Origin of the sequence: Aeromonas sp. s13 (genome assembly GCF_040907905.1) — a bacterium.
Lineage (GTDB): Bacteria > Pseudomonadota > Gammaproteobacteria > Enterobacterales > Aeromonadaceae > Aeromonas > Aeromonas veronii.
Map to the genome: position 1 here is coordinate 1 of NZ_JBFOCS010000072.1, position 44,213 is coordinate 44,213.

The window sequence follows — 44,213 nt, forward strand, 5'->3', positions numbered from 1 at the left end:
CGGGCGATGGCGGCCCGCTGCTGCTGACCACCTGAGAGGTGGCCGGGATAGTAGTCACGCCGCTCCCAGAGTCCAACCCGGTTGAGCAGTTGCTCTGCCTTGGCCAGTGCTTCGGCGCGAGGCACCTTGAGCACCTGGATTGGCACTTCGATGATGTTCTGCATGATGGTCATGTGTGACCAGAGATTGAAACTTTGAAACACCATGGCCAGTCGGCTGCGGATCCGCTCCACCTGACGCATATCCTCGGGCAACCGCTCGCCGGCGCGGCTGGTTTTCATCCGGATCAACTCGCCATGGAGCGAGACGGTGCCGGATGAGGGGGTTTCGAGCAGATTGATACAGCGAAGAAAGGTCGACTTCCCCGAGCCGGAGGAGCCGATAAGGGAGATCACATCCCCCTTGTGGGCGGTCATGTCGATGCCCTTGAGCACTTCGTGGGTGCCAAAATATTTGTGCAGATCACGTACTTCCAGTGCGGCAACGTCGCTCATCCATTACAACCTTGTCTGTCCCTAGACGCCGCAGGGGGCGTGACTCAACCATCGTCCATTTAACAAAAAGTTAACCGATGGCAACCTTCAGCGAAAATATCACCCGGATAGTGAAAAAACAATACAGAACGAGGGTCTTCAGGGGATTCGCTCTATTTTTATTCGCTCTTTGCGTATTTTTCAGCACTTTGTTTGCATAAACAGCCGTTTCAATGGCTATTCCGATAACGCCTTTTTATACCCCAATCATATCAGTGGCAAGAGAAAAGCGTGATGTGTGCCAAACCGGCACCAAAATGGCTTTATGCACCCCCTTGCCGAGCGAAATATCGGCCCCACGATCGGATCGACTTGATTTCATTGGTGCACTCGGGCTCGCACAGAACCTTATCAAACAGAGAGGTTGTGGCAAAAAAGTAACAATCCGCCCCCAAAAGGGCTGTTTTCGGCCATGAAAGCGAGAGATATGTGACACAGAGCCAATAAGTAATGATAAGGTGGTGTTTTTATCAGTTTTTGTGATCGAGGCCTCGATGCTGCTCAATGTGTTGCTGATCCTGTTGCCACTGGCAATCGGCTATCTGGTTCCCCTCTCCTCTGCCCGACTGATCAAGCTGGTCAACCAGAGCCTGAGCAAGATGGTCTACCTCATTCTGTTTCTGATGGGGCTCGGGCTTGCCTATGTGGAGAACCTGGGCAGCAATCTGGCGGTGATCTTCAAGGTCGCCGGGGTGATGCTGACCGCGATCACGCTCTGCAACCTGCTGGCCCTCTGGTGGCTCGACAAGCGCACGCCGCCGCCCCACGAGACGAGCGATGCCAAGATGCCGAGCAAGCTACACCTGCTGTGGGAATCCCTGCAGCTCTGCTTTGTGGTGCTCGGCGGTGTGCTGCTGGGTCTACTGGTGGATCTGCGCGCCCTGCCCATCGACAAGTGGAGCGAGTGGGCCCTGATGCTGCTGCTGTTTCTCATCGGGGTGCAGATGCGCAACTCCGGCATGCGGCTGCGCCAGATCCTGCTCAACCCCTGGGGGATGAAGATAGCCGCCACCGTTATCCTCAGCAGCTGGCTAGGCAGCCTGCTGGCGGCCCAGTTGCTGGGTATGCCCTTTACCCATGGTCTGGCGATGAGCTCCAGCTTCGGCTGGTATTCGCTCTCTGGCATCCTGGTGGCCGACAAACTGGGGCCGGTGCTCGGTTCTGCTGCCTTTATCAACGATCTTGGGCGCGAGCTTATCGCCATTCTGATCATCCCGGTCCTGATGCGACGCCACCCCTCGGCGGCCATCGGTTACGGCGGCGCCACGGCGCTGGACTTCACCCTGCCGGTTATCCAGAAATCAGGGGGCATTCAGGTGGTGCCGGTGGCCATTGTCTCCGGCTTTATCCTGAGCCTGCTCGGCCCCATCCTGATCCTCGGGTTTCTGGCGATCTAAGCCTGATTCCCATACTGCAGATAAAAAGCCCGACCTGGTTGTCGGGCTTTTGCTGTTTGGAGCAACCACGCACTGGCTGCGATATTGCCCGCAGCCTTATTCGCGCCACTGGCCGCCACTCATCACTCGCTCGATAGCAAACGTCCGGTCGTGCACCAGCAGCAGATCCGCATCCTGCCCGACCCCGATACGCCCCTTGCTGCCAAGCCCCAGCGCCTGCGCCGGATTGCTCGTCACCACGGTCAATGCCGTCTCCAGCGAGACACCGAGCCGGGTCGCGCGCACGCACTGCTGCCACAGGCTGGCGATCTGGCCGCAGCGCATCTCGATTAGCCGCCCTTCGCCATCAAAGCGCGGCAGGCTGGCGTTGGCATCCGAGCTGAAGGTGATGCGATCGGCAGGCACATTGGCGGCCAGCAGCTCGAGAAACGCATCGGCGGCAAGCCGCTCGCCATCCTCCAGCAGATCGGGAAAGCTCGAGGTGGTGAGATCAACCCAGCCTCCCGCCTTGCCCCACTCGATGGCCTCGGCAAAGAGCCAGGGGTTGCGGTTGCAGTGAGTGGGATAGAGCTGGCGCAGCGGAATGTCGGTCTTATCGCGCAGGGCACGCAGGGGGGCCAATGCCCCCTTGCCATCCCCGACATGGAAGAAGCTGACCCCGCTCTTGCCCGCAAGCAGCCCGGCCACTCGCGCCTCGCTGGCAAGCCTGGCCAGCTCATCGTGGGTCGGCGCGCTGGATCTGTGGTCGCTGATGGCCACCTCCCCCACCCCCAATACCTCGGGGATCAGGATGATGTCCGACTCCAACGTGCCGGTCAGGGTCTTGACCGGCAGATGGTAAGAGCCGCTATACATAAACGCGCTCACCCCGGCGGCGCGAAACTCGCGCACCTTGCCGAGCACCTGCGCGGGAGTGCGGGTCAGGCTGTCGGTGCCAAGCGCCGCCACCAGCGTAGTGACACCGGCCCTGAGCGCCTCGCTCGCCGCCAGCTCAGGGGTGCGAAAGGCAAAGCCACCTTCACCGCCGCCGCCGGTGATATGGGCCAGCGGATCTACCAACCCGGGCACCAGATAGTGGCCACGACCATCGACCCTGTGCAGCGGCCAGTTTTCAGGCACAGTCAGCCCCTGGCCCATCCAGGCAATGCGGCCATCGGCCACCAGCAGATCCTGCTGGCCAAGGTGGGAGGGGCTGAAGATCTCGGCCCCCTCGATCAGGGTCAACATGGCGATCCTCCTTGCACGATTGTCGCTTGCCCAATGAAAAGAGAGGGAGCAAGCTCCCTCCCACTGTCAACCACCATATATATCGTACTTGAAGTACTTCCGGTTGATCTGCTGATAGGTGCCATTGGCACGCAGGGCCTTGATCGCCTCGTCCAGCTTGCCCTTGAGCTCCTTATCACTCTTGCGCACGGCGATCCCCATGCCATCACCAAACCACTGGCGATCGGTCAGGGCGGGCCCCACATAGTCGAACTTGTCGCCCCCCTCTTTGCCAAGCAGCCCCTGCTCGATGGCAGAGGCATCGGCCAGCAGGGCCAGCACCCGACCCGCTTTCAGATCGAGATAGGCCTCATCGGCATTGCCGTAGCGGACTATGGTGACATTCGAGCCAAAATTGTCGGTCAGGTACTTGTCGTGGGTAGTGGCACGCTGCACCCCGATGCGCTTGCCCGCCATGCCTTCCGGGGTCAGCGTCAGCTCGGTCCCCTTGGCCGCCACAAAGCGATTGGGAATATGGGCATATTTCTCGGTGAAGTCGACCTTCTGGCGCCGCTCGTCGGTGATCGACATGGCGGCGATGATGGCGTCGTATTTACGCGACAGCAGGGCCGGTATCATGCCGTCCCAATCCTGCGCCACCAGCTCGCACTTGACCGCCATCTGCTTACAAAGGGCGTTGGCGAGATCAATATCAAACCCCTTGATCTCGCCCGACGCATCGGTCCAGGAGAAGGGCGGGTAGGCCCCCTCCACCCCGAAGCGCACGGTTTTCCACTCCTTGGCCATGGCGGGGGTGGCCAGCAGGCTGGCAACAAACAGGGCTGAGAGGGTCAGTCTGATCTTCATCATGAGTACTCCATTACATAAAAAGCGCACAGGCGCGGACAAGGCACCGCAGGCGAATGCATGCGATGACCAAAAGCGGCAAAATCTGGATGAGCGAGATCACGCCCGAGCGGGCGTCAGTGAACTGCTCCAGGGGTTCGATCTATTCGTCGAACCACTCGGAGAGATAGAAAGGCTTGAAGTAGAAGGCCAGAAAAAAGCCTCTGGCTTTGCGCATCATGGTGGTTTGTCGCGTCCTGTGACAAAGATGGCAATCACCTTAGCACGCCCGAATTTTGCCCGGCAAGAGGCAGCCGCCAGGCAGTAGCAAAATCCCGATCATGGTCAAGGCAGGCGGGATCCGTTAGGCTCGAAGCACCTTGCCATCCCATAACAGACACACAGCGACCGATGAATTTTCTGGCCCATCTCCATCTGGCTGCCCACACCCGAAGCTCCCTCACCGGCAATCTGCTCGGCGATTTCGTCAAAGGCACGCTGCCCACGGGGCTTGCCGCCCACTTCGATGAGGGGATCTGGCTGCACCGCAAAATTGATGCCTTCACCGACAGCCACCCCGAGCACAAGGCGGCCGTCGCCTGTTTCGAGGCCCCCTGGCGCCGCTTTGGCGGCATAGTGGTGGATATGATCTACGACCACTGGCTGAGCCAGCACTGGGAGCTGTTCAGTACCGAGCCCCTGCCCCGCTTCCTGCAACGCAGTTATGAGCAGCTATTGGCGGATCACCCACGCCTGCCGGACGGACTGCCACTCCCCCTCAAACGGATGGCCGAGCAGAACTGGATCGCCTCCTACCGCCACAGGGAGGGGCTGGGGCAAGCGCTGAATGGCATCGGCCGCCGACTGCGCCGCCCGGTACAACTGGGAGAGGCGCTGCTGACCCTCGATGGGTCGCAGTGGCAAACATGCGAGGCGGGATTTCTGCGCTTCTATCCCCAGCTGATGGACTTTAGCCAGCAGCAGCTGGCCCAATATCGGGCAGCCCAAGGGGCACCGTGATCCCTCTGGATAAAGCAGCTTCCCCATAAAAAAAGCCCCTTGCGGGGCATTTGTCATCAGTTGGCTTCGTCTTTCTTTTTGCGAATGCTTAAGCCCAGCTCCCGACCACGCAGTCGGGCGTAATAGATGGTGCCGACAAAGGCGAGAGTGGTGAAGACCAGCTCCACCACCGCCAGCCACCGCTCCCCCTCATCCGTGGTGATCAGGGTGAGGGCGTGGAGGAAATAGGGCATCAACACGAAGTTGCCCCAGGCGTGGGTGTAGGGATTGCCCTGCACTATCCCCTTGAGGGGAAAGAGCAGCGGCACTGTCCAGATCACCGGCAGCAGCCAGGGGTTGAGGTCCGGATGGGGCGACAGCCACAGATGCCAGAGGATGACCCAGCCCAGCAGACCAAAGAAGCCGACCAGAGTCAGCCAACGTGCGAAGCGGGTGCTCACTTGAGGATCTCCAGCACCTGCTCCGGCGGGCGACCAATGCGGGCCTGACCATTCTTGATGACAATGGGGCGCTCGATCAGCTTGGGATGCTGGTACATGGCGCGAATAAGGGCATCACCGCTGACATCGGCCAATCCCAGCTCCTTGTAGAGATCCTCCTTGGTGCGCATCAGCTGGCGGGGATCGCTAAAACCGAGCTGAGAGAGCAGGTTGCGGATCTCATCTTCGCTCGGGGCCTGCTCCAGATAGAGCACCACATCAGGGGCGATCCCGTGCTGTTCCAGCAGGGCCAGGGTTTCGCGACTCTTGGAGCAGCGCGGATTGTGGTAGATTTGGGTCTCGCTCATGGTAACTCCCTGATTAATCGCAAGATGGGACTAGAAACGGCGCTATTGTAGGGGAAAGTGATGGTCAGGGTAAGCAGCAGTGGAAAGGAATTGAAACGAATTTGTTGGCTGATTGTGGCTGGCCTGCTGGGCGCCTGCACACCCGCCCCCGAATTTACCGATGCAACAGGGCAGTCGGTCAGCCTGCGCCACTTTGCCGGCAAGCCGCTGCTGGTCAACTACTTCGCCCCCTGGTGCGCCCCCTGCCTGCGGGAGATGCCGCGCCTCAACGGGCTGGCAGCGGAGGGCCAGATCACAGTGGTGGCCATCAACTACGACCCGACCACGCCAGCAGAGCTGGACAAGCTGGCTGCGCAGTATCACATCAAGGTGCCCCTCCTTATTGCCAATGAAGATGCCAGGCTCCCCTTCCCTCGCCCAAGCGGCCTGCCCACCAGCTATCTGCTCGATAGCGAGGGCAAGCTCAAGCAGACGCTGGTCGGCGAGCTCGACCAGCAGCAGATCGAGATGCTCAAGGCGACCGCCAGCGGCATGAGTCACTAGCCCATAGCTGCTATCACCGTCCCCCACATCAACGCCACCGCCATAAACAACAAGGGCGCACCATAGTGCGCCCTTGTTTGATAGGTTTCGTTAGCCCTTGAGGCTGTCGAGATCCTTCTTGGCCCGCTCCAGCTCGGTGATGCGCGCCTCCAGGCGAGCCAGGGTCATCCGATCGCTGGTGGTACCGCGTGCCACGATCAGCTCGTCGATGGCCGCCTGATAATCCCCGCGCAGTGCGAGCATCTCGGCCCGCGCCATATGCAGCTCGGTCATTCTGCCCGCCTTGCGATAGGCATCGGCCAGCAGGTTCCAGGCCAGATTGTTCTCCTCATGCGCGCGGGCATAAGGGTCGAGGATGGCGATGGACTTCTTGTAGTTGCCGCTCTCGAGGTAGGCGTTGCCGAGGTTGACCACCACCACTTCGTTATCCGGCATCCGGCTGCGGAACTTCTCGAGGCGCGCGATGGCCTGGGCACTGCGCCCCTTGGCCAGATCGATGTCGGTCTGGGCATCGACGATAAAGAGATCTTCCGGATGACGGGCCGCCAGCTCCTGCATCAGGGTATCCGCCTCGTCGGTGCGCTTGAGCTGGATCAGCGCCAGCGCCTTGCCATAGATGGCGGCATCCTTGAGCGGGTAATCCCCCTTCTGGATCCGGCTATCGAAGTAGCTCAGCAGCCCCTGCGGGGTATCGGTACCAAAACGCACCTGAATCCGCACCTTGGCCAGCCAAAAGTCGAGGCTGGGTGGCAAGTCGCGGCGGCCATAGCTGCCCGCCCGAGCGCGGGCCTCGCTGATCCGGGTCTCCGGCAGCGGGTGAGTGAGCAGCATTTCCGGCGGCTTGCTGGCGTAACGGTACTCGGCAGCCAGTTTCTGGAAGAAATTGGCCATCCCCATGGGATCGAAACCGGCATCATAGAGCGTCTTCATGCCGATGCGATCCGCTTCATATTCGTTGTCGCGGGTGTAGTTGATGGCCGACTGCATTGAGAGACCCAGCGTGGTCTGCAACGCAGCGATACCGGCAGTCGGGTTGATCACCGCCAGCGCGATGGAGCCCACCAGACCGGCCAGGGTCACCGCCGAGCTGCTCGCCTGCGCCTCCATATAACGGGCGATGTGGCGCTGGGTCACGTGGGTGATTTCGTGGGCCAGTACCGAGGCCAGCTCGCTCTCGCTGTCGGCGTAGAGGAAGAGGCCTGTGTGTACCTTGACTCGCCCGCCGAGGAAGGCGGCCGCGTTGATGCTGGGATCATTGATGAGGAAGAAGGTAAACGGGAAACGTACCCCATCGGCGTTGGTCAGCAGTCGCTGACCCAGATCGTCAATGTACTGGCTCAGCACCGGATCATCGATGATCGGCAAACCCGCACGGGCAAAGCGCATAAAGGCGTTGCCGTAACGCACTTCCTGCTCGATGGGCAGGGCAGCAACCCCGGCCGTGCCGATGTCGGGAAGCTGATTGTTGGCCTCGGCATGAAACGTGGCGCCCATCAGGGAAGCCAGCAGGGGAAGCGATGCCATCAGGGGGGAAAAACGTGCCACGTTATCTCTATCTCCATCAGAAAGGGCCTCGGCAGAATACCCTTGCCCATCAAGGGCTACAAGCGTTGTTTCATGCTCTTATCACGGCCATAATAGCGGCCACCTGCCTGATGGAGCCCCCATGGAAATTCTCGACCTGACCCCCTGGCGCTGTCCCGAGCCGCTGATCCGGCTCAAGCTCTGGTTGCGGGAGGCCAAAACCGGTCAAACCGTGACCATACGGCTGGCCGATGCGGGCTCCCGGCAGGATATTCCGGCCTATCTGCACCGTCAGGGCCACCATGTCGAGATGCAGCAACAACCGGACAATACCCTCTCTTTGCAGTTGGTTGTCGGGGCAAAACAACCATCTTGAGCCCCAGTGATGTAAGGATGCCGTCATGTTAGAAGTATTGAAGCGCTGGTATCAGACCCGTTTTTCCGATCCCGATGCCGTTACCCTTTTCCTGTTGCTGGTGTTCTGCTTCACCATCATCTGGCTGTTTGGCGATCTGCTGGCCCCCCTGCTGGTGGCGCTGGTAATGGCCTATCTGCTGGAGTGGCCGGTCGCCCGGCTGCAAAAAGCGGGGCTGTCGCGCACCCTGGCCACCAGCGTCATTCTGATCCTCTTTATTGCGGTAGCAGTGGCCTCCTTGCTAGGTCTTATCCCGACGCTGGTCAGTCAGGGGATCAATCTGGCCAAAGAGGCGCCGGCCATGCTGACCCACGCTCAGGATTATGTGCGCACCCTGCCGGACAAATACCCCGAGCTCATCGACGTCAGTCTGGTGGAGACCGTCATCGACAATATTCGCCAGCGCATCCTCAGTGGCGGCGAGCATCTGGTAAGCGCCTCCCTCAGTTCGCTGGTCAACGTGGTCGCCATCATGATCTACCTCATTCTGGTACCGCTGATGGTCTTCTTTATGCTCAAAGACAAGCGGGTACTGATGGGCAGCCTGCGCCGCTTCCTGCCGCGCAACCGCACCCTAGTCAACCGGGTGTGGGTCGAGATGAACAACCAGATCATCAACTACATCCGCGGCAAGGTGATCGAGATCCTCATCGTAGGCATCGCCACCTATGTTCCCTTCGCCCTGATGGGACTGCGCTACTCGGTGCTGCTGGCGGTGGCGGTCGGCTTCTCGGTGCTGATCCCCTATATCGGCGCTGCCGTGGTGACGGTTCCGGTCGCCATGGTCGCCCTGTTCCAGTGGGGGCTCACCCCCGAGTTCGCCTGGCTGATGGTGGCCTATCTGGTCATTCAGGCTCTCGATGGCAACCTGCTGGTGCCGGTGCTCTTCTCGGAAGCGGTCAACCTCCATCCAGTGGCCATCATCATCGCCGTGCTGGTGTTTGGCGGCTTGTGGGGATTCTGGGGTGTCTTCTTCGCCATTCCCCTCGCCACCCTGGTCAAGGCGGTGCTCAATGCCTGGCCAAAACGTGAAGAGATGCCCAGTGCCGCAAAATAACCTGCTTCCCCTGCAATCGTGACAACGGAGTGTCCATGACCTTTTTTCGTCAAATCAGAGCAGCAGGGCTGACGGCCCTGCTCCTCGCTGCCGCCCTGCCCGCCCGCGCCGATATCGACCTTGGTTCCATGGATCTGCTCACCAGCGACAGCCCTACCAGCCCGGTGCCACAGGGCTTTGTCGCCGGTGCGGCGCTCATCGGGGGACAGGCCCGTTATGAAGCGCAGGACAACGCCCTCTACGCCATCCCGGGCTTTATCTATTTTGGCGACCAGTTCATGTTTCTGGGGGATCGGGCCCGCTACTACTTCCACAAGGATGAGAACTTGGCCCTCTACGGCTATGGCCGGGTCCGTTTTGGCAATCTGGATCCCGAGGACTCGCCCGCTTTCAGTGGTATGGAGCAGCGAAAATGGCAGCTGGAAGGCGGGATCGGTGGCAACATCATCACCCCCTACGCCCTGCTGACCGTGCGTGCCAACAGCGATGTCACCGGCCGCAGCAAGGGGCAGGAGCTGCTGCTGTGGGCCGACTTCCCCATCCTGCTCGACAACCTGCTCATCATGCCGGGGATGGGGCTGATGCTGCGCAGCGACAAGTTGGCCAACTACTACTTCGGCGGCATCTCCGAGAGCGAGGCGACTGCCCAGCGGCCCGCTTGGGATACCGGTACCACCCTATCCCCAATGGCGGCCCTCATCACTAGCTACCGCTTCAGCCCCAACTGGATTGGCATGTTTGCCATGAACTACGAATGGTATGATCGGGACATCAAAAACAGCCCCATCGTCCAGCACGATGGCGAACTCTATGCGGGTTTTGCACTGGGCTATATCTGGTAACGGTTATGAATCTTGAACCGTGAGACACGACCAAACAAAAGGGAGCCCTCGGCTCCCTTTTTCACGGCCATCATCAGGCTGGTAGTACAGCCTGCTCAAGCTGCCAATTCAGGCTTACAGCGCCGCCAGAAACCCGGTCAGTTGCTGATTGACGAAGGACGGATTTTCCAGCGACGAGATGTGGCCAGCGGCCGGGATCTCCTTGAACGGGCAACCCAGCACCTCGGCCATCAGATAGCCCTCCAGCACCGGACGGGCCTTGTCTTCGCAGCCGGTCATCACCAGTGCGGGAGTGGTGATCTCCTCCAGCCACTCGATACGATCTTCGCGGGTCACAAAGCTGCGGCCCACCGCCACCATGGCGGCAATCTTCTCGTTTGGCCAAGCGGCCAGACGCGCCTTGAAACCACTCATCAGCGCCTCATCAGGCTGATTGGCAAAAAATAGCGGCGCCACCTGTTCGATGATGGGCGCCGGCACGGTGCCGAGCTGCTCGATCATCGCCAGCATGCCGAGGTAGCGCTCGCAGGTGATCTGCGGTTCCAGGCCGACAAAACTATCCATCAGCACCAGACCCTTAAGGCGGTTTGGCACCATGCGCGCCAGCTCCACACCCCACATGCCGCCGATGGAGAGGCCCACCAACACGAACTCCTCAATGCCGAGGGCATCGAGCAGCGCCAGGTGCTCCCGCGCCAGCGTCGCCAGGGTGCAGCCACCTTCGGGGAGCAGGTCGGAATCACCGTGGCCCCACAGCTCGGGGACGATGCAGCGATAGCTGCCCTTGAGCGCCTCGATTTGCGGCGCCCACATGGCGCTGTCCCACAGATAGCTGTGGCCAAACAGCAGTACCGGCCCTTGCCCTTCGTCCAGATAGGCCATCCGACGGCCCGCTATCTCCATAAAATGCTTCATGTTATCTCCTGTTGCCAGCGATGGGCGGGCAGTGTATCACGTCCCCCTTGGCAGGTGACGCCTCCCTGGTGCAAGCTGACAGTGACTCAAAGAAGTCACCCATGAAAGGATGCCAAAAGGAGAAGCCCATGGCGAAGGAGAAGAGCAAGAAGCGGCCGCGTCTGGACAAGAAGTGCTACGAGCACCACCTTGCCCATCTGCAGGAGGAGCTGGTCAAGCTGCAGGAGTGGGTCAAGCAGGAGGGGTTAAAGGTAGTGGTACTGTTCGAAGGACGGGACGCCGCCGGTAAAGGGGGCGTCATCAAGGCGATCACCGAGCCGCTCAACCCCCGGGTCTGCCGGGTCACGGCGCTGCCCGCCCCCTCCGATCGAGAGCGCTCCCAGTGGTACTTTCAGCGTTATGTGGCCCACCTGCCCGCCGCTGGCGAGATGGTGCTGTTTGACCGCTCCTGGTACAACCGGGCCGGAGTCGAGCGGGTGATGGGATTTTGCAGCGATGCCGAGTATCGCGAGTTTCTGCGCGCCTGCCCCGAGTTTGAGCGGATGCTGATCCGCTCCGGCATCACCTTGATCAAATACTGGTTCTCGGTCAGCGATGAGGAGCAGGAGAAGCGCTTTAAGGAGCGGATCAACACCCCCATCAAGCGCTGGAAGTTCAGCCCGATGGATTTGCAGTCCCGCTCGCGCTGGGTGGAGTACTCCCGCGCCAAGGATGACATGTTCACCTACACCGACACCGAGGATTGCCCCTGGTTCGTAGTGGAGGCAGATGACAAACGCCGTGCCCGGCTCAACTGCATCGCCCATCTGCTGAGCAAGGTGCCCTACGAGGCGATCCACTACGAGCCTATCAAGCTCCCCCCCATCAAGACCGAAGGGTATGAGCGCCCACCGCTGGCCAGCCAGACCTTTGTGCCCGATATTACCGCCGAACTCGAGGCCTGAACCGGGTTACCTTGCCTATCTGCATGTTCAAATCGCAGGCAATAAAAAGCCGGTCTGACGACCGGCAAAAAGGCATTGATTATTAAGAAAGGAAAACCAGCACAACAAAAAATCAGGTACGGATATATTTGGCGGTACGGGGGAACGCCTGCTCCTTGGCATCGAACAGGTAGCAGGCTTCGGCCGGGATACCCACGCTGTAGGTCTGACCGGTCGCCACATCAACATCCGAGGTGGCCTTGACGGTAAAGTCGTGACCATCCACATCCATATAAACGAAGGACTCGGCGCCCAGGTGCTCGGCCACCTGCACGATCCCGCTCACCTTGCTGTGCGCATGGGGGTGATCCAGCGGCATCAGGTGCTCGGGGCGAATACCCAGCTCCACCTTGTCACCCACAGCGCCACTGCGGGCATCGACCCGGGCACGCACGGTATCGCCAGAGGTCAACTTGACCAGGCACTCCTGCTCGCCAATCTCCAGCAACTCGCCCGCCAGGAAGTTCATCTTGGGAGAGCCGATAAAGCCCGCCACGAACTTGTTGTCCGGGTTGTGGTAGAGATCCAGCGGTGAACCGAACTGCTCCAGGTTGGTGGCAGCCTCGGCCTTGAGCGGGCTCAGCACCACAATCTTGTCGGCCAGGGTCATCGCTTCCACCTGATCGTGGGTCACGTAGATGATGGTGGAGTTAAGCTCTTTGTGCAGCTTGGCGATCTCGATCCGCATCTTGACCCGCAGCGCGGCATCCAGGTTGGAGAGCGGCTCGTCAAACAGGAACACCTGCGGCTGCTGCACGATGGAGCGACCGATGGCGACACGCTGACGCTGACCACCGGAGAGCGCCTTGGGCTTTCTGTCCAGCAGCGGCTCAAGACCCAGGATCTCGGCGGCGCGCATCACCCGCTTGTGGATGTTCTCTTTGTCCATCTTCTTGAGCTTCAGACCAAAGGCCATGTTCTCGTAGATGTTCATGTGCGGATAAAGGGCGTAGGACTGGAACACCATGCCGACGTTGCGCTCTACCGGCGGCACGTCGTTCATGTAGCGACCGCCGATGGTCAGCTCACCGCTGGTGATGTCTTCCAGACCCGCGATCATCCGCAGCAGGGTGGATTTACCGCAGCCGGACGGGCCGACGAAGACGATGAATTCGCCCTCCTTGATGGAGAGGTTGATGTTGCGCAGGGTGTCCTTGTGAACAGCCGGATCGTAATTTTTGCGAACGTTGTTGAGTACTACTTCAGCCATGACGAGCTCCGCTCTTGAATCTTTGCAAATCGTGATAGCGGGGGGAGTCAGCTCCCCCGGCCATAAACTTAACCTTTCACACCACCAGCAGTCAGACCGCCAACCAACCAGCGCTGTGCCAACAGGAAGACCACTGTGATGGGGAAACCGGAGAGCACTGCGGCCGCCGCGAAATCACCCCACAGATAGTTCTGCGGATAGAGGTACTGCTGGGCCCCGACCGCCAGGGTCAGATTGTTCACATCCTGCAGCAGGATGGAGGCCATGGGCACCTCGGTAATGGAACCGATAAAGGCCAGAATAAACACTACCGCCAGGATGGGCACCGACAGGGGCAACAGGATCAGACGGAATGCCTGCCACGGGGTCGCCCCGTCGATGGCCGCCGCCTCCTCCAGAGAGGAGTCGATGGTCTCGAAGTAGCCCTTGATGGTCCAGACGTGGAGGGCAATCCCTCCCATATACGCCAGGATCAGGCCACCGTGGGTGTTGAGACCCAGCCAGGGGATGTAGTCACCAATCTTGTTAAAGAGCGCGTAGATGGCTACCAGTGCCAGCACTGCCGGGAACATCTGGAAAATCAGCATGCCCTGCAGGATGGTGGACTTGCCACGAAAACGCAGGCGGGCAAAGGCGTAAGCACAGGTGGTGGAGAGCGTCACGATCATCAGGGCAGTGATGCCGGCGATCTTGATGGAGTTCCACAACCAGGTCAGCACCGGGAACGGCGGCGGCGTGATGCTGCCATCGGCGTTGGTGATGGACATGCCCAGCGCCAGCTTCCAGTGATCCAGCGTCGGATTGGAGGGGATGATCTCCCCTACCGCGAAGTTACCGTTACGGAACGAGATGGCGATAACCATGATCAACGGGAAGATGATCAGCGCCAGGAAGCCCCACATGACCAGGTGGGTTGCCCACACCCGGTATTTGACTGATTTGGGTTGTACGATTGCCATGTTGAAGCCTCCTTACAGCTGCTTGTCGGCTTTGGACAATTTCAGGTTGAGCAGCGCCAGCGCACCTACGATGAGGAAGATAGCTGTGGCGATGGCACTGGCCAGACCGTAGTCCTGACCACCCGATCCCTGGAACGCAATCCGGTAGGTATAGCTCACCAGCAAGTCGGTGGTACCGGCCGGGGTGCTGGCGCCGATGATGTCGGGCGCACCGTTGGTCAACAACTGGATAAGCACGAAGTTGTTGAAGTTGAAGGCGAACGAGGCAATCAACAGCGGTGTCAGCGGCTTCATCAGCAGCGGCACGGTGATCTTGAAGAAGTTCTGTACCGGACCGGCACCATCCATGGCGGACGCTTCATAGAGATCTTCCGGAATGGCTTTGAGCAGGCCCATGCAGAGGATCATCATGTAGGGGTAGCCGAGCCAGGTGTTGACAATCAGGATCATCACCTTGGCCAGGAAGGGGTTGGTATACCAGTCCGGTTTGATGCCAAACGCCGCTTCCAGGAACATGTTGATCTCACCGAAGTTCTGGTTGAACAACCCCTTGAACACCAGGATGGAGATAAACGCCGGGATCGCATAGGGCAGGATCAACATGACCCGATAGAAACCGCGCCCCTTGAGCTCTTCCCACTGCACCAGACAGGCCAGCACCATGCCGATAGCCAGGGTGAAAGCGACGGAGCAGGTTGAGAAGATCACGGTCCAGATGAAGATCTGCAGGAAGGGTGACTGGATGCCCGGATCGGTGACGATGCGCGCGAAGTTCTTCCAACCCACGCTGACCACAAAGCCCGGAGCAATCCCCTTACCGACAAACTGACCCTGTTCGTCGATGTACTGATAGAAGCCGGTCTCACCATTGGGCAGCATCAGCTCGCCATTCTGGGTATCACGCAGCAGGTTGCTGTCTTTGATCACCACGCCGGACTTGAGCACGGCACCATCCATCAGACGGGTGTAGTGCTGCTTCTGGGCGGCAAACTTGCGCAGACTGCTCAGGGTCAGGTGGGTACCGCCATCCGGCAGCACCAGATCAAGGTCACTCAGGTGAGTACGATGTTCAACAATGGCGCGGATCGGTGCAGCCTTGCTGGCCGCTTCGCCGGTGAAGGGCTGCAGCTCGACCACTTGCTGGGTGTTCTGCACACGGCCTTCGCGGGACGCCAGCTCACGGGCCTTGTTGGTCATCAGGGAAACAGGTTGGCTGATAAAGGATTGATCATCCTGTGTCAGCAGCAGCTGGAACTGGCCATTGTCGCCACCCAGCAGGGTAAAATCGAATTCACCGCCCGCCACCTTGTAGGTTTTCTTCAGGTGGTAGTCCCGCGCCTGCTCCACGGAGAGCAAGTTGGACCCCGAATAGTTGGTGAAGGCAATGCCAATGGTGTAGGCAAGAGGGAAGATGATAAACACAACCATGCCCGCAACACCCGGAAAGATGTAGCGATGGGCATAGGTCTTCTTGTTCATGAAGACATACAGACCGACGGAAACCACCACCAGATCCAGCAGCGCGAATACCCACTCGCCACTGGCGTACATCATCACGGCTGCGTAGCCGTTGAGGATGGCAACCAGGGCCGCTATGGTCCACTTAAGCCAGGTGTGCTTATCCTTCGGACCGGCATAGGACTCAACAGAAGGTACTACTTCCATGCCAATTAACCTTTATAACGCCAAGAGAGATTTGAGAGAGTGGGAGGCCATGACGGCCTCCCGGGTAGTGCGTGCTTACTGAACGATACGCTTGGCAGCGGTATCCAGTGCTTCGTCAACACCCTGACGACCGGAGGTCACGTTCTTGAGGGCAGTTTCGAAGGAAGACCAGAAACGGCTCATCTCGGGAACGGATGGCATCGGCTCGCCAGCCTGGGCGTTCAGCATGGTGGCCTTGATGTGCGGATCGGATTCCAGGGTCTTCTGGAAGGATTTCAGCGCAACGGCACCCAGCGGCTTGTCGGCGTTAACCGGCGCCAGACCGGCATCGGTCAGCAGGTAGTTTTCCAGGAACTCGATAGCCAGATCCTTGTTCGGGCTGGCGGCGTTGATGGTGGCACCCAGTACGCCAACGAAGGCTTTGGCCGGCTTGCCGTTCAGGGTCGGCAGCGGCGCTACGCCGTACTTGATACCGCTCTTGTCCAGGTTGCTCCAGGCCCAGGGACCGTTGATCATCATGGCCACTTCGCCCTTGTTGAACTTGGCGTCCATCACACCGTAGTCGATGCCTTTTTCCAGGTGACCGGACTTGATCATCTCGGAGATGTAGCCCACGCCCATCTTGGCACCTGCGTTGTTCACGCCGGTATCTTTGACGTCATAACCGGTAGCGGTTTTCTTGAAGGCGTAACCACCGTTGGCAGCCACCAGCGGATAGCTGAAGTACGGGGTGTCATAAGCCCACATGATGGCGCGCTTGCCGTTTTTCTTCAGAGTCTCGTCAATCTTGGCGATCTCTTCGAAGGTTTTCGGCGGCTCGGGCAACAGGTCCTTGTTATAAATCAGGCTGACGGCTTCCATGGCAACCGGGTAGCCATAGGTTTTGCCATCAACAGTCATGGCATCCCATGCCAGCTGTTCAAATTTGCCTTTGGTGGCAGCGTTCGGCGTTACCGGAACCAGCAAACCGGCTTTGACCCACTCACCGTAACGGTCGTGAGCCCAGAAGAAGATGTCCGGGCCGTTGCCAGTGGCGGCGGCTTGCTGGAATTTCACTTCAACCTGATCCGGGTGAGCAACAGTAACCTTGATGCCGGTTTCTGCTTCAAACTTCTTACCCACTTCAGCCAGACCGTTGTATCCCTTGTCACCGTTGATCCAGATGGTCAGCTGGCCTTCATCGATGGCAGCAGTAGCAGAGCAAGCGACGCCAAGAGTGGCCAGACCGATCAGGGATGACAGCAATTTCTTTTTCATGAGCCTTTCCTTGTATTAGTTCCGCGCTGTAAGAGCATTGTGTGCGAGATGAATATTATCCCAAGCGGCAAACGGCTCACATGACGCAACTCGCATTTTTGAAATGCAATTACGTATTTCCTTCCAGAAAGTTTTGAAAACATTTTCTTATTTCAGGGAATTACGGCCATTTATCGGCTTAATTCCAGACAACCACAGAATAATAATTACCAAAATGAAATAAAATTTCATGAATGAAAGGGTTTTCACCTCAATGAAAACCCTTTCAGGTGGTTTATTTTGTTTGATTTGTTAACAAAGTACCGCGCCAGTTTCGAGGTCTGCCCGGGCGCGATAAAAAAAGAGACCCCGCCGGGGCGGAGTCTCTTTTTGCCAGAAATGACGAGTTGATCACACTCGGGAGCATGACTACGACTGGCGCAGCAGCTGATCCTTGAGATTGGGCGGCACACCCTTGATGGTCAGGGTGTCGGTCTGGGGATCGTAAAAGATCCGGCTGTTCAACAGCTTCTGCTCAAAGCTCAGAGTCAGACCGCCACCGGAGCCGACAAACTTGGTCAAACCACGCAGAGTAGAGCGATCCGCCGGGAAGCGCTCTTCCAGCTCATACTCCTGACCGATAAAGCTGTAAAAATCGAGATCACCGTCGCCGGGCAATTCTGCAGACAACTCCTTGATTTCGATCTCTTCACCGGCACTCGCCTGTTCGGTGCAATATTTGAAGACCTGCTTTTTATAGTCATTGCGCTCGGTCGGTTCGAGCTGACGACTGTCGCAATAATCTTCGACCGCCTGCAGCAAGCCTTTATTTTGTACCTTGGCATCCATGCCCTCGCGGGCACCCAGCAGATCCATAAAGAAGTCGCCCAGTTTGCGACCAATGCGCCCCTTGCTGAAGGTGATATAGCGGCGCGAATCAGGTTGGGTTTTCCATTCGGTCAAATCAATGCGGGCCACCAGATTGAGTTTGCCGATATCCAGATACTGGATATGGCGTAATTCCAGCGCTTCGCTGACGGTGACGCTCTCCTTGCCCTCCAGCAGAGCAATCAGCAGATAATCGACCCCGACGTAGTTATATTTGGCAAACAGCAGCACCCCCTGCTCATCGAGGGCGTGCTCCACCAGCTGCTTGACCAGCATCTGGGTCACGGTGACCGAGAAGGGAACGAATTCGGTCTGCTCGTCGAGCAGCTGTTCGAGGGCGATACGAAACGCGGGTGAAGGCTGCTTGGGAGCCTCTTCACCGTCGGCCAGCTCGGCGACGGCGGCCTCGGGGTCGGCAAAGAAGCCAAAGCCCTTGCCGCCCTTGCCGTTGTAGATCCGATGCAGTTCCGCCATCAGTCCCTGTACCGCCTCATCAGGGGGCAGGGTCTGGCTGCGGGTATCGGCGTGGGGTTGACCATCGCCGCCCTGGCGCAAGGAGTGAAGAATGATCTTGTCGATATCGAGACTCATGTCACAAAGCCATAGTGTTAGCCGAAAGGGTGAAGTATTATAAGGCGCTTTGAACCGAGATGAACTGAAGATTATGCCTATCGTATCAAAGTACAATAACGAGCAATTTGACGCCCTGATGAACGACCTGATCACCGCGCTGGAAAAGCATAAAGCGCCGGTAGATCTCAGCCTTATGGTGCTTGGCAATCTGACCACCAATATCATCAACGGTATGGCACCGGCCCAGCGCCAGGCCATCACTGAAAAGTTTGTCCAGGCCCTGACCGCATCGGTCGATAATCGCCACGACGCACACTGAGTCCCCGACTCTGTTGATTTGACGTTTCTCAACGCAGATGGATCACTATGGTCGAAACCGGTAACCCCTATCGTGATAATGTCTCTCGCCTGATCACCTGGGGGCATTGGTTCTCCTTCTTCAACATTATTCTGGCCATGCTCATCGCTACCCGTTATCTGGGTGCCATCAGCTGGCCATCGACCACGCTTGGCGTGATCTATCTCGTTGTAAGCTGGATTGGCCACTTCTCGTTTCTGAGTTTTGTCACCTACCTGTTGACGATCTTCCCGCTCAGCTTCGTGCTGCCCAAGGAGAAGTCGTTGCGGTTCATCTCGGCCATCATCGCTACCCTGGCGCTGGTGCTGCTGCTGATCGACACCCAGGTATTCCGGCTGTTCAAGTTCCACCTCAACAGCCAAGTATGGCAGTTGCTGCTGGATCAGGCGCAAACCGAAGAGGGCTCAATCTGGAGCATCATCTTCGTTGCCGTGCCCACCATCTTCCTGCTGCAACTGCTGCTGTCGGCCTATGTCTGGCGCAAGATCAACAAGCGCAAGCGCCGCCAGTACGGCAACCAGGTGGGACTGGCCCTGCTGATCTGCTTTATTCTGACCCACGTGGTCAACAGCTGGGCCGATGCGACCCTCTATCAGCCGATCACCATGCAGAGAGCCAACTTCCCCCTCTCCTACCCCATGACGGCCCGCTCCTTCCTGGCCAAACATGGCTGGCTGGATCTGGATCAGTACGAGAAGCAGGCTGCCTCCCAGGGTGATAACAGCGACAGCCGGATGCATTACCCACTGCGCCCGCTCAACGTCAACGCCCCCCTGACTCACAACAATCTGCTGATTGTGGTGGTCGACTCATTGCGTTTTGACATGCTCAACAACATCAACATGCCCAATCTGCAGCGCTATGCGGATCAGCATCTGACGTTCCGCAATCACCTGAGTGGTGGCAACGACGACTTGATGGGGATGTTCAGCCTCTTCTACGGGTTGCCCGGCCACTACTACAAGGACATCAGCAGCGACAAGCGTCCGCCGGTGCTGTTCGACGAGATGCTGCGTCAGGATTACCAGTTCGGGCTGTTCGGCGCGATGGAAGATGCCCAGAAGTATCGCAAGAGCATCCTCGCCGGTCTGCGCAAACAGGTGTTTGTCTCCGAACAGAGTGACGATGGCAAGCTGCTGACCGACTGGCAACAGTGGCTGGAGAAGCGCTCTCCCGAGCGTCCCTGGTTCTCGCTGGTCTATCTCTCGAGCCCCGGCGACTACCAGTTGCCCGCCACCATGAAGGGGCCGTTCCAACCGGAGCTCGCCAACTTCAATCCGGCGACCGCCTATCGGGCGGAGAACCTGCAAAAACTGGAGAACCGCTACAAGAACTCGGTCTTCTATACCGACCAGTTGCTTGAACAGATGCTGACCAAATTGCAGTCGCAGGGGATGGACAGCAACACCATCGTCGTCATCACCTCCAACCACGGTCAGGAGTTCAACGACACCCGCAGCAACAGCTGGGGCGCAGGCAGCAACTACTCACCCTATCAGGTGCAGGTCCCGCTGGTACTGGCCTGGCCGGGGCGCGGCAGTGACGTTCGGGAACAACCGAGCAGCCATTTCGATCTGGCGCCGACCCTGATGCAGGGGATGCTGGGCGTGCGCAATCCGGCGCGCGATTACAGCGTTGGCCGCTCGCTGTTTGATACCAGCCCGCGCAACTGGCTGCTGGCCGGGGATCAGAACGACTTCGCCATCTATGAAGGGGAGACCATCACCCACTTCAACAAGCAAGGTGACTTCGAACTGCTGGAGCGCAACAGCTATCGCCCGATCAAGCACGGTACCCCGGATATGGGCGCTATGATCCAGGTGATGAACGAGCTGAACCGCTTCTATCGCAACCAGTGAAGCGCCCGTTGATGGCTTAATACCATAAAAAACGCCCCGAATTCGGGGCGTTTTTCGTTGTATAGCCGGCCACGTTCACGACAGTTAGCCACCCCACCCTTGCGGGTACTTGTAGCCGACGAAACGCTTGGCTGCATAGGCTTTGAAAGCCGCCGAGTTGTAGGCCGCCGCCACATCTTTGGCAAACGGCTGATCCGCATCTGCGCTTTTCACCACCACCCAATTGATAAAATCGTAGCTGCGCTCCAGAAACAGTCCTTCACTGAACGGGATTCCGCTGGAGGCGGCAAAATTACCGTTGATCACCGAGAAGTCCACATCCTCGCGCGAGCGGGGCAGTTGCGCCGCCTCCAGCAACACCAGCTTGAGATTGTGCGGATTGTTCACCACATCAAACTCGCTCGCCTTGAGCGGGTTGATCCCCTCCTTGAGGGTCAGCCAACCGAGATCCTGCAACATCAGCAGAGCCCGCGCCTGATTGGTGGGATCGTTGGGGATGGCCACCGTGCTCCCCTTTTTCACCTTGTCGAGTGCCGCCAGCTTGCCGGAGTAGAGCCCCATCGGGCCAGTTGGCACCTGGGTAATGGGTGCCAGCGACAAGCCGCGATCTTTGGCAAAACTCTCCAGATAAGGTTTGTGCTGGAAGCAGTTCACATCCAGTGATCCGTCAGCCAGAGCAATATTGGGAGTCACATAGTCGGTGAACTCCACCAGCTTGACCTTATACCCCTTGGCCTCCAGCTGCGGCTTGATGGAGTCGGTCACCATGTCGGCAAAATCCCCCACCGTAGTACCAATCACAATCTCCTGTTTGGTCGGCAAGGACGCATCGGCGGCAACCGCGGAAAAAGAGAGGCTCCCGACCGCCATCGCGGCAATAAAGGTGCTGGCGCCAGCAGTGGCGCGCAAGGAAGCAGTGCAAGAAGGTAAGAAGGTAAGAAGGAACGAAACGGCATAGGGACTCCCTGTCAGGTACGCATCAAGCTATGGGCCTGCGGCGGGGCCGCCCTCAGAAGTAGCGCCCTTCACACCGCAGCAATCTAGCCATCCAGACGGCTATTTAAGTTAGCATAACAGAGCCATCCACCGCCGCCAAGCAATAAACCACTGACCCACCCCCACCTCATCACTCTTGCAGGCTCACCCGAACGCATACCAGCACTCACATTGGCACACACCACCATGCCGTTTATTTCCAAGAGCGCACGAGCTCCCCTCGGGATTGCCCCGAATCGAGATGGCTGCGGCGAAGGAGAGTCGCGAGAGGAGTGAGTTACAGATAAAAAGATCAGTAGTGAGCAGTGAGAACCATTCTCAATAAAACACATAACCAGCGTCATTGGAATACCTACCACAAACCAGATCGGATTTCTTTGAACCTCATTGCGTTTTTTGAAAATGGCTCTTTTTGAACCCCTACCACCCGTGTATAGATTTCCGTCGCACTCAGGATGGTGCGATCCAAGATGGAGTTAAAAAAATAATGAAGCAAACATCGTTAGCACTGGCGATCACAGCACTGCTGTCGACCCTGCCCAGTGCGCTCGTTCAGGCAAATGAAGGTTGTGCGCCGCTCACCGGCAAGGAGAGCGGCATGGATATCGGACGCAGTAGCACCGAGCGCTGCCTGCCAGGTGCCAATCCCCTGCAGGATCAGCAGTGGTATCTGCTCAACAGCGGCCAGGATGGATTCAGCACCCGTGGCGGCATAGCGGGCAATGATCTCAACCTCTGGTGGGCTCATCGCACCGGCGTGCTGGGCCAGGGAGTCAATGTGGCCGTGGTGGATGATGGTCTGGCTATCGCCCACCCGGATCTGGCGGACAACGTCCGTCCGGGCTCCAAAAACGTGGTGACCGGCAGCGATGACCCGACCCCGACGGATGCGGATACGGCGCACGGCACTTCGGTCTCCGGCATCATAGCGGCGGTGGACAACGCCATCGGCACCAAGGGGATCGCCCCGCGGGCCCAGTTGCAGGGGTTCAACCTGCTGGACGACAACAGCCAGCAGTTGCAGAAAGACTGGCTCTACGCCCTTGGCGACAGCGATGCCAGCCGCGATAACCGGGTGTTCAACCAGAGCTATGGCATGAGCCTGGTCGATCCCCGTCCGGCCAACGACCTGGATCAGGCCCAGCTCGACCGTCTGTTCGAACAGCAAACCCTCAAGGCGCAGAGTGCCGCCTATATCAAGGCTGCCGGCAACGGCTTCAACAAGATAGCGGCGGGCGGCTATGTGCTCAATCGCACCGGCAACGGCCCCAAATTGCCTTTTGAGAACAGCAATCTCGACCCCTCAAACAGCAACTTCTGGAACCTGGTGGTGAGCGCGCTCAACGCAGATGGCGTCAGATCCTCCTACTCCAGCGTCGGCAGCAACGTCTTCCTGAGCGCCACCGGCGGCGAGTACGGTACCGACTCCCCCGCCATGGTGACCACGGATCTGCCCGGCTGCGATATGGGCTACAACCGCACCGACGATCCCCGCACCAACCGGCTGCACGGCAACCCGCAGCTGGATGCCAGTTGCGACTACAACGGCGTCATGAACGGCACCTCCTCCGCCACCCCCAGTACCTCGGGCGCCATGGCACTGCTGATGTCCGCCTACCCGGATCTGTCAGTACGCGATTTTCGGGATCTGCTGGCGCGCAGCGCTACCCGGGTCGATGCCAAACATCAACCCGTGATGGTCAGCTACACCAGCAGCACCGGCAAGGTGCGTGATGTGAAAGGGCTGGAAGGGTGGGAGCGCAATGCCGCCGGCATGTGGTTCAACCCCACTTACGGTTTTGGTCTGATTGACGTCAACAAAGCCCTTGAGCTGGCAGCCAATCACCAGCCCCTGCCCCCGCTGGAGCAACTGCCGTGGCAGAAGATCAATGTCAGCGGCAGTGCCGCCGCTATCCCGGATGTGGGCAACAGCCCGACCCGTTCCACTACCCGCATCGCGACACCATTGACGGTAGAAGCGGTTCAGGTGATGGTGAGTCTGGATCATCAGCGCCTGCCCGATCTGCTGATCGAACTGGTCTCCCCCGCCGGCACCCGCAGCATCCTGCTGAGCCCCTTCAACAGCCTGGTCGGCCAATCTCTCGACCAGCAGCAGCTGGGCTTTGTACGAACCAAGGGATTGCGTGACATGCGGATGCTATCCAACAAGTTCTACGGCGAATCGGCGCAAGGCACATGGCGACTGGAAGTGACCGACGTTGCCAACGGTACCCGTCAGGTCTCTCTGCTCAATCGCGAGACCCGTGAGCGTACCACCCTGACCGAGCGCAACAATCGCCAACCGGGCAAGCTGATCTCATGGTCCCTGCGGATCCTGGGTCACGATGCCAACCGCAGCTAACACGCTAGGAGTATTACCATGAACAAACCTGTTACCTTGCTTCTGGCAACCCTGCTGGCCCCCCTCTCGGGACAGCTCTGCGCCCAGGAGTCCGTCACCATGGATGGCAAGCAGTACAGAACCATAGAGGTGAACGGCCAGACTTACCTCATTCCTGACAACGGCAGCAAGAAGCGGGTCGCCCGCAGCCTTGACAGCAAGGTCCCGCAACAGACCCTGCGCCGCGGTGACGTGTTGATGCAAGGGGCCGCTAGCCCGGAGCTGACTGTAAGCGGCACCCTGCTGGTGGAAGCTGACGATGCCAGCGCCAAGGCGCTGGCGACTCGCCACGGCTTGAACTTCAAACAGAGCAGTGGTGGTATCGCCCTGCTGGAGGCCAAATCGGGCACCGATCTCAACGCCATCGCCACCAAGCTCAAGAGCGAAGGGGTGAATGTGCAGATCGAGCTGTCGGGGGCCGAACAGCAGCCGAAATAGGTCGCGACAGACAAATAACAAAGGGGGCCATCATGGCCCCCTTTCTGCTGCTCATTTTGACAGTGACTTACTTGGCGCTATGCTGCTCCGCCAAATAGAGCCAGGTATCGACCACGGTATCGGGGTTGAGAGACACCGAATCGATCCCCTGCTCCACCAGCCAGGCGGCGAAGTCCGGATGATCGGAGGGGCCCTGACCGCAGATCCCCACGTACTTGCCCGCCTTGCGCGCGGCCTGAATAGCCATCGCCAGCAGAGCCTTGACCGCCTCGTTACGCTCGTCGAACAGATGGGCGATGAGCCCGGAATCCCGATCCAGCCCAAGAGTGAGCTGGGTCATGTCGTTGGAACCGATGGAGAAGCCGTCCACGTGCTCCAAAAACTTGTCTGCCAAGAGGGCATTGCTCGGGATCTCGCACATCATGATCACCTTGAGCCCCCGCTCGCCGCGGCGCAGACCGTTCTCGGCCAGGATGTCGATCACCTGCTCCGCCTCGCCCACGGTGCGCACGAAGGGGATCATCACCTCGACGTTGGTCAACCCCATCACATCGCGCACCCGCTTGATCGCCTCGCACTCGAGGGCAAAGCAGGGGCGGAAGCTGTCGGCGATGTAGCGGGATGCGCCACGAAAACCGATCATCGGGTTCTCCTCGTGGGGCTCGTAGCCACGACCGCCCACCAGATTGGCGTACTCGTTGGACTTGAAGTCCGACATCCGCACGATCACCCGCTCCGGCCAGAAGGCGGCCCCCAGAGTGGCGATCCCCTCGGTCAGCTTGGCCACATAGAACTCCCGCGGGCTGTCGTAACCGGCGATCATCTTGCCGATGGTGGCCTGCAGCTCTGGGGTTTGCAGGTCAAACTCCAGCAAGGCCTTGGGGTGCACGCCGATCATCCGGTTGATGATGAATTCAAGGCGCGCCAGCCCTACCCCGGCATTGGGCAACTGGGCAAAGTCGAAAGCGCGGTCCGGGTTGCCGACGTTCATCATGATCTTGATGGGCAGGCGCGGCATATTGCCCACCTCGGTCACCGCCACGTCGAAGTCCAGCTCGCCGTCATAGATAAAACCGGTATCCCCTTCCGCACAGGAGACGGTGATCCGCTGGCCCGGCTGAATATGATCGGTAGCGTTGCCACAGCCTACCACTGCCGGAATGCCCAGCTCGCGGGCGATAATGGCGGCGTGACAGGTGCGGCCACCCCGGTTGGTGACGATGGCGGAAGCCCGCTTCATGATGGGCTCCCAGTCCGGGTCGGTCATGTCGGTGACCAGCACATCGCCGGGCTGCACTTCGTCCATCTGGCTGATGGAGGAGATGACCCGCGCCGGGCCCGCGCCAATCTTGTGACCGATAGCACGCCCCTCGATCAACACCTTGCCCGCTTGCTTGAGGGCAAAACGCTCGAGGGTGTTGGCCTCCTGACGGCTGCGCACGGTTTCCGGGCGGGCCTGCACGATATAGAGCTGGCCATCCTGACCATCCTTGGCCCACTCGATATCCATCGGGCGGCCATAGTGCTGCTCAATGATGAGGGCCTGTTTCGCCAGCGCCATCACCTCCTCATCGCTGATGCAGAAGCGGCTACGCTCGGCCTCATTGGTGTCGACAATCTTCACCTGACGGCCGTGACCGGCATCGTCCGAGTAGGTCATCTTGATAAGCTTGGAGCCGAGGGTCTTGCGCACCACCGCCGGGCGGCCCCCCTTGAGGGTCGGCTTGTGCACATAGAATTCATCCGGGTTGACCGCGCCCTGCACCACCATCTCGCCAAGACCATGGGCACCGGTGATAAAGACCACGTCGTTGAAACCGGACTCGGTATCCAGGGTAAACATGACGCCGGAGGCGGCGAGATCGGAACGCACCATCCGCTGCACCCCGGCCGAGAGGGCAACACCCCTGTGGTCGTAGCCCTGATGCACCCGATAGGAGATGGCGCGATCGTTGAACAGAGAAGCAAACACATGCTTAACCGCCGTCATGACGGCATCGATGCCACGTACGTTGAGGAAGGTCTCCTGCTGACCGGCAAAGGAGGCGTCCGGCATATCCTCGGCGGTGGCGGAGGAGCGCACCGCAAACGAGGCCTCGACACCGGCACTCAACTTTTCATAGGCAACCCGGATCGCCTGCTCCAGCTCGGGCTGGAACGGGGCGTCGATCACCCAGTCGCGGATCTGCTGACCGGCCCGGTTGAGGGCGGCGATATCGTCCACGTCCAGATTGTCGAGCAGATGGTGGATCTTGCCGTTGAGGCCGCTTGACTCCAGAAACTCGTTAAACGCAAAGGCGGTGGTGGCAAAGCCCCCCGGCACGGATACGCCGGCGCCAGAGAGGTTGCTGATCATCTCGCCAAGGGATGCGTTCTTGCCGCCAACGCGTTCTACGTCCTGCATTCCGAGTTGTTCGTACCAGAGCACGTACTGTTGCACTTGGATGTCTCCAGGTTGGTGGGCACCGATGCCATAGCACCTCGTGCGCCCGATTTAATCGATGAGGTTATGGGTAAGTCAGGTGCGTTATTGTCTGTTTCTTTTATTGCCAACGACCATGAAAACGTTTTCTACTGGTTTTCAAAAAAATCCCCGAGCAAGCGTTGGGGATGGTCGAATGACCGGAACATTCTACAATGGCGACACAAAAAGATAACGATTCAGGTTTGCAAGCCACTTCACAACTTGGGCACAGCAGACCGGTTGACAAAACTGGTATGGTTTCGGGAGATACTTCTCACCCCTTACCCCACTCGACCCCACCCGCGGTATCACAGGAGCCCCACGTGCACACCGTATTTTATGTTTCAGACGGCACCGCCATCACAGCCGAAGTGTTCGGCCACGCGGTACTGAGCCAGTTTCCGCTGGCCTTCGAGCAGATCACTATCCCCTTTGTGGAGACACTGGAGAAAGCCCGTCAGGTACGGATGCGGATCGACGAGCAGTTTCGCCAGACCGGGGTGCGCCCCATCCTGTTTCACACCATCGTCGACCCGCTGGTACGGGAAGAGGTACTGAAATCGGAGGCGTGCGGCCACGACTTTCTCAACACCTTCGTCAGCCCGCTGGAGCAGGAGCTGGGGGTAAAAGCCGAGCCCCGCCTCCACCGCACCCACGGCATGGAGAACCGCAAGCTCTATGACGATCGCATCGAGGCGGTCAACTTCGCACTGGCCAACGACGATGGCATCACCACCAAGGAGTACGATGAGGCGGACATCATCCTGATCGGGGTCTCCCGCTGCGGCAAGACCCCCACCAGCCTCTATCTGGCGCTGCAGTTTGGCATTCGCGCCGCCAACTACCCCTTTATCGAGCAGGACATGGGGATGCTGGAGCTGCCCGCCCCCCTCAAGGCCAACCGTCACAAGCTGTTTGGCCTCACCATAGCGCCGCAGCGGCTGCACGAGATCCGCAACCAGCGCCGTGCCAACAGCCGCTACTCCTCCATCGAACAGTGCGAGCAGGAGCTGGCCTGCGTGGAGAGGCTGTTTCGCCAGGAGGCGATCCGCTTCCTCGATACCAGCTCCCACTCGGTGGAGGAGATCAGCGCCAAGGTCCTCGAGGCGACCGGTCTGCGCCGCCAGCTCTGTTAAGCCAGCTTTACAGCTATCGGCATCAACAAAAGATAAAAATTACAGTGTCGCGGCGAAAGTCAGCTGTGGCGAACTGCAATTCACATAGATGACAGTGAAAAGCGTGGATAAAAAAGGGATAAGCACCACAAATGCTTATCCCTCTTCTTGTCGACCTTGGCGTTGTGCCTTGTCACCTGCTGCCAGTTAGCCGCTATTCGATTCCGTTCTGCTGCGCTCGGCAAACAGCCAGAGTTAACTAACGATTGAGCTCAGGGTTGTTCATCAACCGGGCATAGAAGGCCAGCAAACCGTGGCGCAGGCGAACCCGCTCCGCCAGCCAGCCGCCAACGAGCGCCCCCGTTACCCCACCCACCAGCAACAGCGACTGCCAGTAGTGCAGCAACCCATGATCACCGAGTAACAGCCAACCCAGCAACATAATCGCGGCCACCAGCAACAACAGCGGACTGGCGGCAATCCCTAACCAGAGCGCCACCAGCACACTCCGGGCAACCCCTTGTTGCAGCACGCTTTCGCGTTCCCTGTGCTCCAACTCCCTGCACTCTTCCCTGTACTCTCGCTTGTTTGGCATCATTTGCATCCATCTGTGGCTTGGCACCCCAAAAGCACACCAACAAGACAAAATGTCAACAAAACAGAATTCGATTGCACAAACATCAATCAAAAACTACCAAGAAGCCTCTTCAGATCATGAAAAAGCTGCTATTGGTACAAAATACGGCCATTAGAGATGGAAAACAGGTGCATTCATGGCGGATTATCACTATTCTGCTTCGGTTGCCAGCCAACAGTAAAAATTGAAAATGGCATGGCGTAACGAAATAAATACAGCTTTCGTCAGGTTTTGGCTACGCACTGCGGCCTGCTCAGGATGAGCCCAACACCGACCAGAGACAACAGAGACGTAAGGACAGACCCATGGATTTGAAACAAGACGGTGAGGAGCTGAAGCGCGGCCTTAAAAACCGCCACATTCAGTTGATTGCTTTGGGCGGCGCCATCGGCACCGGCCTCTTTCTGGGCATTGCCCAAACCATCAAGATGGCAGGCCCCTCAGTCCTGCTGGGTTATGCCATCGGCGGCTTTATCGCCTTCCTGATCATGCGCCAGCTCGGTGAAATGGTGGTGGAAGAGCCGGTAGCCGGCTCCTTCAGCCACTTTGCCTACAAATACTGGGGCGAGTTTGCCGGTTTTGCGTCCGGCTGGAACTACTGGGTGCTCTACGTGCTGGTGAGCATGGCCGAGCTGACCGCGGTGGGCATCTATGTCCAGTACTGGTGGCCCGAGATCCCGACCTGGATGTCGGCAGCCTTCTTCTTCGTGCTGATCAACGCCATCAACCTCTCCAACGTCAAAGCGTTTGGCGAAATGGAGTTCTGGTTCGCCATCATCAAGGTGGTCGCCATCATCGGCATGATTGGCTTTGGCGGCTATCTGCTCCTCTCCGGTGCCGGCGGACCCGAGGCAAGCGTCACCAACCTGTGGGCTCAGGGCGGCTTCTTCCCCAACGGCATCAGCGGCCTAGTGATGGCGATGGCGGTGATCATGTTCTCCTTTGGCGGTCTGGAGCTGGTGGGCATTACCGCCGCGGAAGCGGACAACCCCGAGAAGAGCATTCCCAAGGCCACCAATCAGGTGATCTACCGCATCCTCATCTTCTACATCGGCGCTCTGGCTATCCTGATGTCCCTCTACCCCTGGGGTAAAGTGGTGGAAGGCGGCAGCCCGTTCGTGATGATTTTCCACGCTCTGGACAGCAATCTGGTCGCCACCGTACTCAACATCGTGGTGCTGACGGCGGCACTGTCGGTCTACAACAGCTGCGTCTACTGCAACAGCCGGATGCTGTTCGGTCTGGCCAAACAGGGCAACGGCCCGAAAGCCCTGCTCAAGACCAACAAGAGCGGCGTGCCGCTGGTTGCCCTCTCGGTCTCGGCCATCGCCACTCTGCTCTGCGTGCTGATCAACTACCTGATGCCGGGCAAGGCGTTCGGTCTGCTGATGGCGCTGGTGGTCTCCGCACTGGTGATCAACTGGGCGATGATCAGCCTCGCGCACCTCAAGTTCCGCAAGGCCAAGGTCGCAGAAGGCGTCCAGCCCAAGTTCAAGGCGTTCTGGTACCCCTTCGGCAACTATCTCTGCCTCGCGTTCATGGCCGGTATTCTGGTGATCATGTATATGACCCCCGATTTCCGCATCTCGGTCGAACTGATCCCCGCCTGGCTGGTGGTACTGGGCATTGGCTTTGTCATCAAGCGCAAAGGACAAGCTCAAAGCAAGGTTGCAGCCAATCTGGGTTAATGCCCGCAGCTGAGAAAAACAATGCAAAACGCCGATCGGATGATCGGCGTTTTTTTATTGCGCGCAGCACGACTAGCAGCCATAGCCCTCAGGAAGGCAGCTCTTGCCTTTGATCTTGCCGATGCTCCGGGCTGTTGACGCAACACTCATCGCGGAAAAAGGCGATGATCTCCTCCAACACCGCGTATTGAGAGACGCAAAGCAGGGTGCGACTCTCCCGGTTTTGCTTCACCAGCCCCACCGAGACCAGCGCCGCGATATGGTGGCTGAGGGTGGAAGCGGGGATCGCCAGCTGCCTTTGCAGCTCACCCACCGGCAGCCCTTGCTCTCCCGCCTTGACCAGATGCTTGAAGATAAACAGCCGGGTCGGATGACCCAGCTCTTTCAATGCCTTAGCGACCTCTTCCAGTTGCATCTCTGCGCCCTCCACGAATTTGATATTTCGATAATACCAGAAATATCTTGACCGGCCATTCATTTCGATTATTTTGGAAATACAGAAACCAAGTGAGGATACGACAATGAATGAGTGGTTAACCATGCTGACCGATGCAGCCCAGATGTTCCTGTTTCTGGCTGTCGAACTGTCGGTGCTGTTTCTGGTCATTAGCGCCGGGGTCAGCCTGATCCGCCAGAAGATCCCCGACGAGAAGATCCGGCGGATGCTGGGGGCGAGACATGGCAAGGGCTATCTGCTCTCGGCCCTGCTCGGTGCCGTCACCCCCTTTTGCAGCTGCTCCACCATCCCCATGCTGAGAGGGCTGCTCTCGGCCAAGGCTGGCTTTGGCCCCACTCTCACCTTCCTGTTTATCTCCCCACTGCTGAACCCCATCATCGTCGGCTTGATGTGGGCCACCTTTGGCTGGAAAGTGACCCTGCTCTACGCCGTGATCGCCGCCAGCGTCTCCGTCATGGCGAGCATGCTGCTCGACAGATTGGGGTTCGAGCGCCATGTCATCGACCCCAAAGAGGCCACCCCCTCTTGCGGTAGTGGCTGTGGCCCGGCGACCCGCGCCACAACTCAAGCACATTGCAGTGACAACCAACGCGGCGCCATTCGCGCAATCAAACCCCTCAACGGGGCAGCGTGCTGCCCGGCACCGCAACCAGAGATGGCAGAGCAGTCCACCCTTTCCTGCTGCGGCGATGGCACGGCAACCCTGACCCGTGCGCCACAACTCCCCACCGCCTGGGTCAAAGCTCGCATTGATGCCTGGCAGCAGTTCAAAGCGGTATTGCCCTTCCTGCTGCTTGGGGTGCTTATCGGCTCATTTATTTACGGTTTTATTCCGGCCGAGTGGATCGCCGCCCATGCTGGTGCCGACAACCCGCTGGCCATTCCCTTCAGCGCCATCGTCGGGATCCCGCTCTACATCCGTGCCGAGGCCGTGATCCCGCTGGCGTCGGTACTACTGGGCAAAGGGATGGGAATGGGCGCCGTCATGGCGCTGATCATCGGCAGTGCCGGCGCCAGCCTGACCGAGGTGATCCTGCTCAAATCCATGTTCAGAACCCCGATGATTGCGGCCTTCCTTACCGTGATCCTCGGCATGGCGATACTGATGGGCTACCTGATACAACTGCTGTTTTAAGTCGCCCATCATTAAACAGACAGGGTGTTAAGCCAGCAGAGTGTGAAACCATCAGGCTTCCCATAGACAAACGCCGATCAACTGATCGGCGTTTGTCTATTCCGTACGGCAATCTGCAACCGGCGTTACAGATATTGCCCGACGATGGGGAGCAGATCCTCGACGTCACGGGCGATATGGTCGGGTTGGTGTTCCCAGCGCTCCGGGGTCGCGCGGCTATAGGCGACAGCCACCGATATCACACGGCTCTGCTCGCCAAGCGCCGCTTGCAAATGACGGGCAAACTGCACATCCGCTTCATGGTCACCGATATAGATCAGCGACTGGCACCTGGCTGGGCCGAAGATAGACTCCAGACATTTGAGGCCACCGTAAGGATGGGGTTTTTGCTGCTGTCCGGGCACGTCATCATAGCCGACCACAGCCTTGAACAGGCTGTTCACGCCATGCTGCTCCAGTACGCGGCGAATGTTCTTTTGGGAGTTCTGCGAACAAATTCCGTGGGGAATGGCAGAGAAATGGTCAATCACCGCCTCCAGCCCCGCAAAAAAACGCACCTCGGTCCGGTTCATCTCCTGATGCTTGGCCCACAGACTGCCAGCCAGCACCATCTCGTCCCGCGACAAACCGTAGTAATCCATATAGAGCGCCTGCCAGTTCTTGGCGGCGTGATTTGCATGGTGATACTCCGCTTCGCTGCGCAGATAGCGCGGCAGATGTACTCCGGTCAGATGGGGGGCGACCTCAGCCAGGATCTGCTTGGTGATATCGATATTCTTCGGCACCGAATTGACCAGAGTACCGTCATAATCCCATAAAATCGCATCCAACTTCATTGCGTTACCTGTCTCGCTTCACAGCCATAAGTCACGCCATGTTACTTGGCTTGCCTCCCCTCGCCAAACCGCGCTGTAAAAATGTGAGACCCATCCCGTCCCCACGCAGTAGCACAAGAGTTAATGTGCAACAACACAATAAATGAACATCCTCTGCCATACTCAGACGAAGTATTCCGTTACGCCGAAACCGGAGTCTGATCATGGTAACCAGCTCGCTTCACACCACAGATACCGAGGTTGAATTTGCCGACGATATCCAGTTGGTATCGACGACCGATCTCAAAGGGGACATCACCTACGCCAATCCGGCGTTTTGTCAGGTGGCAGGCTATCGCCTGGAAGAGATGTTGGGGCAGCATCACAATCTGGTGCGCCACCCCGACATGCCCAAGGCAGCGTTTGCCGATCTCTGGGCCCACCTGCAGGCGGGTAAACCATGGCGAGGGATGGTAAAAAACCGCTGCAAAGATGGTCGCTATTATTGGGTTGATGCCTATGTCACCCCGATTTATGAAGATGGCAAGATGGTGGGTTACCAATCCGTCCGCTGCCGCCCCGCCGCAGAGCACAAAGCGCGTGCCAGCCAGATGTACAAAACCCTTAAAGCCCGTGAAACCGGCTCTGCCATTCACGTGGGCCTGCGTCAACTCACGCCGGCCATGATGACCATCCCCCTGCTGCTCGTCAGCGTGATCAGCGCGCTCTGGCTGATCTCACCGCTGCAGGCGCTCTGGGTAATCATACCCCTCTTGGCAACAATCTGGTTCAATCGCCACCCTCTCTTCCTAACGCCGCGATTCTTGCAGCAGCTCGAGCAGGATTACGACAGCATCAGCCGCCTTATCTTCTCGGGGGATGCCCCCCACAGCATCGCCGATTTCCATATCAAACTCGGGCAAGCGAAGATCCGTACCGTACTCGGCCGGGTGGATGACACCACGGCTTCGCTCAATGCCATGGCCAATGACCTGCGCGGCTCCGCCTCGCTGGCCAGCCAGGATATCTCTTCGCAAGACACGCAGATCCAGCAGATTGCCACCGCCGTCACCCAGATGGCCTCGGCCGCCGAGGAGATCAACCGCAATATTCAAGACAGCAACAGCCAGATCGAAGAAGCCCGCAGCCACTGCATCACCACCAGCACCCAGCTTTCGGAAGCAGGAGAAGAGATGTCGGCGCTGGCCACCCAGGCAGAGCAGGCCTTCCAGTCAGCCGTTGAGCTGGCGAGCGAATCCGAGCGGATCGGCACCATCATGAGCGAAATTCGCGGCATTGCAGATCAAACCAACCTGCTGGCGCTTAATGCCTCCATCGAAGCCGCACGGGCAGGCGATCAGGGGCGCGGCTTTGCAGTGGTGGCGGACGAGGTTCGCAGCCTGTCGACCAGAACCCACAAGGCGACAGAGCAGATCCAGAACAGCATTGGCCATATCCAGCAAACCCTGGGGGGATGGAAAGAGATGATGCATCTCAATGTGACCAGAACCAACGCCTGCCTCGCCACTACCCGGGCAAGTACCGGCAACCTGAATCAGGTTGTGGTCGAGATAGACAAGGTCTCTGATTTTTCCAACCAGATCACCGCCGCGGCCACCGAGCAACAAGCGGTCATCGAGGAGATCAGTCGCAATATCAACCAGATATCCTCGCTCTCTCACGATAACAGTCTCAAAATCGATCAAGTGAGTGAAACCAGTGCCAACTTGCAGAGCAAAGCGAGCCAGCTCAAGGACTTAAGCCGGACGTTTGGGTAACATTTATAAAAATATCGAAACTTGCCGATATTACGCCGACATAATGTCGGCGTAATATCATGAATTATCAGCTCAGTTTTTTCTTTTCTCGGTAGGTAATCGTGGAAAAAGAGTCAATATATGAACGACGATAGACACAGAACCACCCATATGCGCCTCAACGCGCTTGGCTTCTTCTACTAATAATTCGTACAACTCCTTTATACCCATCGTTGCCCCTGTCTCTGGGTGTTGCCAGGCACGATCCTTTTTAAGGGTTATTAGCAATGCTCCTGCACGACGAGTTTCTATTGATAAATATTTTGTGACAAGTTGATGTTCAATCGTGTCACGAAGATCACTTGCGGTACGTTTGTCTCCAAGTTTTAGCTCAATCACACTCTCATAATCAGACGCGGTGGATCGAAGCCGAATATCCGTCTCCTTTTCTTCAGCAGTGACCGCTTCCTGGTCTACTCTATAGAGACCATTGGCTGAATACTGTAATGCTCTGGCTATTTCACGCCGCATGATCCGCTCCTGATCAATTCTTGCCCATGCCTCCCTTGGCGAAACATCACTATTCAATAATTCATCCAAATCGGCCAAGCGATCACAAAGCAAGGTGAACATAGCCGCATTCGTTGTCAGTGGTGCTTCACCTTTATCTTCAAGTTCACGACATTGCTGTTCATCCAAGAGTGCCGAATCAATTTCTTTGGCCCATGCTTCCTGAGCCAATGCCAGAACCCGATCTTTAAAATGAGAAAATAGGGGGTCAATGGCCATATCATGTTTAACTTGCCATCCCTCTTCTCCTTGTGACTCCAATAATGCAGTCAGAATTGCATTGCGTGCATATTCGGCATTATCACGCATATCCGGTGTATAGCAGCCTTCATGTTCAGCATCATCCTGACGCCTTATATGTTGGTAAGCCAGGCGGGCTAGCCTGAGCAATAATATAGGTGTGAAATCATTATTTCTTATATTAATGCTATCATGGCGTTCATTAAATAATTTTGTAAACCATTCCACGGGCTTGCTTAAGGGTTCAGGTTCAATATCTCGTAATTTTCCTTCAAGTACATCAACACCCGACTCAGGATTTAAACGTATCAAGGTTGATAACCAGATCAGCATAACCGGCTCTGCCAGCTCTTTACTTACATATTCCTTAGCCATGAAACATAACTTGGCTTGGTGGTCAACATCACCGTGGATTAAAATTAATTCAATCACTCGAGAATAACGAGATATAAAACCTGATGATTGCGGTTCATCATCGATCAGAAGTCCAATTTCACTCAACCATGTAACAAGGCGAGGAACAAAAAGCATAGTCACTGAGTTGGGGGCATGATGGAGGCGTTGCAACAGCATGGAGTGATGAAGTTCATGGGTAGAGGTAGATAGTACCCACTCAAGTTCTTTACCAAAAATATCACTGACAGCAGATGGGTGATACCTCACCAAGTCATTAATCCAGTCCGGTAATTTATTCAGTTCAAGTAATGAATAACGTGCGGCTAGCATTGCCTCCTCCTGAGTCAGCGGGCTCGCCCAGTCAGTATCCTCTGCTTCTGCATAGATTCCGGCCAAGCCGAGTCGCCATATCTCCAGATATGTGCTTCGCTGATCTTCTGGTCTCTCACAAATCAGCGTCGGGCAATGCTCTCGCCAAGAAGCCATAAAAAGCGTACGAAGCCGGTCGGTGACTATGCCTCCAAAATGAGATTCAAGGAAGGGACGGTTCCAACCAGATAAATTATTATCATCAGCGGTTATTATCATTACCCTGAATAAGTCCCACACCATATTTTTATAATGGTCATCTGAGAATACATTATCAGTATATTCTGAGATCTCACGATGCAACATCATCCAACTGGCTCGTATCTCTGCTGCATCCATCTCTTGCTGTTTACGCAGTTCCGCATCTTGGCGCTGTAACTCTTCACAGGCTTTATCATGCTCGGAGGGCTTTATTGCTTCATCAAGTAATGAGAGCAAATCTGGTTGGTCTGCAACTAACTCTCGCAAATCTGATAATGGGATTCGCAATCGATAGATCGCAATATGCATGAGTATCTGATGCTCAAAAGATGGCTTATTTTTATCTTGAAGGTCATTGACTACCCAAGCCTGATCCAGCTGTACCGTGAGCTTAATAAGCGAATCATAAGGAATGATTTCAACCACACGTTTCCATATATCATCGATTGGACATAAAGATTGCACCAAGGCATCTATTGCCCAAAAAACCTGCTTTCTATTTTTGCTATCAAGTTCATTTATTCGCTGTGACAACTCATTATGAATTTTGTCATCATCGTATTCATGTTGACGCAGACGCAATGCAAGTACGCAAGCATGAATCCATTGTTCGGAACACTGGTGGTCGAGTCCGCGAATACAAACAGCAGCTAATGTACTGCTCAGGTACTGGCGAGGAGACACCATATGTGGCCATTGCTCTTGCCGCCATTGCAACCCATCCGAGATGAGGGTTACTAATTTGTCCCGCAGCTCCTCCAGTTGTGACATGACTAGTGGTGCATTTTTGATTAGCGATGGCAGTCGCCAACTCAAGTTGCTAACTGACCGTTTTTTCCATTGCAGCCAGCCTAATGCCTGGCAGAGCTGCGCCACAGAAAGATGACTTGGAAACAGATCCAAAATCGCTTCACGCACTATTTTGTCAGGCCAGTCAGGATGTTGAGAAACCATAAGTGCAGCTAATTCACCCAATCTTGGAGCGTTCAGCGCTTTCAGTGCATGAATTGCATAAATACGTTCCACCTCAACAAGCACTGAATCCGTGGCAACTGAATATACAAGGTCAGAACAGCCACAAATCACTCCTCGCTCAATGAGCTCCAGCAAAACACACCGTACTTCATGATTATCGATACCTTGCTGCCACAGCAGATTAATCTCATCAGCCAACTCAGGAGTCGCAAAGCGTTTAATTTGGATAGATGGAGTGTGTAAACCTCGCCAACCTCCTTTTCCATAACGCTGAACATATGCACCAAGAGCTTGTTTACGCTGAGCAAGAGTCAATGATGCAGGATCACCTTCATCCAGTAGCAGCGTCGGCTCATGATCACGAATTGCTTGAAAAATATCGTCATTCAATGCTGCCAACCAGCCCGCTATCGCCCGTTTGGAAGGAAGGACTATGGTATTACCCTTGGTCTCAATAAAGAGCAGCCGCTTGAGGGCACGAAGCGACATACCTTTATCCCTCATCTCCTGCAATCTTTTTGCGGCAAGAAATTCTGATACTGACCGATGGTGAAAACGAACTCGCCCATAGGAGGCAAACCCAAACAGGGGGCGCTCCAATAACGTTTGTCGTTCCTCTTGTGTCCAGTCTGACAGGATTATCGACGGATCAAGCGCAACCTCACCCTGTTGATCATTATCCGATTTGGCACTGTGTCTGATTGTCAAACGACGGGTCAGCCACATGGCCAGCGCCAGCCTGCTCGCCCCCGCAATAGCTTTATCTATCGAAAGTTCAGCAAGCTCATGCCTATCTTCTCTATTTCGGGGCTTAAGTTTGATACGAATACTGGCTTCGACTTGCTGGCGATGGGTTCGAAGCTGAAGTCCCGCCCGCCAATCAGCACATAGCTCAATAAGATCTTGAGGACGCCTAGCAAACTCAAAGGCATTCTTCCTCTCAATGTCACTAAGCAATTCGGCTGTATTTTTGACACCTTTCTGCTCGGCAAACTCGACAATCTGGGTATTAGAGAGCGGCATCAGAGCAACGGTGCGCCACTCTGGAATGGGATCTTCATTCGATTGGCCAGAGGAGATGGGTATATGCTCGCCCAATGCCATGCTGGCAAATTCTCTTTCCTTTTTTTCAGTCGACTGGAGTTTAATCTGTGGTGGTATCGGCAGTTTGCTGCGAACAAGTTGCGCATCAAAAGGGATCGGGCGGGTCGTTATTACCACTCTCACTCTTCCTAAATGACCTTGAACACCTTTTACAAAGCGATCCAGTGCTTGTCGGAAGGAACCCCTGGTCAACTGCAGTTCGTCATAGGAATCCAGAAAAAAGGTGGCAACTTCAGCCTGCGAGGCAAGCCATAGATCAAAACGCGTTTCCTCCTCATAACCCAGCAGATCCCGCAAATGGGTGGATGCCAGACTGGCCAACTCAACAAAGAATGCGGCTTCGCCCTTTGCAGCCAAAAGACGGGCCTGCTCGCGACACTCATGGGTCTTGCCTGACCCCGCCTCGGAAATAAGCAGGATACGTTTCGAGCGTAACAACGCTTCCCATGTGAGACCGTCAGACCAACCTAGCTGAGTCAGAAAAGACTGCTTATCAGCATCAAATATTTGTTGTTCATCAATATCTTTGAAAGTGCGTTCGATCATGACTACTCGCTGAGTGCTGCTAGATGGATGACAGTGATAACCAGAGAAAAGAACTTCAAATTGCCACTGGCGGTACCAAGCGTATCTTACGAAAGATGTGGGCAATAAATCTCGAACAACCGATAGCTAAATCAATAACCTATTGATTTAAAGCAAAAACGTAAGCAATGAGTTATTTACATGAAAAAAGGCCACCCGTCTGGGTGGCCCTGTTGTTTATACGGCTTAACTGTTGCACCTAAACGCCACTTACTTGGCGTAATCCTCGGTCGGGATGCAGGAGCAGAACAGGTTGCGATCGCCGTAGACGTCGTCGATGCGGTTCACAGATGGCCACAGCTTGCTGGCGCGCACGGCGTCGGACGGGAAGACCGCCTCGGCGCGGCTGTAGCCACGGGACCACTCTGCATCCATCACGTCATCCTGAGTGTGCGGCGCATGGACCAGCGGGTTGTCGGTGAGGCTCCACTGCCCCTCCTGCACCTTGGCAATCTCGGCGCGAATGGAAGTCATCGCCTCGACGAAGCGATCCAGTTCGCGCTTGGATTCCGACTCGGTCGGTTCGACCATCAGGGTACCCGCCACCGGGAAGCTCATGGTCGGCGCGTGGAAGCCGTAGTCCATCAGCCGCTTGGCCACGTCCATCTCGCTGATACCGGAAGCCTCCTTGAGCGGACGGATATCCAGGATGCACTCGTGGGCCACCCGACCGTTGCGGCCAGAGTAGAGCACTGGGAAGGACTCACCCAGCTTCTTGGCCAGATAGTTGGCGTTGAGGATGGCGACCTGAGTGGATTTCTTCAGCCCCTCGTCACCCAGCATGGCGATATACATCCAGCTGATGGGCAGGATGCTGGCCGAGCCGAACGGTGCCGCCGACACGGCGCCATTGTCACGGCTCTCCTTGTCGGTCTTGACCACGGCGTGACCAGCCACGAACGGTGCCAGATGTTTCTTCACACCGATGGGGCCCATGCCCGGGCCGCCACCGCCGTGAGGAATGGCAAAGGTCTTGTGCAGGTTGAGGTGAGAGACGTCCGCCCCGATAAAGCCCGGCGCCGTCAACCCGACTTGCGCGTTCATATTGGCGCCGTCCAGATAGACCTGGCCACCGTGCTGGTGAACGATGTCGCACACCTCCTTGATGGTCTCCTCGTACACCCCGTGGGTGGAGGGGTAGGTCACCATCAGACAGGAGAGTTGATCCCCCGCCTCGGCCGCCTTGGCGCGCAGGTCGTCGAGATCCACGTTGCCGGACTTGTCACAGGCGGTGACGATCACCTTGAGCCCCGCCATCTGAGCAGAGGCCGGGTTGGTGCCGTGGGCAGAAGCTGGGATCAGGCAGATGTCGCGATGCCCCTCACCGCGGGATTCGTGGTACTTCTTGATGGCGAGCAGACCTGCGTATTCGCCCTGGGCACCGGAGTTGGGCTGCATGCAGACCGCATCGTAACCAGTCACCTTCACCAGCCAGTTTTCGAGGTCGGCCAGCAGCAGCTGATAGCCCTTGGCCTGCGCCAGCGGCGCGAACGGGTGCAACTTGCCGAACTCGGGCCAGGTCACCGGGATCATCTCAGCGGTAGCGTTGAGCTTCATGGTGCAGGAGCCAAGCGAAATCATGGCGTAGTTGAGCGCCAGATCCTTGGCTTCGAGACGGTGGATATAACGCAGCATCTCGGTCTCGGAGTGGTACTTGTTGAACACCTCGTGGGTCAGCACGGCGTCGGTGCGCAGCAGATCCTGCGGGATGGCATGATGGGTCTGAGCCGCCTTGTCGAGGGCCTCGATATCCAGTCCATGACTTTGGCCGAGGAAGAGATCGAACAGCTCGGCCACATCAGCGCGGGTGGTGGTTTCAGACAGCGACACCCCTACCGCACCATCTAGGTCTGCACGCAGGTTGATGCCGAGCCCCTCGGCCTTGGCGATCAGCGCGGCCTTGTCAGCAGTCTGCACGGTCAGGGTATCGAACCAGCTGGCATGCTTGAGGGCCACACCCTTGGCCTTGAGGCCGAGCGCCAGAATGGTGGTGAGACGGTGCACGCGGGAGGCGATGGTTTTCAGCCCTACCGGGCCGTGGTAGACGGCGTAGAAGCTCGCCATATTGGCCAGCAGCACCTGTGCGGTACAGATATTGGAGTTGGCCTTCTCGCGGCGGATATGCTGCTCGCGGGTCTGCATCGCCATGCGCAGCGCGGCCTTGCCACGGGCATCCTTGGAAACGCCGATAATGCGGCCCGGCATGGAGCGCTTGTAGGCATCGCGGGTAGCGAAGAAGGCGGCGTGGGGGCCACCGTAACCCATGGGCACGCCAAAGCGCTGGGCGGAGCCCAACACCACATCGGCGCCCAGCTCGCCCGGGGATTTGAGCAGCAGCAGGGAGAGCAGATCGGCGCTGACGCAGGCCAGCCCTTTCTGGGCCTGTACCGCGGCAATCAGGGCGCGCAGATCTTTCACCTCACCTGTGGTGGTGGGGTACTGGAACAGGGCCCCGAACACCTCTTCGCTCACTGCATCGCTCGCGGCGCCAACCGCCACGTCAAAACCAAAGTGAACCGCACGCTCCTTGACCACGTCGATCACCTGCGGGTGCACATCATCGGCCACGAAGAAGAGGTTGGACTTGGACTTGGCCATCCGCTTGGCCAGCGCCATCGCCTCGGCGGCGGCGGTCGCTTCATCCAGCAGGGAGGCACTCGCCAGATCCATGCCGGTCAGATCCAGCGTCAGCTGCTGGAAGTTGAGCAGGGCTTCGAGGCGGCCCTGTGCCAGCTCGGGCTGATAGGGGGTGTAGGCGGTATACCAACCCGGATTTTCCAGCACATTGCGCAAAATGACATGGGGCACATGGGTATCGTGATAACCCATGCCGATATAGCTCTTGGCAATCTTGTTCTGAGCGGCATAGCCCTTGAGCTTGGCCAGCGCCTCCACTTCGGTCATGCCGGCACCGATGCCGAGCGGGCCCGGCAGGCGAATGGCGGCAGGCACGGTCTGGGCAATCAGATCGTCCAGGCTTTCGGCCCCGACGGTCGCCAGCAGCTGGCGCAGCTCTTCCTCGCCAGGGCCGATATGGCGGCGGACAAAATCAGTTTTTTGCTCGAGTTCAAACAGTGACTGGGTCATTTCCCTATTTCCTGATAAATAAGTCCTGGCATGACATCCTGATAACCAAGACCTGATGTTCCAGATCGTCGGCTGATACCGACTCCACTCATGTTCTGGGTCCCGCAGAGAGGGTGCGGCACCGGATGCTGCGGCAGCATCAAGAGGGGATCGCCTTGTTGCGAACCGGCCTGTTTGCCCCCTAGGCACCTAGGCTGGCAAACGGCAAGCGCGGGCGACTTCACCCTTCCACCGGCCGATGCTTGCCCGGCTGGCGGTCATACAAAGGGGCCCTGCTGTGTTGGCAGGGCCCGGGGGCATTACTCTTCGTCCACCACGTTCTGGTAGCCTTCGGCATCCAGCAGGTTGGCCAGCTCGCTCTCGTCATCGAGCTTGATGCGGAACAGCCAGCCAGCGCTGTAGGGGTCGGAGTTGACCAGCTCGGGGCTCCCTTCCAGCTCTTCGTTGACGGCGATGATCTCGCCGCTCACCGGGCTGTAGATGTCGGAGGCCGCCTTGACCGACTCGGCCACGGCGCAGTCGTCACCGGCACTGACCTGCTTGCCCACTTCCGGCAGCTCGACAAACACCATGTCACCCAGCAGCTCCTGGGCGTGCTCGGTGATACCGACCACGGCCTCGCCGTTGGCTTCAACACGGATCCACTCGTGGGAAGTGGCATATTTCAGTTCGCTCGGGATATGGCTCATTTGTGCTTCCTTTGATCTTTGAGTCGCGTTTAAAAACGAATATGAAAAGGGATGGGGGAGGCACTGCCCTCCCCCAAGACGATGTTAAACCAGCTTCTGGCCGTTACGGACGAAAGCGGGCTTGGTGACCTTCACGGTGACCAGCTTCTTGCGGATCTCCACCTCGGCCAGTTCACCGATATCACGGGGCACCCGTGCCAGGGCAATACTGTAGCCCAGGGTGGGGGAGAAAGAGCCGGAGGTGATCACACCTTCCCGCTTCTCACCGTTTGCCGCAGTGAAGGTAACGGGCATACCGGCACGCAGCACCCCTTTCTCTTCCATCACCAGACCCACCAGCTTGGGCTGGTTGCCCGCCGCTTTCTGCGCTTCCAGCACGTCGCGGCCGATAAAGTTGCGATCGCTCGGCTCCCAGGCGATGGTCCAGGCCATGTTGGCGGCCAGCGGAGAGACTGACTCGTCCATATCCTGACCATAGAGGTTCATCCCCGCTTCGAGGCGCAGGGTATCGCGGGCTCCGAGGCCGCACGGGGCGACGCCGTTATCCAGCAGCGCTTGCCACAGCTCGCAGGCTTTCTCTTGCGGCACTACGATTTCATAACCATCTTCGCCGGTGTAGCCGGTAGTGGCGATAAAGAGATCGCCAGCCTGCACGCCGAAGAAGGGTTTCATCCCCACCACAGCAGTGCGCTGGGCGGCACTCAGCACAGCAGCAGCCTTGACCTTGGCGTTGGGGCCCTGCACCGCAATCATCGCAAGCTCGGGACGCTCGGTCACTGTGATGTCGAAATCGATGGCGTGATGGCGGATCCATGCCAGATCCTTCTCGCGGGTAGCGGAGTTGACCACCAGCCGGTAGAAGGTATCGGTTAGGTAATAGGTGATGAGGTCATCAATCACGCCGCCTTCCGGATTGAGCATGCCACTGTAGAGGGCCTTGCCGGGGGCAGTAAGTTTGGCCACGTCATTGGCCAGCAGGTGTTGCAGAAAGGCTTTGACCCGTTCGCCGGTCAAATCGACGATGGTCATGTGGGAGACATCGAACATACCGGCATCGCTGCGCACCGCGTGGTGCTCTTCCAGCTGGGAGCCGTAGTTGATGGGCATTTCCCAACCGTGGAAGTCCACCATCTTGGCGCCGGCTTCCAGGTGTTTGGGATGCAGTACTGTAGTCTGGATCATCGCATTCTTTCCTTAGCAAAAAGCCTTTTCGCTTTGGCGACCACCCTTGCGACCCGCGCCACCGCTCTGACTGCACTACGTACAGCAAAAAGCGAC

The 44,213-nt window shown here is 57.6% G+C and carries 37 protein-coding genes; 16 read left to right on the top strand and 21 right to left on the bottom strand.

All coding sequences use genetic code 11. The features are described 5' to 3' along the window. Positions 1 to 494, bottom strand: a 494-nt coding sequence (locus AB5Y82_RS14485; protein WP_368174156.1) for an ATP-binding cassette domain-containing protein, incomplete at its 3' end; no start/stop codon positions are given. Between the two features lie 533 nt (positions 495 to 1,027). On the opposite strand from AB5Y82_RS14485, the gene AB5Y82_RS14490 reads away from it, so the two are divergent. Continuing rightward, positions 1,028 to 1,930 (top strand): lysine exporter LysO family protein, encoded by a 903-nt coding sequence (locus AB5Y82_RS14490; protein WP_368174182.1) that lies wholly within the window; start codon positions 1,028 to 1,030, stop codon positions 1,928 to 1,930. 96 nt (positions 1,931 to 2,026) lie between these two features. Here AB5Y82_RS14490 and iadA read toward each other — a convergent pair whose 3' ends face one another. Together iadA and AB5Y82_RS14500 are read right to left on the bottom strand one after the other, a co-directional pair. Continuing rightward, a complete protein-coding gene (gene iadA, locus AB5Y82_RS14495) occupies positions 2,027 to 3,157 on the bottom strand; it encodes a beta-aspartyl-peptidase (RefSeq protein WP_368174157.1) in 1,131 nt (376 codons plus the stop codon). Positions 3,158 to 3,223: 66 nt separating this feature from the next. Further along, complete coding sequence (locus AB5Y82_RS14500; RefSeq protein WP_368174183.1) at positions 3,224 to 4,003, bottom strand: ABC transporter substrate-binding protein; 780 nt, start codon at positions 4,001 to 4,003, stop codon at positions 3,224 to 3,226. 1 nt (position 4,004) lies between these two features. Between AB5Y82_RS14500 and AB5Y82_RS14505 the strand changes: the two genes are divergently transcribed. Both AB5Y82_RS14505 and AB5Y82_RS14510 read left to right on the top strand, forming a co-directional pair. Continuing rightward, positions 4,005 to 4,310, top strand: coding sequence for a hypothetical protein (locus AB5Y82_RS14505; RefSeq protein ID WP_158110657.1), 306 nt, complete (start codon positions 4,005 to 4,007; stop codon positions 4,308 to 4,310). An 83-nt stretch (positions 4,311 to 4,393) separates the two neighbouring features. Further along, positions 4,394 to 5,002, top strand: a complete 609-nt coding sequence (locus AB5Y82_RS14510) for an ACP phosphodiesterase (protein ID WP_368174158.1) — start codon at positions 4,394 to 4,396, stop codon at positions 5,000 to 5,002. A 56-nt stretch (positions 5,003 to 5,058) separates the two neighbouring features. On the opposite strand, the gene AB5Y82_RS14515 is transcribed toward AB5Y82_RS14510, so the two are convergent. Both AB5Y82_RS14515 and arsC read right to left on the bottom strand, forming a co-directional pair. Beyond that, positions 5,059 to 5,442, bottom strand: coding sequence for a DUF2069 domain-containing protein (locus AB5Y82_RS14515; RefSeq protein ID WP_005333836.1), 384 nt, complete (start codon positions 5,440 to 5,442; stop codon positions 5,059 to 5,061). Then, complete coding sequence (gene arsC, locus AB5Y82_RS14520; protein ID WP_159143546.1) at positions 5,439 to 5,789, bottom strand: arsenate reductase (glutaredoxin); 351 nt, start codon at positions 5,787 to 5,789, stop codon at positions 5,439 to 5,441. The genes AB5Y82_RS14515 and arsC overlap by 4 nt, the downstream gene beginning before the upstream one ends. Positions 5,790 to 5,849: 60 nt before the next feature. Here arsC and AB5Y82_RS14525 point away from each other — a divergent pair, with 60 nt between their 5' ends. After that, positions 5,850 to 6,332, top strand: coding sequence for a TlpA disulfide reductase family protein (locus tag AB5Y82_RS14525; protein WP_159143545.1), 483 nt, complete (start codon positions 5,850 to 5,852; stop codon positions 6,330 to 6,332). 90 nt (positions 6,333 to 6,422) lie between these two features. Here AB5Y82_RS14525 and AB5Y82_RS14530 read toward each other — a convergent pair whose 3' ends face one another. Continuing rightward, a complete protein-coding gene (locus tag AB5Y82_RS14530) occupies positions 6,423 to 7,877 on the bottom strand; it encodes a M48 family metalloprotease (protein ID WP_005333848.1) in 1,455 nt (484 codons plus the stop codon). 121 nt (positions 7,878 to 7,998) lie between these two features. On the opposite strand from AB5Y82_RS14530, the gene AB5Y82_RS14535 reads away from it, so the two are divergent. From AB5Y82_RS14535 to AB5Y82_RS14545, 3 genes are read left to right on the top strand one after another with little or no spacing between them, the layout of a single operon-like run. Next, entirely contained in the window at positions 7,999 to 8,232 is a 234-nt protein-coding gene (locus AB5Y82_RS14535) for a sulfurtransferase TusA family protein (RefSeq protein WP_159143544.1), read from the top strand. A gap of 25 nt (positions 8,233 to 8,257) precedes the next feature. Beyond that, on the top strand, positions 8,258 to 9,328 hold the full coding sequence (locus AB5Y82_RS14540) for an AI-2E family transporter (protein ID WP_005361434.1): 1,071 nt from the start codon (positions 8,258 to 8,260) through the stop codon (positions 9,326 to 9,328). A gap of 35 nt (positions 9,329 to 9,363) precedes the next feature. Further along, positions 9,364 to 10,170 carry a MipA/OmpV family protein gene (locus AB5Y82_RS14545; protein ID WP_201901969.1) on the top strand — a complete coding sequence of 269 codons (807 nt, stop codon included), beginning with the start codon at positions 9,364 to 9,366 and terminating at the stop codon, positions 10,168 to 10,170. A gap of 114 nt (positions 10,171 to 10,284) precedes the next feature. Here AB5Y82_RS14545 and AB5Y82_RS14550 read toward each other — a convergent pair whose 3' ends face one another. Further along, entirely contained in the window at positions 10,285 to 11,085 is an 801-nt protein-coding gene (locus AB5Y82_RS14550; protein ID WP_201901967.1) for an alpha/beta fold hydrolase, read from the bottom strand. A 128-nt stretch (positions 11,086 to 11,213) separates the two neighbouring features. On the opposite strand from AB5Y82_RS14550, the gene ppk2 reads away from it, so the two are divergent. Further along, entirely contained in the window at positions 11,214 to 12,029 is an 816-nt protein-coding gene (gene ppk2 / locus AB5Y82_RS14555) for a polyphosphate kinase 2 (protein ID WP_005361444.1), read from the top strand. 112 nt (positions 12,030 to 12,141) lie between these two features. Here the strand turns inward: ppk2 and AB5Y82_RS14560 are convergent, their stop codons facing one another. The 5 genes from AB5Y82_RS14560 to yejK form a co-directional block, all read right to left on the bottom strand. Beyond that, on the bottom strand, positions 12,142 to 13,278 hold the full coding sequence (locus tag AB5Y82_RS14560) for an ABC transporter ATP-binding protein (RefSeq protein ID WP_005333867.1): 1,137 nt from the start codon (positions 13,276 to 13,278) through the stop codon (positions 12,142 to 12,144). A gap of 68 nt (positions 13,279 to 13,346) precedes the next feature. Then, positions 13,347 to 14,237, bottom strand: a complete 891-nt coding sequence (malG, locus tag AB5Y82_RS14565) for a maltose ABC transporter permease MalG (protein ID WP_005333868.1) — start codon at positions 14,235 to 14,237, stop codon at positions 13,347 to 13,349. A gap of 12 nt (positions 14,238 to 14,249) precedes the next feature. After that, a complete protein-coding gene (gene malF / locus AB5Y82_RS14570; RefSeq protein WP_005333870.1) occupies positions 14,250 to 15,902 on the bottom strand; it encodes a maltose ABC transporter permease MalF in 1,653 nt (550 codons plus the stop codon). A gap of 75 nt (positions 15,903 to 15,977) precedes the next feature. Then, a complete protein-coding gene (gene malE / locus AB5Y82_RS14575; protein WP_005333871.1) occupies positions 15,978 to 17,159 on the bottom strand; it encodes a maltose/maltodextrin ABC transporter substrate-binding protein MalE in 1,182 nt (393 codons plus the stop codon). A 408-nt stretch (positions 17,160 to 17,567) separates the two neighbouring features. Continuing rightward, positions 17,568 to 18,617 carry a nucleoid-associated protein YejK gene (gene yejK / locus AB5Y82_RS14580; RefSeq protein WP_005333872.1) on the bottom strand — a complete coding sequence of 350 codons (1,050 nt, stop codon included), beginning with the start codon at positions 18,615 to 18,617 and terminating at the stop codon, positions 17,568 to 17,570. Between the two features lie 73 nt (positions 18,618 to 18,690). On the opposite strand from yejK, the gene AB5Y82_RS14585 reads away from it, so the two are divergent. Both AB5Y82_RS14585 and AB5Y82_RS14590 read left to right on the top strand, forming a co-directional pair. Continuing rightward, a complete protein-coding gene (locus tag AB5Y82_RS14585) occupies positions 18,691 to 18,918 on the top strand; it encodes a YejL family protein (protein WP_005333874.1) in 228 nt (75 codons plus the stop codon). 47 nt (positions 18,919 to 18,965) lie between these two features. Then, the gene (locus tag AB5Y82_RS14590) at positions 18,966 to 20,816 is read left to right on the top strand and encodes a DUF3413 domain-containing protein (RefSeq protein ID WP_042053125.1); all 1,851 of its coding nucleotides are present in this window, start codon (positions 18,966 to 18,968) and stop codon (positions 20,814 to 20,816) included. Between the two features lie 84 nt (positions 20,817 to 20,900). Here AB5Y82_RS14590 and AB5Y82_RS14595 read toward each other — a convergent pair whose 3' ends face one another. Continuing rightward, the gene (locus AB5Y82_RS14595) at positions 20,901 to 21,686 is read right to left on the bottom strand and encodes a MetQ/NlpA family ABC transporter substrate-binding protein (RefSeq protein WP_108613486.1); all 786 of its coding nucleotides are present in this window, start codon (positions 21,684 to 21,686) and stop codon (positions 20,901 to 20,903) included. Positions 21,687 to 22,299: 613 nt separating this feature from the next. Between AB5Y82_RS14595 and AB5Y82_RS14600 the strand changes: the two genes are divergently transcribed. Together AB5Y82_RS14600 and AB5Y82_RS14605 are read left to right on the top strand one after the other, a co-directional pair. Further along, positions 22,300 to 24,174, top strand: a complete 1,875-nt coding sequence (locus AB5Y82_RS14600) for a S8 family serine peptidase (protein WP_111900590.1) — start codon at positions 22,300 to 22,302, stop codon at positions 24,172 to 24,174. 18 nt (positions 24,175 to 24,192) lie between these two features. Next, entirely contained in the window at positions 24,193 to 24,651 is a 459-nt protein-coding gene (locus tag AB5Y82_RS14605; RefSeq protein ID WP_111900591.1) for a hypothetical protein, read from the top strand. Positions 24,652 to 24,718: 67 nt separating this feature from the next. Here AB5Y82_RS14605 and ppsA read toward each other — a convergent pair whose 3' ends face one another. Further along, positions 24,719 to 27,091, bottom strand: coding sequence for a phosphoenolpyruvate synthase (ppsA, locus tag AB5Y82_RS14610; protein WP_111900592.1), 2,373 nt, complete (start codon positions 27,089 to 27,091; stop codon positions 24,719 to 24,721). Positions 27,092 to 27,438: 347 nt separating this feature from the next. Between ppsA and AB5Y82_RS14615 the strand changes: the two genes are divergently transcribed. Beyond that, the gene (locus tag AB5Y82_RS14615) at positions 27,439 to 28,251 is read left to right on the top strand and encodes a pyruvate, water dikinase regulatory protein (RefSeq protein WP_005344832.1); all 813 of its coding nucleotides are present in this window, start codon (positions 27,439 to 27,441) and stop codon (positions 28,249 to 28,251) included. A gap of 238 nt (positions 28,252 to 28,489) precedes the next feature. On the opposite strand, the gene AB5Y82_RS14620 is transcribed toward AB5Y82_RS14615, so the two are convergent. After that, a complete protein-coding gene (locus AB5Y82_RS14620) occupies positions 28,490 to 28,825 on the bottom strand; it encodes a hypothetical protein (protein ID WP_111900593.1) in 336 nt (111 codons plus the stop codon). A gap of 347 nt (positions 28,826 to 29,172) precedes the next feature. On the opposite strand from AB5Y82_RS14620, the gene AB5Y82_RS14625 reads away from it, so the two are divergent. Further along, entirely contained in the window at positions 29,173 to 30,555 is a 1,383-nt protein-coding gene (locus tag AB5Y82_RS14625) for an amino acid permease (RefSeq protein ID WP_005352966.1), read from the top strand. An 88-nt stretch (positions 30,556 to 30,643) separates the two neighbouring features. On the opposite strand, the gene AB5Y82_RS14630 is transcribed toward AB5Y82_RS14625, so the two are convergent. After that, positions 30,644 to 30,970, bottom strand: coding sequence for a helix-turn-helix transcriptional regulator (locus AB5Y82_RS14630; protein WP_111900594.1), 327 nt, complete (start codon positions 30,968 to 30,970; stop codon positions 30,644 to 30,646). A 106-nt stretch (positions 30,971 to 31,076) separates the two neighbouring features. Between AB5Y82_RS14630 and AB5Y82_RS14635 the strand changes: the two genes are divergently transcribed. Then, the gene (locus AB5Y82_RS14635) at positions 31,077 to 32,147 is read left to right on the top strand and encodes a permease (protein ID WP_111900595.1); all 1,071 of its coding nucleotides are present in this window, start codon (positions 31,077 to 31,079) and stop codon (positions 32,145 to 32,147) included. 125 nt (positions 32,148 to 32,272) lie between these two features. Here AB5Y82_RS14635 and AB5Y82_RS14640 read toward each other — a convergent pair whose 3' ends face one another. Continuing rightward, positions 32,273 to 32,983: an HAD family hydrolase gene (locus AB5Y82_RS14640; protein ID WP_111900596.1), complete on the bottom strand. Its 711-nt coding sequence runs from the start codon at positions 32,981 to 32,983 to the stop codon at positions 32,273 to 32,275. A gap of 203 nt (positions 32,984 to 33,186) precedes the next feature. On the opposite strand from AB5Y82_RS14640, the gene AB5Y82_RS14645 reads away from it, so the two are divergent. After that, entirely contained in the window at positions 33,187 to 34,740 is a 1,554-nt protein-coding gene (locus AB5Y82_RS14645) for a PAS domain-containing methyl-accepting chemotaxis protein (protein ID WP_111900597.1), read from the top strand. A gap of 72 nt (positions 34,741 to 34,812) precedes the next feature. Here AB5Y82_RS14645 and AB5Y82_RS14650 read toward each other — a convergent pair whose 3' ends face one another. From AB5Y82_RS14650 to gcvT, 4 genes are all read right to left on the bottom strand, one after another. Continuing rightward, positions 34,813 to 39,120, bottom strand: a complete 4,308-nt coding sequence (locus AB5Y82_RS14650) for an NACHT domain-containing NTPase (protein WP_159143536.1) — start codon at positions 39,118 to 39,120, stop codon at positions 34,813 to 34,815. 249 nt (positions 39,121 to 39,369) lie between these two features. Next, the gene (gcvP, locus tag AB5Y82_RS14655; RefSeq protein WP_368174159.1) at positions 39,370 to 42,246 is read right to left on the bottom strand and encodes an aminomethyl-transferring glycine dehydrogenase; all 2,877 of its coding nucleotides are present in this window, start codon (positions 42,244 to 42,246) and stop codon (positions 39,370 to 39,372) included. Positions 42,247 to 42,545: 299 nt separating this feature from the next. Further along, entirely contained in the window at positions 42,546 to 42,935 is a 390-nt protein-coding gene (gene gcvH / locus AB5Y82_RS14660) for a glycine cleavage system protein GcvH (protein WP_005333898.1), read from the bottom strand. Between the two features lie 84 nt (positions 42,936 to 43,019). Beyond that, positions 43,020 to 44,117, bottom strand: a complete 1,098-nt coding sequence (gene gcvT / locus AB5Y82_RS14665; protein WP_005346577.1) for a glycine cleavage system aminomethyltransferase GcvT — start codon at positions 44,115 to 44,117, stop codon at positions 43,020 to 43,022. Positions 44,118 to 44,213: the final 96 nt, after the last annotated feature.

Bases quoted from the DNA above. Each gene is read 5' to 3' on its own strand.
- AB5Y82_RS14490 (WP_368174182.1), top strand. From the start codon at position 1,028: ATGCTGCTCAATGTGTTGCTGATCCTGTTGCCACTGGCAATCGGCTAT.
- iadA (WP_368174157.1), bottom strand. From the start codon at position 3,157: ATGTTGACCCTGATCGAGGGGGCCGAGATCTTCAGCCCCTCCCACCTT.
- AB5Y82_RS14500 (WP_368174183.1), bottom strand. From the start codon at position 4,003: ATGAAGATCAGACTGACCCTCTCAGCCCTGTTTGTTGCCAGCCTGCTG.
- AB5Y82_RS14505 (WP_158110657.1), top strand. From the start codon at position 4,005: ATGAGTACTCCATTACATAAAAAGCGCACAGGCGCGGACAAGGCACCG.
- AB5Y82_RS14510 (WP_368174158.1), top strand. From the start codon at position 4,394: ATGAATTTTCTGGCCCATCTCCATCTGGCTGCCCACACCCGAAGCTCC.
- arsC (WP_159143546.1), bottom strand. From the start codon at position 5,789: ATGAGCGAGACCCAAATCTACCACAATCCGCGCTGCTCCAAGAGTCGC.
- AB5Y82_RS14525 (WP_159143545.1), top strand. From the start codon at position 5,850: ATGGTCAGGGTAAGCAGCAGTGGAAAGGAATTGAAACGAATTTGTTGG.
- AB5Y82_RS14535 (WP_159143544.1), top strand. From the start codon at position 7,999: ATGGAAATTCTCGACCTGACCCCCTGGCGCTGTCCCGAGCCGCTGATC.
- AB5Y82_RS14540 (WP_005361434.1), top strand. From the start codon at position 8,258: ATGTTAGAAGTATTGAAGCGCTGGTATCAGACCCGTTTTTCCGATCCC.
- AB5Y82_RS14545 (WP_201901969.1), top strand. From the start codon at position 9,364: ATGACCTTTTTTCGTCAAATCAGAGCAGCAGGGCTGACGGCCCTGCTC.
- AB5Y82_RS14550 (WP_201901967.1), bottom strand. From the start codon at position 11,085: ATGAAGCATTTTATGGAGATAGCGGGCCGTCGGATGGCCTATCTGGAC.
- ppk2 (WP_005361444.1), top strand. From the start codon at position 11,214: ATGGCGAAGGAGAAGAGCAAGAAGCGGCCGCGTCTGGACAAGAAGTGC.
- AB5Y82_RS14560 (WP_005333867.1), bottom strand. From the start codon at position 13,278: ATGGCTGAAGTAGTACTCAACAACGTTCGCAAAAATTACGATCCGGCT.
- malG (WP_005333868.1), bottom strand. From the start codon at position 14,237: ATGGCAATCGTACAACCCAAATCAGTCAAATACCGGGTGTGGGCAACC.
- malF (WP_005333870.1), bottom strand. From the start codon at position 15,902: ATGGAAGTAGTACCTTCTGTTGAGTCCTATGCCGGTCCGAAGGATAAG.
- malE (WP_005333871.1), bottom strand. From the start codon at position 17,159: ATGAAAAAGAAATTGCTGTCATCCCTGATCGGTCTGGCCACTCTTGGC.
- yejK (WP_005333872.1), bottom strand. From the start codon at position 18,617: ATGAGTCTCGATATCGACAAGATCATTCTTCACTCCTTGCGCCAGGGC.
- AB5Y82_RS14585 (WP_005333874.1), top strand. From the start codon at position 18,691: ATGCCTATCGTATCAAAGTACAATAACGAGCAATTTGACGCCCTGATG.
- AB5Y82_RS14590 (WP_042053125.1), top strand. From the start codon at position 18,966: ATGGTCGAAACCGGTAACCCCTATCGTGATAATGTCTCTCGCCTGATC.
- AB5Y82_RS14595 (WP_108613486.1), bottom strand. From the start codon at position 21,686: ATGGCGGTCGGGAGCCTCTCTTTTTCCGCGGTTGCCGCCGATGCGTCC.
- AB5Y82_RS14600 (WP_111900590.1), top strand. From the start codon at position 22,300: ATGAAGCAAACATCGTTAGCACTGGCGATCACAGCACTGCTGTCGACC.
- AB5Y82_RS14605 (WP_111900591.1), top strand. From the start codon at position 24,193: ATGAACAAACCTGTTACCTTGCTTCTGGCAACCCTGCTGGCCCCCCTC.
- AB5Y82_RS14620 (WP_111900593.1), bottom strand. From the start codon at position 28,825: ATGCCAAACAAGCGAGAGTACAGGGAAGAGTGCAGGGAGTTGGAGCAC.
- AB5Y82_RS14625 (WP_005352966.1), top strand. From the start codon at position 29,173: ATGGATTTGAAACAAGACGGTGAGGAGCTGAAGCGCGGCCTTAAAAAC.
- AB5Y82_RS14630 (WP_111900594.1), bottom strand. From the start codon at position 30,970: ATGCAACTGGAAGAGGTCGCTAAGGCATTGAAAGAGCTGGGTCATCCG.
- AB5Y82_RS14635 (WP_111900595.1), top strand. From the start codon at position 31,077: ATGAATGAGTGGTTAACCATGCTGACCGATGCAGCCCAGATGTTCCTG.
- AB5Y82_RS14640 (WP_111900596.1), bottom strand. From the start codon at position 32,983: ATGAAGTTGGATGCGATTTTATGGGATTATGACGGTACTCTGGTCAAT.
- AB5Y82_RS14645 (WP_111900597.1), top strand. From the start codon at position 33,187: ATGGTAACCAGCTCGCTTCACACCACAGATACCGAGGTTGAATTTGCC.
- AB5Y82_RS14650 (WP_159143536.1), bottom strand. From the start codon at position 39,120: ATGATCGAACGCACTTTCAAAGATATTGATGAACAACAAATATTTGAT.
- gcvP (WP_368174159.1), bottom strand. From the start codon at position 42,246: ATGACCCAGTCACTGTTTGAACTCGAGCAAAAAACTGATTTTGTCCGC.
- gcvH (WP_005333898.1), bottom strand. From the start codon at position 42,935: ATGAGCCATATCCCGAGCGAACTGAAATATGCCACTTCCCACGAGTGG.
- gcvT (WP_005346577.1), bottom strand. From the start codon at position 44,117: ATGATCCAGACTACAGTACTGCATCCCAAACACCTGGAAGCCGGCGCC.